General features: G+C 40.2%; 55 protein-coding genes, 3 tRNA genes and 1 other RNA gene. 28 read left to right on the top strand and 31 right to left on the bottom strand.

Features of this window, described 5'->3' with window-relative positions:
- Positions 1–150: 150 nt before the first annotated feature.
- From I2E21_RS08580 to I2E21_RS08590, 3 genes are all read right to left on the bottom strand, one after another.
- Complete coding sequence (locus I2E21_RS08580; protein ID WP_022235203.1) at positions 151–681, bottom strand: phosphatase PAP2 family protein; 531 nt, start codon at positions 679–681, stop codon at positions 151–153.
- A 148-nt stretch (positions 682–829) separates the two neighbouring features.
- Positions 830–1,840 carry a stage V sporulation protein AD gene (locus I2E21_RS08585; protein WP_022235204.1) on the bottom strand — a complete coding sequence of 337 codons (1,011 nt, stop codon included), beginning with the start codon at positions 1,838–1,840 and terminating at the stop codon, positions 830–832.
- 75 nt (positions 1,841–1,915) lie between these two features.
- Complete coding sequence (locus I2E21_RS08590; protein WP_022235205.1) at positions 1,916–2,737, bottom strand: hypothetical protein; 822 nt, start codon at positions 2,735–2,737, stop codon at positions 1,916–1,918.
- Positions 2,738–3,084: 347 nt separating this feature from the next.
- On the opposite strand from I2E21_RS08590, the gene I2E21_RS08595 reads away from it, so the two are divergent.
- From I2E21_RS08595 to I2E21_RS08700, 22 genes are all read left to right on the top strand, one after another.
- Positions 3,085–3,777, top strand: coding sequence for a hypothetical protein (locus I2E21_RS08595; protein WP_195411066.1), 693 nt, complete (start codon positions 3,085–3,087; stop codon positions 3,775–3,777).
- Positions 3,778–3,797: 20 nt separating this feature from the next.
- A complete protein-coding gene (locus I2E21_RS08600; protein ID WP_022235207.1) occupies positions 3,798–4,802 on the top strand; it encodes a GGGtGRT protein in 1,005 nt (334 codons plus the stop codon).
- 102 nt (positions 4,803–4,904) lie between these two features.
- Positions 4,905–5,534, top strand: coding sequence for a formate/nitrite transporter family protein (locus I2E21_RS08605; RefSeq protein ID WP_195411067.1), 630 nt, complete (start codon positions 4,905–4,907; stop codon positions 5,532–5,534).
- Positions 5,535–5,689: 155 nt separating this feature from the next.
- Positions 5,690–5,788, top strand: an RNA gene (gene ffs, locus I2E21_RS08610) — signal recognition particle sRNA small type.
- A gap of 70 nt (positions 5,789–5,858) precedes the next feature.
- Positions 5,859–7,538, top strand: a complete 1,680-nt coding sequence (gene dnaX / locus I2E21_RS08615) for a DNA polymerase III subunit gamma/tau (RefSeq protein ID WP_195411068.1) — start codon at positions 5,859–5,861, stop codon at positions 7,536–7,538.
- 27 nt (positions 7,539–7,565) lie between these two features.
- Positions 7,566–7,916 (top strand): YbaB/EbfC family nucleoid-associated protein, encoded by a 351-nt coding sequence (locus tag I2E21_RS08620; protein ID WP_022235210.1) that lies wholly within the window; start codon positions 7,566–7,568, stop codon positions 7,914–7,916.
- Between the two features lie 2 nt (positions 7,917–7,918).
- Positions 7,919–8,521 carry a recombination mediator RecR gene (recR, locus tag I2E21_RS08625; RefSeq protein WP_186935666.1) on the top strand — a complete coding sequence of 201 codons (603 nt, stop codon included), beginning with the start codon at positions 7,919–7,921 and terminating at the stop codon, positions 8,519–8,521.
- Positions 8,521–8,982 (top strand): SsrA-binding protein SmpB, encoded by a 462-nt coding sequence (smpB, locus tag I2E21_RS08630; protein WP_195411069.1) that lies wholly within the window; start codon positions 8,521–8,523, stop codon positions 8,980–8,982. The genes recR and smpB overlap by 1 nt, the downstream gene beginning before the upstream one ends.
- 154 nt (positions 8,983–9,136) lie before the next feature.
- Positions 9,137–9,277 carry a hypothetical protein gene (locus tag I2E21_RS08635; RefSeq protein ID WP_195411070.1) on the top strand — a complete coding sequence of 47 codons (141 nt, stop codon included), beginning with the start codon at positions 9,137–9,139 and terminating at the stop codon, positions 9,275–9,277.
- A 250-nt stretch (positions 9,278–9,527) separates the two neighbouring features.
- Positions 9,528–10,025 (top strand): GtrA family protein, encoded by a 498-nt coding sequence (locus I2E21_RS08640; protein WP_022235213.1) that lies wholly within the window; start codon positions 9,528–9,530, stop codon positions 10,023–10,025.
- 27 nt (positions 10,026–10,052) lie between these two features.
- Positions 10,053–11,612 carry an NAD(P)/FAD-dependent oxidoreductase gene (locus I2E21_RS08645; RefSeq protein ID WP_195411071.1) on the top strand — a complete coding sequence of 520 codons (1,560 nt, stop codon included), beginning with the start codon at positions 10,053–10,055 and terminating at the stop codon, positions 11,610–11,612.
- Between the two features lie 20 nt (positions 11,613–11,632).
- Positions 11,633–13,402 (top strand): glycosyltransferase family 39 protein, encoded by a 1,770-nt coding sequence (locus I2E21_RS08650; protein ID WP_195411072.1) that lies wholly within the window; start codon positions 11,633–11,635, stop codon positions 13,400–13,402.
- A 173-nt stretch (positions 13,403–13,575) separates the two neighbouring features.
- Entirely contained in the window at positions 13,576–14,871 is a 1,296-nt protein-coding gene (locus tag I2E21_RS08655) for an ATP-binding protein (RefSeq protein ID WP_195411073.1), read from the top strand.
- 176 nt (positions 14,872–15,047) lie between these two features.
- Complete coding sequence (trkA, locus tag I2E21_RS08660; protein ID WP_178586518.1) at positions 15,048–16,403, top strand: Trk system potassium transporter TrkA; 1,356 nt, start codon at positions 15,048–15,050, stop codon at positions 16,401–16,403.
- Positions 16,404–16,415: 12 nt separating this feature from the next.
- A complete protein-coding gene (locus I2E21_RS08665) occupies positions 16,416–17,861 on the top strand; it encodes a TrkH family potassium uptake protein (RefSeq protein WP_195411074.1) in 1,446 nt (481 codons plus the stop codon).
- Positions 17,862–17,924: 63 nt separating this feature from the next.
- Positions 17,925–18,284, top strand: coding sequence for a DUF5658 family protein (locus tag I2E21_RS08670; RefSeq protein ID WP_207735328.1), 360 nt, complete (start codon positions 17,925–17,927; stop codon positions 18,282–18,284).
- 41 nt (positions 18,285–18,325) lie between these two features.
- Entirely contained in the window at positions 18,326–20,224 is a 1,899-nt protein-coding gene (gene abc-f, locus I2E21_RS08675; RefSeq protein WP_195411076.1) for a ribosomal protection-like ABC-F family protein, read from the top strand.
- Positions 20,225–20,262: 38 nt separating this feature from the next.
- A tRNA-Arg gene (locus I2E21_RS08680) sits at positions 20,263–20,339 on the top strand.
- Positions 20,340–21,143: 804 nt separating this feature from the next.
- A tRNA-Thr gene (locus I2E21_RS08685) sits at positions 21,144–21,219 on the top strand.
- Positions 21,220–21,256: 37 nt separating this feature from the next.
- Positions 21,257–21,341 (top strand) — tRNA-Tyr (locus tag I2E21_RS08690).
- Between the two features lie 50 nt (positions 21,342–21,391).
- Positions 21,392–22,024, top strand: a complete 633-nt coding sequence (locus tag I2E21_RS08695; RefSeq protein ID WP_279310061.1) for an acyl-CoA thioester hydrolase/BAAT C-terminal domain-containing protein — start codon at positions 21,392–21,394, stop codon at positions 22,022–22,024.
- A gap of 386 nt (positions 22,025–22,410) precedes the next feature.
- Positions 22,411–23,385, top strand: coding sequence for a Gfo/Idh/MocA family oxidoreductase (locus I2E21_RS08700; protein ID WP_195411114.1), 975 nt, complete (start codon positions 22,411–22,413; stop codon positions 23,383–23,385).
- A gap of 261 nt (positions 23,386–23,646) precedes the next feature.
- Here I2E21_RS08700 and I2E21_RS08705 read toward each other — a convergent pair whose 3' ends face one another.
- Entirely contained in the window at positions 23,647–24,291 is a 645-nt protein-coding gene (locus I2E21_RS08705; protein ID WP_022235039.1) for a hemolysin III family protein, read from the bottom strand.
- 204 nt (positions 24,292–24,495) lie between these two features.
- Between I2E21_RS08705 and I2E21_RS08710 the strand changes: the two genes are divergently transcribed.
- Positions 24,496–26,451 carry a fructose-bisphosphatase class III gene (locus I2E21_RS08710; protein WP_022235038.1) on the top strand — a complete coding sequence of 652 codons (1,956 nt, stop codon included), beginning with the start codon at positions 24,496–24,498 and terminating at the stop codon, positions 26,449–26,451.
- A gap of 85 nt (positions 26,452–26,536) precedes the next feature.
- Here the strand turns inward: I2E21_RS08710 and I2E21_RS08715 are convergent, their stop codons facing one another.
- From I2E21_RS08715 to I2E21_RS08725, 3 genes are all read right to left on the bottom strand, one after another.
- A complete protein-coding gene (locus I2E21_RS08715) occupies positions 26,537–27,358 on the bottom strand; it encodes a carbohydrate ABC transporter permease (RefSeq protein ID WP_186935951.1) in 822 nt (273 codons plus the stop codon).
- A gap of 86 nt (positions 27,359–27,444) precedes the next feature.
- Positions 27,445–28,323: a sugar ABC transporter permease gene (locus I2E21_RS08720; protein WP_022235036.1), complete on the bottom strand. Its 879-nt coding sequence runs from the start codon at positions 28,321–28,323 to the stop codon at positions 27,445–27,447.
- A 101-nt stretch (positions 28,324–28,424) separates the two neighbouring features.
- Positions 28,425–29,771, bottom strand: coding sequence for an ABC transporter substrate-binding protein (locus tag I2E21_RS08725; RefSeq protein ID WP_022235035.1), 1,347 nt, complete (start codon positions 29,769–29,771; stop codon positions 28,425–28,427).
- 359 nt (positions 29,772–30,130) lie between these two features.
- Between I2E21_RS08725 and I2E21_RS08730 the strand changes: the two genes are divergently transcribed.
- A complete protein-coding gene (locus I2E21_RS08730; protein WP_195411078.1) occupies positions 30,131–31,009 on the top strand; it encodes a DUF624 domain-containing protein in 879 nt (292 codons plus the stop codon).
- 238 nt (positions 31,010–31,247) lie between these two features.
- Here the strand turns inward: I2E21_RS08730 and I2E21_RS08735 are convergent, their stop codons facing one another.
- Positions 31,248–32,783: a dockerin type I repeat-containing protein gene (locus I2E21_RS08735; protein WP_195411079.1), complete on the bottom strand. Its 1,536-nt coding sequence runs from the start codon at positions 32,781–32,783 to the stop codon at positions 31,248–31,250.
- 269 nt (positions 32,784–33,052) lie between these two features.
- Between I2E21_RS08735 and spoIIID the strand changes: the two genes are divergently transcribed.
- The 3 genes from spoIIID to I2E21_RS08750 all read left to right on the top strand — a co-directional run bounded on the left by spoIIID (position 33,053) and on the right by I2E21_RS08750 (position 35,001).
- Positions 33,053–33,349, top strand: coding sequence for a sporulation transcriptional regulator SpoIIID (gene spoIIID, locus I2E21_RS08740; protein WP_022235032.1), 297 nt, complete (start codon positions 33,053–33,055; stop codon positions 33,347–33,349).
- A gap of 138 nt (positions 33,350–33,487) precedes the next feature.
- Positions 33,488–34,693, top strand: coding sequence for a DegT/DnrJ/EryC1/StrS aminotransferase family protein (locus I2E21_RS08745; protein ID WP_186935678.1), 1,206 nt, complete (start codon positions 33,488–33,490; stop codon positions 34,691–34,693).
- Positions 34,694–34,815: 122 nt separating this feature from the next.
- Positions 34,816–35,001, top strand: a complete 186-nt coding sequence (locus tag I2E21_RS08750; protein WP_195411080.1) for a hypothetical protein — start codon at positions 34,816–34,818, stop codon at positions 34,999–35,001.
- Positions 35,002–35,263: 262 nt separating this feature from the next.
- Here the strand turns inward: I2E21_RS08750 and I2E21_RS08755 are convergent, their stop codons facing one another.
- The 20 genes from I2E21_RS08755 to I2E21_RS08850 all read right to left on the bottom strand — a co-directional run bounded on the left by I2E21_RS08755 (position 35,264) and on the right by I2E21_RS08850 (position 54,579).
- Positions 35,264–36,043, bottom strand: coding sequence for a polysaccharide deacetylase family protein (locus I2E21_RS08755; protein WP_195411081.1), 780 nt, complete (start codon positions 36,041–36,043; stop codon positions 35,264–35,266).
- A gap of 78 nt (positions 36,044–36,121) precedes the next feature.
- Entirely contained in the window at positions 36,122–37,519 is a 1,398-nt protein-coding gene (gene cysS / locus I2E21_RS08760; protein WP_195411082.1) for a cysteine--tRNA ligase, read from the bottom strand.
- Between the two features lie 12 nt (positions 37,520–37,531).
- Positions 37,532–38,182 carry a serine O-acetyltransferase EpsC gene (gene epsC / locus I2E21_RS08765; protein WP_022235027.1) on the bottom strand — a complete coding sequence of 217 codons (651 nt, stop codon included), beginning with the start codon at positions 38,180–38,182 and terminating at the stop codon, positions 37,532–37,534.
- A gap of 29 nt (positions 38,183–38,211) precedes the next feature.
- Positions 38,212–38,802 carry a CDP-diacylglycerol--glycerol-3-phosphate 3-phosphatidyltransferase gene (pgsA, locus tag I2E21_RS08770; protein WP_195411083.1) on the bottom strand — a complete coding sequence of 197 codons (591 nt, stop codon included), beginning with the start codon at positions 38,800–38,802 and terminating at the stop codon, positions 38,212–38,214.
- Between the two features lie 67 nt (positions 38,803–38,869).
- Positions 38,870–40,216, bottom strand: a complete 1,347-nt coding sequence (gene rimO, locus I2E21_RS08775) for a 30S ribosomal protein S12 methylthiotransferase RimO (protein ID WP_195411084.1) — start codon at positions 40,214–40,216, stop codon at positions 38,870–38,872.
- The gene (locus tag I2E21_RS08780) at positions 40,206–40,823 is read right to left on the bottom strand and encodes a regulatory protein RecX (protein WP_195411085.1); all 618 of its coding nucleotides are present in this window, start codon (positions 40,821–40,823) and stop codon (positions 40,206–40,208) included. Before I2E21_RS08780 ends, rimO begins: the two co-directional genes overlap by 11 nt.
- Positions 40,823–41,941, bottom strand: a complete 1,119-nt coding sequence (recA, locus tag I2E21_RS08785; RefSeq protein WP_178586275.1) for a recombinase RecA — start codon at positions 41,939–41,941, stop codon at positions 40,823–40,825. Before recA ends, I2E21_RS08780 begins: the two co-directional genes overlap by 1 nt.
- A 121-nt stretch (positions 41,942–42,062) precedes the next feature.
- Complete coding sequence (gene prmC / locus I2E21_RS08790) at positions 42,063–42,914, bottom strand: peptide chain release factor N(5)-glutamine methyltransferase (RefSeq protein WP_022235022.1); 852 nt, start codon at positions 42,912–42,914, stop codon at positions 42,063–42,065.
- A 15-nt stretch (positions 42,915–42,929) separates the two neighbouring features.
- Complete coding sequence (locus I2E21_RS08795; protein ID WP_195411086.1) at positions 42,930–43,919, bottom strand: DUF1385 domain-containing protein; 990 nt, start codon at positions 43,917–43,919, stop codon at positions 42,930–42,932.
- A 16-nt stretch (positions 43,920–43,935) separates the two neighbouring features.
- Positions 43,936–45,408: a HAMP domain-containing sensor histidine kinase gene (locus I2E21_RS08800; protein WP_022235020.1), complete on the bottom strand. Its 1,473-nt coding sequence runs from the start codon at positions 45,406–45,408 to the stop codon at positions 43,936–43,938.
- Positions 45,409–45,444: 36 nt separating this feature from the next.
- Entirely contained in the window at positions 45,445–46,146 is a 702-nt protein-coding gene (locus I2E21_RS08805; protein WP_022235019.1) for a response regulator transcription factor, read from the bottom strand.
- A gap of 34 nt (positions 46,147–46,180) precedes the next feature.
- Positions 46,181–47,524: a hypothetical protein gene (locus I2E21_RS08810; protein WP_195411087.1), complete on the bottom strand. Its 1,344-nt coding sequence runs from the start codon at positions 47,522–47,524 to the stop codon at positions 46,181–46,183.
- Between the two features lie 29 nt (positions 47,525–47,553).
- Positions 47,554–48,225 (bottom strand): tRNA (guanosine(46)-N7)-methyltransferase TrmB, encoded by a 672-nt coding sequence (gene trmB, locus I2E21_RS08815; RefSeq protein ID WP_195411088.1) that lies wholly within the window; start codon positions 48,223–48,225, stop codon positions 47,554–47,556.
- Between the two features lie 107 nt (positions 48,226–48,332).
- The gene (locus I2E21_RS08820; RefSeq protein WP_195411089.1) at positions 48,333–49,085 is read right to left on the bottom strand and encodes a Nif3-like dinuclear metal center hexameric protein; all 753 of its coding nucleotides are present in this window, start codon (positions 49,083–49,085) and stop codon (positions 48,333–48,335) included.
- A complete protein-coding gene (locus I2E21_RS08825; protein ID WP_195411090.1) occupies positions 49,085–49,741 on the bottom strand; it encodes a class I SAM-dependent methyltransferase in 657 nt (218 codons plus the stop codon). Before I2E21_RS08825 ends, I2E21_RS08820 begins: the two co-directional genes overlap by 1 nt.
- 41 nt (positions 49,742–49,782) lie before the next feature.
- Positions 49,783–49,980 (bottom strand): DUF1858 domain-containing protein, encoded by a 198-nt coding sequence (locus tag I2E21_RS08830; protein ID WP_117705753.1) that lies wholly within the window; start codon positions 49,978–49,980, stop codon positions 49,783–49,785.
- 142 nt (positions 49,981–50,122) lie between these two features.
- On the bottom strand, positions 50,123–52,576 hold the full coding sequence (locus I2E21_RS08835; protein ID WP_195411091.1) for an ATP-dependent Clp protease ATP-binding subunit: 2,454 nt from the start codon (positions 52,574–52,576) through the stop codon (positions 50,123–50,125).
- A 39-nt stretch (positions 52,577–52,615) separates the two neighbouring features.
- Positions 52,616–53,614, bottom strand: a complete 999-nt coding sequence (locus I2E21_RS08840; protein ID WP_195411092.1) for a protein arginine kinase — start codon at positions 53,612–53,614, stop codon at positions 52,616–52,618.
- 2 nt (positions 53,615–53,616) lie between these two features.
- Positions 53,617–54,117 (bottom strand): UvrB/UvrC motif-containing protein, encoded by a 501-nt coding sequence (locus I2E21_RS08845; RefSeq protein ID WP_022235011.1) that lies wholly within the window; start codon positions 54,115–54,117, stop codon positions 53,617–53,619.
- Positions 54,118–54,135: 18 nt separating this feature from the next.
- On the bottom strand, positions 54,136–54,579 hold the full coding sequence (locus I2E21_RS08850; protein WP_337613372.1) for a CtsR family transcriptional regulator: 444 nt from the start codon (positions 54,577–54,579) through the stop codon (positions 54,136–54,138).
- Between the two features lie 268 nt (positions 54,580–54,847).
- On the opposite strand from I2E21_RS08850, the gene I2E21_RS08855 reads away from it, so the two are divergent.
- The gene (locus I2E21_RS08855; RefSeq protein ID WP_022235009.1) at positions 54,848–55,099 is read left to right on the top strand and encodes a type II toxin-antitoxin system RelB/DinJ family antitoxin; all 252 of its coding nucleotides are present in this window, start codon (positions 54,848–54,850) and stop codon (positions 55,097–55,099) included.
- 120 nt (positions 55,100–55,219) lie between these two features.
- On the opposite strand, the gene I2E21_RS08860 is transcribed toward I2E21_RS08855, so the two are convergent.
- From I2E21_RS08860 to I2E21_RS08870, 3 genes are all read right to left on the bottom strand, one after another.
- Positions 55,220–55,711, bottom strand: a complete 492-nt coding sequence (locus tag I2E21_RS08860; protein ID WP_195411094.1) for an ATP-binding protein — start codon at positions 55,709–55,711, stop codon at positions 55,220–55,222.
- Positions 55,712–55,907: 196 nt separating this feature from the next.
- Positions 55,908–56,507 (bottom strand): HD domain-containing protein, encoded by a 600-nt coding sequence (locus tag I2E21_RS08865; RefSeq protein WP_195411095.1) that lies wholly within the window; start codon positions 56,505–56,507, stop codon positions 55,908–55,910.
- A gap of 112 nt (positions 56,508–56,619) precedes the next feature.
- Positions 56,620–57,115 (bottom strand): ATP-binding protein (locus I2E21_RS08870; RefSeq protein WP_195411096.1); only part of this gene is annotated, 496 nt, incomplete at its 5' end.

The following is a 57,115-nucleotide window of genomic DNA, read 5'->3' on the forward strand; positions in this document are numbered from 1 at the left end:
TTCCATTTATGTAGTCCATTACTACCTTCTTCTTGAATTCATAACTGTATTTTGACATAAAAATACCGACCTCCAAAATTAGATTTTTTAGGTCTAACTTTTGGGGGTCGGGTCAAATTAACTCAAAGAGTGCATATTTTTTATTTGATTTTAGCTGAAAACATTATTGAAAAGCATTACAGAGATAATTCCGCAGGTTGAGCCGAGCAGCATACCGCAAACTACATCTGTAAGATAGTGAACTCTCAAGTAAATTCTTGAAAAGCCAATCATAAATGCCAAGAAAAGAATCGGCAGACAAGCCGCAGGCTGACATCTTAACAGCGCCGTTGTTGCAAACGCAAATGACGCCGTTGTATGACCTGACGGGAACGAATAAAACCTCGGTTTGTTTATAATCTGCTCCTCGTCCTCAAGCAGATGACAGGGGCGTGTCCTCTTTACAAGATGTTTAATAATGATTTCGCCCATAAGGTGAGCAAGGCAGAGGGCAAAAACAAAGTTAAAGCCTGTTTTTCTCCACTCCGGTACAACAAAGAACGGTATGCAGATCGCCCACCATACAAAGCCGGCATTTCCCAGTCTTGAAGAAGCTACCATAATTTTGGTTAAAGCAGGCTTGTGCATTCTGCTGATATTATATAGAACTTTGTTGTCAACTGTTTGAATCCGCCCGAACATAAAACAAAACTCCTAATCAACGCTGATACTGTTAAATTTCCAAAAGATGTTAATAATTTTAGCAAATAATTATTATACTTTGAACAATATCCTTACACATCTTTATTATAGCACAAGAATTTTGTTTTGAACAGAGCTTTTATAAAATTTATCTTAATTTTATGTTGATTAAATGAGCGACCGACGGGATACTTTCACCCTGTCCCGATGAGGTAGGACTCATCAACGCACCTGTTGCCATGAAAAGAATATTGTTATATTTTCCGCTGTTTACGGAATTTAAAATTTCCGAGCAAAATACCGAACCTGCACATCCGCAGCCGGAACCTCCTGCGTGAACATCCTGTCCCTCTAAATCAAAAATCATCATACCGCAGTCATAATGCTTTGGTTCAAGATCGATGTTTTCAAGGCTAAGCAAATCATAGAGCGACCTGCTGCCGACCAAGCCCAAGTCCCCCGTAAAAACAGCGTCATAATCGGACGGCTTTGTATTTGTGTCGGCAAAGTAATCGATGAATGTCTGTGCTGCGGCAGGCGCCATAGCTGCTCCCATATTATTAGCGTCGGTTACGCCGAGGTCAACTATTTTTCCGGCCGTTGCCCGAGCTATGCAAGCGCCCTTTTTAGCGTTGCTTACAATGCAACATCCCGAACCTGTAACCGTCCACTGTGCGGTCGGTGTGCGAACTCCGCCGTATTCGAGAGGAAAACGGTACTGCCTTTCCGCAGAGGCAAAGTGAGAAGAGGTAACGCACGCAGCGGTGTTTGCCGCATTGCTCTCAACAAATACAGCCGTCATAAGCAAGCCTTGAGCCATTGTGGAACAGGCTCCGTACTGCCCGAGGTAAGCAATATTGAAATCACGCAGACCGAAGCTTGACGATATACATTGGTTGAGCAAATCTCCTGCAAAAATGTAGTCGATGTCCTCTGCTTTAACACCGGCTTTCTGCATTGCGGTTTCTACAGCGGTAAATTGCAGTGTGCTTTCCGCCTGTTCATAGGTGTTCTTACCGTTATAGCTGTCATAAATAATCTTGTCAAAGCCTTTGCCGAGAGGACCTTCGCTCTCTTTCTTTCCCGCAACCGAGGCGTAACCGATTATTGACGGCATTTCTTCAAAGCCGAGCGTGTGACCTCCGATTCTTCGTATCATAAAAAAACTCCCTTCTGCACTATTATCTGCAAAAGGGAGTTTAATTATTATAAATAATTGGCGTGGTGAGTAAAATCAATAACCCCAACGGTCAAAGAATCTTACATCTTCGTATGTGAGAATGTAATTCTGACTTTCGTGAAATTCGCTTGCAACAAGGAGAGGGTTATACATATAAAGTATTCTGTGCTGAACGGCATCGTGGTTTTCGTCAAAAATATATCTTACAGCCTGTTTGCAATTGTCGTTTGCGGGAATGTCCGTACTGCCTGTGTAGTGATAATCTCTGATGATTGCATCAACGCTTGTAAATCCGTCAAAGCACATTGCGTCTTTTACAGACTGTGCGATAAGTGATGCACCGACAAATCCGCCCGAGCCAAACTCGCCCATACAAAGTCTTTCAAGCAAATCCCTGTCGTGATCCGAAAGTGTAACCTGACCGCTCTTGTATGTTTTGTCCGGATTGTCAATAGCTACAAGATAGCCTGCGTTCCACTGCTCGTTGTAATCGGCAGGTTCTGCGGCAGGAATTGCTGTGGCAAATTGTACCGTAGGTGCTTGCGTTGTGGCAACCGTAGACGCTTTGGCAGTCGTTGGCTTTACAGTTGTAGGAGCGGTTGACGGTTTTACCGTTGTTGCCTGTGTTGAAGCCGGTTTAGTCGGCTTTGTTGCAGCAGCCTCCGTAGGTTCGCTTGCTGCGGTGTCTGCTGTGGCGATTTTTGTTATATTAGGATTAACACGGCTTTTGTACGCTGTGTCAGAAGTAGATACGGCGGGTTTCTTTGTCTGCGGTGTGAGAGCTGAAATTACAGAGTGACCTAAAAGTGCAAGTATCAGCACGCCCAGAATAACAGTGAGTACGGTGTTTAACTTATTGTCGAAAAATTTTTTCATCCTCATCAGCCTTTTTATTATATTTTTTACAATATGCGTATTTACACGCTCATACTAAAAATTATAGCATAATTTATTGATTATTTCAACTATATTTTATACTTATGTTAAAATTGCAATACTTTTAAAATTATCAGTGAAAATTTTTGATATGACAGAGTAAATTCTGACTATTGCTTTGCTTTGCACAGGTGCTTTTTTGTTGAGTATGCCACACATATATCCAAAATATACAAATTAAAAGCAGGATAAAATTTGTAAAAAATGCTTGAAAAATGCGATATTTCGCATTATAATAAATGTGTATGAGTGTAGAGGCTCAACAATAATCGAAAGGAGAAGTACACATGATTTATTCAAATGAAGTAGAAAAGATGTGCACTGTCGCAAAAGGTCCAAAACACGGTCCTGCACCTATTCCTGAAGAGGGTAAATGGGTAAAATCCTATGATATTAAGGATATTTCAGGTCTTTCACACGGTATTGGCTGGTGCGCACCTCAGCAGGGTGCTTGCAAGCTCACACTTAATGTTAAAGACGGTATCGTAGAAGAGGCTCTTGTAGAAACAATCGGTTGTTCAGGTATGACTCACTCAGCTGCTATGGCTGCTGAAATTCTCCCTAACAAGACATTACTCGAGTGCCTTAATACTGACCTTGTTTGTGATGCTATCAACACAGCTATGAAAAACATTTTTGAGCAGCTCGTTTACGGCAGAAGCCAGACAGCTTTCTCAGAGGGTGGTCTTCCAATCGGCGCAGGTCTTGAGGACCTCGGTAAGGGACTCCGTTCACAGGTTGGTACAATGTACAGCACAAACGCTAAGGGCGTTCGTTATATGGAAATGGCCGAGGGCTATGTACTCAAGACAGCTCTTGACGAGAATGACGAGGTTTGTGGCTATCAGTTCGTAAAGCTTGGCAAGATGCTTGAGGACATTCGTCACGGTGTAGAGCCAAACGAAGCTTACAAAAACAACATCGGTCAGTACGGTCGTTTTGATAATGCGGCTAAGTACATTGACCCTCGTGAAGAATAATTCGGTAGGAGGACACTATAATGGCAGTTACATTTGAAAGTATGGAAAGAAGAATGCCTAAAATTGAGAAGTGCCTTGCCGAATACGGTATTGCAAGTCTTGAAGAGGCAAGAGAGCTTTGCAACAGCAAGGGTTTTGACGCTTATGACATCGTTAAGGGCGTTCAGCCAATCGCATTTGAGAATGCAGGTTGGGCTTACACACTTGGTTGTGCGGTAGCTATTAAGAAGGGCGTAAAGACAGCTGCAGAGGCTGCAGAGTGCATCGGTATCGGTCTTGAGGCTTTCTGTATCCCAGGTTCGGTTGCAGAGCAGAGAAATGTTGGTCGCGGTCACGGTAACCTCGGCGCAATGCTCCTGAGAGATGAAACAAAGTGTTTTGCATTCCTCGCAGGTCACGAGAGTTTTGCTGCCGCTGAAGGCGCAATCGGTATCGCTCGTAACGCTAACAAGGCAAGAAAAGAGCCGCTTAAGGTTATTCTTAACGGTCTTGGTAAGGATGCTGCTTACATCATTTCAAGAATCAACGGCTTTACATATGTAAAGACACAGTTTGATTACTTCACATCAGAGCTCAAGATCGTTGAAGAGAGAGCTTTCTCAGACGGTGAAAGAGCTGCTGTTCGTTGCTACGGCGCAGACGATGTTCGTGAAGGTGTAGCTATTATGCAGCACGAAAATGTTGGTGTATCTATCACAGGTAACTCAACTAACCCAACTCGTTTCCAGCACCTTGTTGCAGGTACATATAAGAAGTGGGCTATTGAGAACGGCGTTAAGTATTTCTCAGTTGCTTCAGGCGGCGGTACAGGCCGTACACTTCACCCTGATAACATGGGCGCAGGTCCTGCTTCATACGGTCTTACAGACTCAATGGGCAGAATGCACGGTGACGCTCAGTTTGCAGGTTCATCTTCAGTTCCTGCTCATGTTGAGATGATGGGTCTTATCGGCATGGGTAACAACCCAATGGTAGGCGCTACAGTTGCATGTGCAGTTGCAGTTTACGAGGGATTAAATAAATAATAAACCTTTCGGTTAATGCAATTAGGGAGGTCGCAGAGTTTTTTCTGTGACCTCTCGTTTTGAGTTCGGATTTATACAAAGTATATAACAAGGGGTTATAATATGAGTAATTGGAACACATTTTTAAAGTCTGTACCTGCCGGCGTGATGATTGGATTGGGTGTTACAGCATTTATTTCATCTGAAAATAAAGTATTCGGTTCAATTTTGTTCTGCCTGGGACTTTTTGGTATATGTGCTTTTGGGTTTAATCTTTTTACAGGCAAAATCGGCTATGTTATTCCTACAAAAAATAATCCGAATTGCCTTATGATTTGGCTCGGTAACCTTGTCGGTTGTCTTATAACAACAGTTCCGCTGAGGTTTGCAAATCCTAAATATAACGAGGCAGCTGTTGTTCTTGCTGAAAATAAACTTTCGCAGAATTTTTTGCAGACATTTATTCTCGGTATTTTTTGCGGTATGATTATGTATATTGTTGTAGAAAATTACAGCGCAAACAGCAGTCCGCTCGGCAAATATCTCGGTATTTTCCTCGGTATTCCCGCTTTTATATTTGCAGGCTTTGAACACAGTATTGCAGATATTTGTTATTTTTCTTATGCAGCGTCATCACTTGAACAGGTTGCGAAAATGTTTGTTTACATATTAATAGTATCTGTCGCAAACGGCGTAGGCTCTATAATTTTCAGAGCATTTACTGTAATGTATAAGGAAAAAGTTAAAAAGTAAATTTGAATATAACATTTATATGTAAAAATATTCGGTCGGTAATTGTTGAAATTGCCGACCTTTTGCATTTTTATTAAAAAGGTATTGATTTTGTTGAAAATTTATGCTATACTTACAAAGTAATTGCAAGCCAGTTAAGCGTGCAAGTAAGTGAGCGGCAGGCCCTGTACGATTGGGGTCTGTGAATCATGTCAGGCGGGGAACCGAGCAGCATTAAGCAGTATTGCCGATGCGATGCAGTAAGTCTGTCGTTCACTTATTTGCATGATGCCGTATAATATTCGGCTGACGGCTTGCATTTTTTATTGAAGAGAGGTGTTTTGTATGTACCGTGTGCTTTACCGCAAGTGGCGACCTGCCGTGTTTACCGATGTTTCGGGACAGGAGCATATTACCTCGACTTTGCAAAACGAGGTTTCGTCCGGCAGACTTAACCACGCTTACCTCTTTACAGGCTCACGAGGAACAGGCAAAACCACCTGCGCAAAAATTCTTGCCAAGGCTGTAAACTGTCTTAATCCGCAAAACGGCAATCCTTGCGGCGAATGTGAAATCTGCAAGGGCATTGATGACGGAAGTATTCTTGATATTGTCGAGATGGACGCCGCATCTAACCGTAAAATTGATGATATTCGTCAGATAATTGACGAGGTACAGTTTAAGCCCGCAAAGTGCAAATACAGGGTGTATATTGTCGATGAGGTACATATGCTTACCACAGAGGCTTTTAACGCTCTTCTTAAAACGCTTGAAGAACCGCCCGAGCATGTAATTTTTATACTTGCCACTACCGAGGTTCACAAGCTGCCGCAGACAATCCGTTCAAGATGTCAGCGATTTGATTTTCACAGAATACCGCCTAAGGCGATAGCAGACAGAGTAGAGTATGTGGTTTCGCAGGAAAATGCAGAGATTACCGAGTCGGCGGCGCTTATGCTTGCATCTGTTGCAGACGGCGCACTTCGTGACGCACTTTCGCTTTTGGACAGTTGTCTTGCCGTAAGTTCTCATATTGATGAGGAAGTAGTCCGCAATGCAGCGGGACTTGTAAGCAAAACATATCTTTTTGAACTTGCAACGGCTATAATTAACAAGAATCCCACAAGGTCGCTTGAGATAATAGACAGGCTGTATTCCGAGTCAAAGGATATGGCAAGGCTTTGTGATGAACTTGTTGAACATTTCAGAGCATTGATGCTTATTAAAACAATCAAAAATCCGAGAGATATTCTGATAATGTCGGACGATGAGTTTGAGCAGGCGGTTACGCAGTCGGATTATCTTTCGCTTGCAGATATAGTTTTCTATATGGATGTGCTTTCAAGGGCATATCAGCGAATGGGCAGGGGAACAGGCGACAGAACAGAGCTTGAGATGGCTCTTGTAAAGCTGTCGGCAACCGAACTTGACGGCACGGTAGAGGCATTGACCGCAAGAGTTACTGCACTTGAAAAAGCGGTAAAGCGTGGAATTACCGTAAATTACGCACAGCCTGCACAGCAGAGTGTACAGGCGGAAGCTGCGCAATCGGCAAGTGTACCGAATACACAGACCGAAGTTGAAGAACCGTTTGCAAAACCCGAACCGGAGCACAAGAAAGCACCTGTTGCAAAGCCTGCACCGGAGGTTAAGCCTGTTGCACAGAGAGCAAGCGTAAACCTTGACGAACTTTACGATAATGCAGTGCCTTTTGCAAGATGGGTAGAAGTAGTTGACAGCCTGAAATCGGTTTCAAGGTCAATAGCGGCTGCCTTTGCAGGTTCGACAGCTTACGAAAGCGGAAATTACCTTTTGATTGACACAAACAATGAGCTTGCGTTTGATTTGTTAAGACAAAACGGCAGAAGAGCAGAAATAAAGCAGACTTTACTTGAATTGACAGGCAAAAATTACAGCCTCGGACCTTATAAAAGGTCAACACCTAAAAAAGTTGAAAAAACAGACCCGCTCAACTCTCTTGTGCAAAGCCTTGAGGGCAGCGGAGTAGAAATAACACAAGAATAAATATGTAATTGAAAGGATGTTTTTAATATGAAAGCAAGATTACCAAAGGGCTACGGCAACGGTGGCGCAAACAACATTCAGCAGCTCGCTCGTCAGGCTCAAAAGTTACAGGACGATATGGAGCAGGCTTCACAGGAGCTTGAGGCAAAAGAATACACAGCTACATCAGGCGGCGGCGCAGTAAGCGTAACATTAACAGGTAAGATGGAACTCACAAAGATTGATATTTCTCCTGATGTTGTTGACGCCGAAGATGTAGAGATGCTTTCCGACCTTATTATTGCAGCTACAAACGAGGCTTTAAGAGCTGCTCGTAAGGAAAAGGAAGACACAATGGAAACTATTTCAGGCGGACTTAACATTCCGGGAATGTTTTAATAATGTCTAATTATAATGTTGCTCCCCTAGAAGTGTTGGTGGAGCAGTTTGAAAGAATGCCCGGTATCGGTCACAAAACAGCGCAAAGACTTGCATATTATGTGCTTAACCTGTCAAAAACAGACGCAGAGGCACTTGCAAAGGCTGTGACTGATGCTCACACAAAAATCCATTATTGCGCAGAGTGCTGTAATCTTACGGATAAAGAACTTTGTCCCGTATGTGCAAATCCCGCAAGAGATAAGTCGGTTATTTGTGTGGTTGAAACTCCCCGTGACGCCTCAGCAATCGAAAAAACACACGAGTACAACGGTGTGTATCATATTTTGCACGGCTCAATTTCTCCGCTTAACGGAATCGGCCCCGATAACATTACCATAAAACAGCTTTTGGCAAGGTTTAACGGAGATGATGTTAAAGAGGTTATTATGGCAACAAACCCGACCGTAGAGGGTGACGCAACAGCTTTATATATTTCAAAGCTGTTAAAACCGCTCGGAGTTAAGGTTACAAGACTTGCTTACGGTATCCCCGTCGGAGGAGATCTTGAGTATGCCGATGAATACACACTTGCAAAGGCTCTTGAAGGCAGGAGTGAAATATAATGGCTTCATTAAAAACAGTAGCGCAGAACAAAAAGGCACATCACGATTATTTTGTTGAAGAATCTTTTGAGGCAGGCATTGAGCTTTGCGGAACAGAGGTAAAATCAATCCGTGCAGGCAGAGTAAACCTTAAGGACAGTTGGTGCTCTATAGTTGAGGGCGAAATTTTCATAAACGGAATGCATATTTCTCCCTATGACCACGGCAATATTTTTAATCGTGACCCAATGCGTGTGCGCAAACTGCTTATGCACAAAAAAGAAATCAACCGCCTCTTTGGTATTATAAAACAGACGGGCTATTCGCTTATACCGATAAGTCTTTATTTTAAAGACAGCAAGGTTAAAGTGCAGGTGGGTCTGTGCAAAGGTAAAAAACTTTACGATAAGAGAGAGGATATGGCAAAACGCTCTGCAAAACGAGATATGGAGCGTGCCATTAAGGAGCAAAACAGATTTTAAATTAAACAGGCAAAAACAAGCAAAAAGCGTGTAACAGTATAACTTTTCGCAATCAAAATTATAAAAGTTCGGTCAGAGAATGTCGTAAAAATGTGATAACCTCTGACCTGATTTTTTATTAAGGTTTAGTAAAGTGATAATCGAGTGACAACACTTGAAAACCACTAAACTATCCGTTGCGGTTATAAAAGTTTGGTCAACCTTTTCAAAGGTTGTGGGCAAAGCCCACAAATATTTTCCGCTTACGCAATCTAACGATAGCCAAACAGCCACGCTGTTTGCGGCAAGCCTTTAAAAAGTCTTGCCCTAAATTTTAAAATTATTAAATCTTAACAGTGCAAATCATAATTTAATCATAATTTTAAATAAAATCCGTTAAACACAAAATACCGTTGCGCTTTGGCTGCGGAGGTATTTATTTTTTTGCTGTTAATTTGTATAAAAATGGCGTAAAAGATTGACTTTTTGTATTATTTGAATTAAAATTATATAATAGCTTAGTGTGGAAAAAACAGCACTGCTTTGCGGTGCGAAAGGAAAATTATATGAAAATCAAGAGCTTGTTTGTCGGTGATACCGACAATACTTTTATTCAGTTTTTCAGGTATTGCTTTGTAGGCGGTTTTGCCTTTGTTGTTGATTTTGGCGTAATGACGCTTTTAACAGAGGTTTTCTCGGTTTATCCCGTGGTTTCGTCAACCGTTTCTTTTGTTGCGGGTTTGTTGGTAAATTACCTGCTCAGTACATTTTGGATATTTAAAAATTCAAAAATAAAAAACAGATTTGCGGAATTTCTTGCCTTTGCACTTATCGGTGTAATCGGTCTCGGAATTAATGCCGCAATTATCTGGCTTTTCCAAAATCCGCTTGCGACAGGTCTTGTGTTTGGCGGCGAATCTGCTGTGGTAAACGGCGAAACAAAGTATTTCTGGCTTTGGGGTATTCAGTATTACCACATCGGCAAGATAGTTTCTACTGTAGTTGTATTTTTATGGAACTTCTGCGGCAGAAAATTTATTTTATTTGATAAAAGCAAAAAATAATTTTGTTACAGATAGAGAGGAAATATAATGAAAAAAGTAATTATTATCGGAGCGGGTCCTGCCGGTATCACAGCGGCAAACGAGCTTTTAAAGGATACAAAAGGCGAATATGATGTTACAATTCTTGAGGAAACAGAGCGTATAGGCGGTATTTCTCAAACGGTACGCTACAACGGCAACCGTATGGACATCGGCGGTCACCGCTTTTTCTCAAAGAGCGACGAGGTAATGAATTGGTGGAGCGAGCTTATGCCTGTACAGGGCAAGCCGTCTTTTGACGATAAAATTCTCGGCAGAGAAAAGCCGCTGGTTGAAAACGGCCCTGACCCTGAAAAGGACGACAAGGTTATTCTTGTGCGTGACAGAGTTTCAAGAATTTACTATAACAAGCACTTCTTTGATTACCCCGTTACAATGTCGGCGGCAACAATTAAAAATATGGGCTTTCTCACCACAATGAAAGCAGGTTTCAGCTATCTTAAATCCGTAATGTTCAAAAAGCCCGAAGATTCTCTTGAGAATTTCTACATTAACCGTTTCGGTAAGGTGCTTTATTCAATGTTCTTTGAGGGCTATACAGAAAAGCTGTGGGGCAGACATCCGAGCGAAATTTCAGCCGATTGGGGTTCACAGCGTGTAAAGGGACTTTCAATCAGAGCCGTATTAAAGGATATGTTCTCAAAGGCATTCGGCGGCAAAAAATCATCAAAAGAGGTGGAAACCTCGCTTATTGAGCAGTTCTGGTACCCAAAGTACGGTCCGGGACAGCTTTGGGAGATTGCTACTGACAGAGCGATTGAAAGAGGCGCAAAACTTCTTAAAAATCACAGTGTAAAGAATATTGTATGCAAAGACGGCAAGATTACAGCCGTTATTTGCAATACTCCCGAAGGCGAAAAGACTATTGAGGGCGATATTTTTGTATCGTCAATGCCTGTTAAAGACCTTGTTGCAGGTATGACAGGCGATGAGCCTTCAAAGGAGATTAAGTATATTGCAGAGAATCTTCCTTACAGAGATTTTGTTACGGTCGGACTTCTTGTTAATAAACTTAACCTTAAGAATGAAACCAAGATGAAAACTCTTAACAATATCGTACCCGATTGTTGGATTTATGTTCAGGAAACCAGCGTAAAACTCGGCAGAATTCAGATTTTCAACAACTGGTCGCCGTATATGGTGGAAGACCCGGAAAATACAGTATGGATCGGACTTGAATATTTCTGCTCCGAGGGTGACGATTTCTGGAATTTAAGCGATGAAGAGTGCATTAAGCTTGCTACAAAAGAACTTGAATCAATGGGCGTTATCAGTTCAAGCGAAGTTCTCGACTCTCACCGTGAGAAAATCAAAAAGGCTTATCCCGCTTATTTTGATACTTATGCTCAAATGGACGAGCTTATCAAGTATCTTGATACATACACAAACCTTTACTGCGTCGGCAGAAACGGTCAGCATCGTTACAATAATATGGACCACTCTATGCTTACCGCTATCCGTGCCGCAGAAGCTATAAAGGCAGGCAAAACAGACAAGGGCACAATTTGGAATGTAAATACCGAAAAAGAATACCACGAAACAAAGTAATCGGTTTTGGAGGTAATCTAATGGAATTTAAACCTAACCATTTGGTGCAGAATGAGCACAGCCTTGTACAAAGGGAAAATCATCCTTGCAACGGTTTTATAAAATTTGTAACTTCACATCCGTACATTGCGGTTGCAATATTGTGCCTTGCAAGCACGGTTATTACAACGAGCACATCATTCGGAAGTCTTTTGCCGATATTTGCGATTGTTCCTATGCTCATTGTATTATTTGCGGGAGTTCCTGTCGGAATTTATTTCAGTTCAAAAAACACAACCGATGACGACAGCAGAAAAAAGATGGCTTTGTTTATGTCTGTCGCCTCATTTGCAGGTGCGATAGGGCTGTTTTTAATAATACTTATGAAAGGTTCAACGGCTTTTCATATTCTGAATTACGGTTTGCTTGTGTCGGCGCTTGTGCTTATTTACCTTGCCTGTACAGACAGACTGACGGATAAGGCTTTTGTGGTTGTAATTTTTGCACTCGGTTTTGTGTTAAGGCTTGCCTATGTGCTTTATACCGATATTTCGGTAAGACAACACGATGTCGGAAATTTCGATATGGAAATAGGTCATTGCGGATATATAAGATATTTTTACGAAAACCTTAATCTGCCTGATTTTGATGTAAGAAATTACTGGCAGTTCTATCATCCTCCGTTCCACCATATCATAGCGGCATTATGGATGCGTTTGCAGACATTTTTAGGTATAGATTACTATGCTGCGGGCGAAAATGTGCAGATTCTCACACTTTTCTATTCATCAATCTGTATGGTTCTTTCATATAAGATTTTCAGACAATTGGGTTTGAAAGGCAGAGGTCTTGTATGTGCAGTCGCAATAGTGGCTTTCTGTCCCACTTTCTACATAATGGCAGGCAGCGTAAACAACGATATTCTTTCGATTGCCTTTATGCTTGCGGCTGTTTTAAATACGCTTTATTGGTATAAAAATCCGACTTTCCCGAGAATTATGGCAATTTCTCTTTGTGTTGGCTTGGGAATGATGACAAAGCTTTCCGTATGGATGGTATCACCTGCAATTGCGTTTGTATTTTTATATGTTTTCTTTAAGAATTTAAAGGACTTTAAAAAGTACCTCGTTCAATTTCTGTGCTTTGGCGTTGTGTGTGCGCCTCTTGCACTGTGGTGGCAGGTAAGAAATCTTTTGAAATTCGGAGTGCCGCTTACCTATGTGCCGGCACTTTCAATTACAAGCGACCAGTATATCGGAAATTTGCCGTATGCAAAAAGACTGTTTGACTTCGGTTTAAATCAGTATGCAAATGTAGGCGATCAGTTTGTCACCTACGGTGCGTCATATAACGAGTACAACCCGCTTGTGGCATTGTTTAAGACATCAATGTTTGACGAACTTATAAATACAAACAATTATCCGAAAATTGCAGGGTTTAACATTATTTTGTTCTGGTCTGCGGTTATTATCGGAATATTCGGATTTGCGGCAATGATTTATGCTTTTTGTAAAAGGAAAAATTCAGCCCTTAACAATGCACATAAAATATTTATTGCTTTGATATATGCAGTATTCTTTGTATCATATTATATTTTCTGTTTCCAATTCCCATTTGTATGTACAGAAAACATAAGATATGCAGTACCGCTTATAATACTCGGAGCATTCTTTACGGGACTTGCGGTGCAGTATTTAGGCAAAGCTTCAGACAAAAAATATAAATCTGTTGCAAGAGGTGCAATTTACACTCTTGTAACGGTATTCAGCGTTTCTTCTGTACTTGTTTATTATATAGTAGGAATGCCGTAACAGTATAAAAGCTCTCTTTTGAGGGCTTTTTTGTTTATCTGAAAATATAAGTGTAAAATAATGAAATTTCTGATAATTATTTATGCAGTTTAATGTAAAAATCTCAATATGATTCACTTGTTTTTACACGAATAAATGTTATAATATAATTATGATTGAAGGAGGATTGGCTTATGTACAGAAAAATTATGGAGTATTTAAAGAAATGGAAAGAAAGTAAGTATAGAAAACCGTTAATTTTGCAGGGGGCAAGACAGGTTGGAAAAACATATACAGTGCTTGAATTCGGCAGAGAATATTATGAAAATGTAGCATATTTTAATTTTGAAACTAATCCGTCATTAAATAAAACTTTTGATGAAAATATAACCCCCGATTATCTAATTCCTATTTTATCGCATATTGCGGGAGTAACAATTGTAAGTGAAAAAACTTTGATTGTATTTGACGAAATACAATTATGCGAAAGAGCACTGACTTCACTAAAATATTTTTGCGAAAATGCTCCTCAATATCATATAATTGTTGCAGGCAGTTTGCTTGGAGTAGCCGTCAATCGTTCAACTTTTTCTTTTCCTGTAGGCAAAGTGGATATCAAAACTATGTATCCTATGGATATTGAAGAATTTATGATAGCAATGGGCAACAAAGACCTGACGGAAATGATAAGAAAATCATTTGAAAGCAATGCACCTATGCCGGCGGCTTTGCATGATATATGTATGCAGTTATATCGTCAATATCTTGTAGTCGGCGGAATGCCTGAATGCGTTTCACTTTTTGCACAAACAAAAGATTATGTGCTTGTTCGACATAATCAAGACACAATTCTTGCAAGTTATCTTAATGATATGAGCAAATATAATAATCTCAATGAGATAAAAAAGACAAGGCTCGCCTATGATAATATTACCGTCCAACTTTCAAAAAAGAATACAAGATTTCAATATAAGCTAATAAAAAAAGGCGGAAGAGCATCTGAATTTGAAAATGCAATTGAATGGCTCAATCTTTCGGGCATAGTTTCACAGGTTTATAAAGCGGAACAAATAAAAAAGCCGCTTGAAAATTATCGTGATATTGATTCTTTTAAAATATATGTATCGGATTCGGGGCTTTTATGCGCAAAAAAATCTTTATCTGCTAACGATATACTTTATATGGTTGATGAAATTAATGAATTCAAAGGCGGAATGACAGAGAATTATGTTAATGTTCAGTTGACAATTAATGGACATAAGACATATTATTGGGAATCCGACAGGGGCGCTGAAATAGATTTTATAATACAGCGAGCTTCGGATATTATTCCTATAGAGGTAAAGTCTGCTGACAATACAAAAGCCAAGAGCCTTGGCATATATATGAAAAAATTCAATCCTAAATATGCAATAAAACTTTCTGCTAAGAATTTTGGATATGAAGATAATAAAAAAACAGTTCCTTTATATGCCGCCTTTTGTATTTAAGCGGTTGAATTTATAAAAATCAGATAATTTTCGGGCTTTTTGATTTGTAACGGATTTGTAACTTCAATAAACAGAGATTTTAACGAGTATGTATTGATTTTCATATTTAATTGGTGTATGATTAGTTAGAATTATAATTGACATATTTTGTCCAATTAATTTTATGAGGTAATAATATGAGGATAGTAATTGTCGGATGCGGTAAAGTCGGCACATCTATAGCGTCCCAGCTTAATGCGGAGGGGCACGACATTGTTGTAGTTGATATTGACCGCAACGCTGTGCAAAATCTTTCTAATTCCCTTGATGTTATGGGAATAGAGGGTAACGGTGCATCGTATGAGGTGCTTGCGGAGGCTGGGGCGGAAAAGGCTGACCTTGTTATTGCGGCGGCGGCTCTCGATGAAGTAAATCTTTATACCTGCCTTATGGCAAAAGCTGCGGGTACAACACACACTATTGCAAGAGTAAGAAATCCGCAATATGCGGCGGATATTCACCGTGTTAAAGATACTCTCGGTCTTTCAATGTCTATCAATCCGGAGCTTACGGCGGCAAAAGAAATGAGCAGACTTCTCAGATTTTCGGGTGCTCTTGAAATCGACACTTTTTCCAGAGGCTCGGTTGAACTTATAAAAGTCGCTCTTCCCGAGAATTCTTCAATAGCGAATAAAAAGATAAGCCAGATTGACATTTTAAAAGGTAAAGTCAGAATTTGCCTTGTCGAAAGAGGTGACGAGGTATTTATTCCTAACGGTGACTTTGTGCTGCTTGGTGGTGACAGAATTTCTGTTGCGTCAAAGGCCGATGTGGCGGCAAAATTCTTTAAGCGTATCAGCGTATCAATCGGTAAAAGCCGAGATGTGATTTTGCTTGGCGGAGGTAAGATTTCGTTCTATCTTGCCAAAAACCTTATTGCTTCGGGTGCAAGCGTAAAAATTATTGAAAAAAATTCTGATCGCTGTTGGGAACTTACAAACATACTTCCCGAGGCCGTTGTTATTCAAGGTGACTGTATGGATCAGGATCTTCTCTTAAGCGAAGGTGTTGAACACGCCGACGGTGTGGCTGCACTTATGGACTATGACGAGGAGAATATTCTCATTTCGCTGTATATTCAGAGTGTGTCAAAGGCAAAGATTATTACAAAGGTAAACAATACTTCTTTTGACTCAATTCTTCACAACTTAAAAATAAAAACAATTATTCACCCTAAAAATCTTACGGGCGAGTATATTGCAAGTTATATCCGTGCAATGCAGAATTCACTCGGCAGTAATGTAGAAACATTGTACAAACTCAATGATGACGCTGTAGAGGCGCTTGAATTCAGAGTGCGCAGTACATCAAGAGTAACGGGTATTCCTTTGCAGGAACTTAATTTAAAAGATAACTTGCAGGTTATCAGCATTAATCGTCACGGAAAAATTATACTTCCGCAAGGCAGCGATAAAATTATGTGTGACGATACCGTAGTTGTAATTACTAAGCATAAAGGCCTTAGCGACCTTGATGATATTTTAAAGCATTGAGGTTAAATAACTATGAATAAACGAAGTATTATTTATATTTTGGGTTGGGTGCTTATAGTTGATGCCGTTGCAATGCAGATAGGCACAATTACATCTTTAATTTACGGTGAAAAAGAGGCGTGGTATTTTGTGCTTACCGGTGTTGTAAGCGCAATACTCGGTGTACTTGCTATAAAGGTTAAAAAGCCTAAAAATATGGTGCTTTACCAAAAAGCAGGTTTTGCATCAACGGCGCTTAGTTGGATTTTGCTTTCGCTTGTAGGCTGTATGCCGTTTTGGCTTAGCGGAGAAATCCCGTCTTTTATAGATGCTTTTTACGAAACCGTATCGGGTATCACTACAACCGGCGCAACAATTCTCAATGATGTAGAGGCGCTTAGCAAAGGTATGCTTATGTGGAGAAGTTTTCTTCACTGGTTAGGCGGTATGGGCGTTATCGTCTTTTTGCTCGCCATAATTCCAAAGCTCGGCGGTCAGCAGAATATTTTTCTTATGAAAGCAGAAAGCCCCGGTCCTATCATAGGCAAGGCTGTACCTCGAATGAGAAATTATGCCACTATGCTCTACGGCATTTATATTACTCTTACCGCACTTGAGTTTATTTTGCTTTTGTTTGGCGGTCTTAATGTATTTGAGGCAATAAACACAAGTTTTTCAACTGCCGGTACAGGCGGATTCGGAATATATAACAGCAACGCAGCGGCTTTTGACAGCTATTATGTGCAGACTGTAATTGCCGTGTTTATGCTTTTGTTCGGCATAAATTTCTCGGTATATCTCTGTCTTATTGCAAGAAAATTCAAACAATCGCTCAAATTTGAGGAATTGTGGATATACCTTGGAATAGTGGCGGTTTCAACTGCAATTATTGCATTTAATATCAGCTCGATTTACAAGCCGTATGACGCTTTCCATCAGAGCTTTTTCTATGTATCATCAATTATTTCTACAACAGGTTTCGGACTTACCGATGTTAATAAATGGCCTGAACTTTCAAAAACGGTTATTATAATTCTTACATTTATCGGTGCTTCGGCGGGCAGTACGGGCGGCGGATTTAAAATTTCCCGTATTATCCTGCTTTTTAAGGAGGTAAGAAAGGAATTTTCTCTCCTTGTACACCCACGAAATGTTAAACTCGTAAAAATGGACGGCAAGGCAGTAAATCACGATATTATGCGTACCACTTCAATGTATTTGGTGCTTTATATAGGTGTGTTTGCCATTAGCTTTTTGCTTGTTTCCATAGACAATATGGACTTTACAACAAGTTTTACGGCGGTAGCGGCAAATCTTAACAATACGGGCCCGGGTCTTGGTGCGGTTGGCCCTGTAGGAAATTATGCCGATTTCAGCATTTTGTCAAAGATAGTATTTATTTTCGATATGCTGGCAGGCAGACTTGAGATTTACCCGCTCTTGCTCCTTTTTGCACCGTCTGCATGGAAAAAATCGTAATATTTAACCACCTCACAGCAAATAATAGTTGTGAGGTGATTTTTAATGTCAGAGGCAATAAACATGGCAGTTGAAAAAGCAGAGAAACCCAAAAGGATAAAATTCACCTTTTATCAAAAGATGTTTTTTCTGTATTTTCTAAATATAACGGATTGGATATGCACTGAGGCTTTGCTTGCAAGCGGATACTTTGCAGAGGCTAATCCTGTTATGCAGCCTGTTTTAAACAATTTTTGGCAGACAATTATAATCAAGGGAGTAATTCCCCTTGCGGTAATTCTGTTGAGCTGCTTGGTAAACAAATGGGCGAACGCAGGCGACAGTATTATAATAAACATAATGCTGTATGTAGGTATTTCTATATATATGCTCGTAAATCTTTGGCATATTTTCAATTTTGTATTGCTCTTTTTCATATTTTAATGTAAAATAATAGAGAATGAGTAAAGACGGAGGTGTTGTTTTTGCCCGCATTATCTGTAAGTAATCTTACAATGACATTTATAGAAAGAAATTTGTTTACCGATGTATCGTTTGAGGTAGAGTCAAGGGATAAAGTTGGCTTTATCGGTGCAAACGGCGTGGGCAAAACAACTCTCTTTAAAATATTGGACGGCGAAATTTCACCTACATCGGGCAATGTGGTTTTTGCCAAGGATACTGTTGTCGGCTATATGGAGCAGCATGCCTGCAATAATCCACGAATCAGCATTTATAACGAACTGCTGTCCGTGTTCGATTATTTGACCGATACAGAGCAGGAGATAGCCGAAGTAACAAATGCGATAGAAAATAAAGACGGCGACTTAAATGCGCTTGTAGAACGCCAGACAAGGCTTATTGACGAGTTTGAAAGACTTGGCGGACTTACATACAAAAGCCGCACACGCTCGGCTTTGCTCGGGCTCGGCTTTACAGAGGCGGAGCTTGATATGCCTGTCGGAAATTTAAGCGGCGGTCAGCGTTCAAAATTAAGCCTTGCAAAACTTTTGCTTTCAAAAAGCAACTTCCTTTTGCTTGACGAGCCTACAAACCACCTTGATATAAGCGCAGTAAATTGGCTTGAGAGCTTTTTGCGTGATTTTAAGGGCGCAATGATAATCATTAGCCATGACCGATATTTTCTTGATAATGTAACGAATAAGACGATTGAACTTGAGCACTGCAAAACAATGTGCTATAAAGGTTCGTACTCTGAATTTATCAAGAAAAAAGAGGCATATAACGAGTCTTTAAAGAATAAATATGAAAATGACTTAAACGAAATTAAGCGTATAGAGGGCATAGTAGAACAGCAGAAACGCTGGGGCAGAGAAAGAAACTTTATTACTGCCGCAAGCAAGCAAAAAGAGGCTGACCGCATAAAGGCACAGCTTGTTAAGCCTGAAAGCGAGCTTGATACCGTAAAAATGAGATTTACTCCGAAGATTGAAAGCGGCAATGATGTTCTTATGTGCAGTAATCTTTCAAAATCTTTCGGAGATAAAAAGCTGTTTTCTGATGTAAACATACATATCAGAAAGGGCGAGAAAGTATTTATTCTCGGCGGTAACGGCTGCGGAAAAACAACTCTGTTCAGAATTTTAATGGGAAAATGCCCGCAGGACAGCGGCGAGTACGAGTACGGTACAAATGTAACGGTAGGTTACTTTGACCAGTTACAGCAAAACCTTAACCTTGAAAATACCGCCGTAGATGAAATATGGGATACTTTTCCTCAGATGACTCAAACAGAGGTGCGAAGTGCGCTTGCATCATTCCTTTTCAGAGGTGACGAGGTATTTAAACCTCTTTCAAAAATGAGCGGCGGCGAAAGAGCGAGAATTTCGCTTGCAAAACTTATGCTTAAGGGCAGTAACTTCCTTTTGCTTGACGAGCCTACAAACCACCTTGATTCGGCATCAAGAGAAGAACTCGAAAAAACACTTGCCGACTATAGCGGTACTTTGCTCATAATCAGCCATGACCGTTATTTTATCAATAAGTTGGCAGATAGAGTGCTTGTGCTTGATAAGAACGGTATAACCGAATATCTCGGCAATTACGATTATTATGTTGAGCATATAAGAACCGAGCAGACAGAGGCTAAAGCAGAGGTTGCGGTAAAGAAAGAAAAACCGCAGAATGATTATTTCCTGCAAAAGCAAAGACAGAGCGAGGAGCGAAAAAGACAGACAAGACTTAAAAAGGCAGAAGAGGCTATTGAAAGACTTGACGTAGAGATTGCTCAAACTCAGGAGTTGCTTTCAAGCGAAGATGTGGCGGCAGATTACGAAAAGCTGATTGAACTTACCAAAAAGCTTGAGGATCTCCAAAAAGAGCAGGAAGAGCAGTACGCAATTTGGGAAGAACTTTCAGATTAATTAAATATAAAAAGCCGTATGAAAATACGGCTGAATATCCATCCGTGGCGCAATTGGATAACGCAACAGATTCCGATTCTGGAGAATGGGGGTTCAAATCCCTTCGGGTGGGCCAAAAAATAAAAAACATCCTTTGCGGTGTTTTTTATTTTTATATACAAAGAAAACAAAGGGATTTGAAGCCGACCGTTAAGAAAACAGTCCGGTGGACTGTTTTTAGGGAGGAGCGTTGATGATATTATAATTGAGAACAAGCCGTTATATACGAGGCAGAAAGTAAAAGAATAAGAAAGAGTACTTCGGGTGGGCCAAAAAATAAAAAACACCCTTTGAGGTGTTTTTTATTTTTATATACAAAGAAAACGAAGGGATTTGAAGCCGACCGTTAAGAAAACAGTCCGGTGGACTGTTTTTAGGGAGGAGCGTTGATGATATTATAATTGAGAACAAGCCGTTATATACGAGGCAGAAAGTAAAAGAATAAGAAAGAGTACTTCGGGTGGGCCAAAAAATAAAAAACACCCTTTGAGGTGTTTTTTATTTTTATATACAAAGAAAACGAAGGGATTTGAAGCCGACCGTTAAGAAAACAGTCCGGTGGACTGTTTTTAGGGAGGAGCGTTGATGATATTATAATTGAGAACAAGCCGTTATATACGAGGCAGAGAGTAAAAGAATAAGAAAGAGTACTTCGGGTGGGCCAAAAAATAAAAAACACCCTTTGCGGTGTTTTTTATTTTTATATACAAAGAAAACGAAAGGATTTAAGCCGCTTTTGTGGGGCTGAAGAACTTTTTTGAAATTTTTTAAAAAAGTTTGAAAAAAGTGTTGACATTTGGAACCTCGTATGGTATTATATATGAGCAGTCAACGAGAGATACAAAAACAAAACAAAATCTCTTGTGAAACAGCGAAAAACGCTGGTGTAGCTCAGTTGGTAGAGCAGCTGATTTGTAATCAGCAGGTCGGGGGTTCAAGTCCGTCCACCAGCTCCAAAAGAAGCCTACTGTTTAGGCAGTAGGCTTTACATATGGGAGAATTCCCGAGTGGCCAAAGGGGGCAGACTGTAAATCTGTTGTCACTGACTTCGGTGGTTCGAATCCACCTTCTCCCACCAAAATCCGTTCTCATTGAGGACGGATTTTTATTTTTGCCTGTATGTTGCTTATGCTTGCTTTGGTGGCGGCATCTTATTTTTCTGATATTACTTTAACCGTTGCAATGACGCCAAGCGACTTTGTATGGCAGGGGTTTATGCAAGGTAATAAAGATGGCTGTAAAGAATGGCCTATTGAGGGTGAATCTACATTATCGTGGCATGGAAAACCTCTTGGTTATATGCCTTTTGTGTATAAACACCCTGATTATTGGAAAGTGATAGAACAGGAAACAAAAGGAACAGGCAATATGCTGTGTTCAAGAAAACTTTTTGATGATTCCGAAAAAGCGTATAATCTCACCGAAAAAGAAATGATTAAGGTTGAAAATATTTGCGGAAAGTTATGTTTAATCGGCGCAGATGACGATACTTTATGGAATACGGGAAAGTATATAAGACGAATGGACGAGCGATTAAAGAAAACACCTCATAAGTGTGATTACGAGGTGCTTGTGTACAAATACGGCACTCATTTTGTGTTCCCTGAAACATTAATTAAATTACTTGTGCCGGGCTTTTCAAAATTTGTTATGAAATTTATTTTTAAATCAGCTAAAGAGCATGCCGATGAATGTCGGCAGACAAGAATTGATATTGATTTAAAATTAAGAAAGGTTATGCGTGAATGGAATAATATGTGATTCTAAAAATATTATCCAAATATTCAAAACAATATCAATAATTAAGACAGTAAACCGCCGCTCAGTAAAAATCTGAGCGGCGGTTTTAGGCTTTAGGTTAAATTATTTTAGCGGATTGATTTTATTCAAGGTTCCAAAAGTCATAATAAGCATTTTCTTTTGCTTCGGTTTGATCTATCGGAGAAGGTGTGGAAGTTGTAATTACATCTTCGTTATTTATTTCCTGGTATAATTATAAATGATATTATCAAAATCTGCAATTATTATAAATGAAAAAGCAAAATTTGACTTATTATTAACATCAGTTACATTTACAATTGCCGTTTGTAATGCTATACTGATTTTGTAATACGAAAGTATTATATTATGAAACGGAGATGGTGATGATGAAGACATTTAATTGGGCAACACTTGGTTGCGGTGTAATTGCAAACGAGCTTGCGCAAGCAATGCAGAGCCGTGGACAAAAGCTGTACTCTGTGGCAAACAGAACTCACGAAAAAGCGGTTGCTTTTGCCGAAAAGTACGGTATTGAAAAGGTTTATAACAGCATTGACGAGCTGTTTGAAGATGAAAATGTTGATATTATTTACATTTCTACACCGCATAATACACATATTTCTTATTTAAGAAAGGCGCTGAAAGCGAAAAAGCATGTGCTTTGCGAAAAATCAATAACGCTTAATTCGGAAGAACTTGAAGAGGCAATAAAACTTGCAAAGGAAAATAATGTTGTGCTTGCCGAGGCTATGACAATTTACCATATGCCGATTTATAAAGCGCTCAACGAAAAAATACAGTCGGGCGATTTGGGCGAGTTAAGACTTTTGCAGATGAATTTTGGCAGTTACAAAGAATATAATATGAAAAACAGATTTTTTAACAGAAATCTTGCGGGCGGTGCAATGCTTGATATTGGTGTATATGCGCTTTCTTTTGTAAGATGGTTTATGACCTCTTGCCCCAACGAAGTGCTCTCACAAGTCAAATATGCGCAAACGGGAGTTGATGAACAGGCAAGTATTCTTCTTAAAAACAAAGAGGAAGAGATGGCGTCTGTGATACTTTCACTGCACGCAAAACAGCCAAAGCGTGGCACAATTGCTTTTGACAAAGGATATGTTGAAATTTTTGAATATCCGAGAGGACAGAAAGCGGTTATAACATACACAGATGACGGACATACAGAAACTGTAAGTGAGGGCGAAACCAAGAATGCCCTGCTTTATGAAGTTGAAGATATGGAGCAAACGGTTGCAGGTAACGCTGACTTAATGCACCTTGATTTTACAAGAGATGTAATGAAAATTATGACCGATATTCGCAAAGAATGGGGAATGACCTACCCGGAAGAAGAGTAACGGTTATTCATTAACGGTTGAGTTATTATGATTTAGCAAATTGCTTTATCGAGCAATTATAAAAGGCTTGACCTGAATTTAAAAATTATTTCGCTTAATTTGTGCGAAAATCATAATTTCCCCCAACTTTTGATAAAGAATCTTTCTTATTTTTCGGATTTACCCCAACTATTGACATAGAGCCGAAAAATATAGGATTAATTATCGGTTTGCAAACGCTGCTTCAATGAAAAACGACTGCCCGCAGACAGTCGCTTTTTGTTATATATTCCAGAATCCGAGTAAGATTGCAAAGTAGTGAAAAACACTGCCTGCAATGGTGAAGAGATGCCATATTGAGTGAAAGTATTTTACCTTTTTTATTGCGTAAAATATAATTCCGAGTGTATAGAAAGCTCCGCCGATTATTAAAAATACAAGTGAAATACTCGGCATTGATGCAATAAGCGGTTTTATGGCAAAGATTATTACCCATCCCATTGCCACATAGCAGAAAATTGACGGTATTCGTGCTTTTTCAAGGTTAATTGAATTCATTACAATTCCGAATATTGCCGCACCCCACACTATTCCGAATAATATCCAACCTACTGCGCCTTGCAGATAGTAAAGAGTAATGGGTGTGTATGTTCCCGCAATCAGCAGAAAAATTGTATTGTGGTCCATTATTCTGAAAAAAGCCTTGGCTTTTTTGTTTGTAAACGAATGATAAAGAGTTGACATTGTGTAAAGAATAATCAGCGAAGCACCGTATATACACGAGCTGACAATTCCCCATACATCGGTGTGGATTACCGAGGCGACTATCATTACTGCTGTTCCGGCAACAGACAGGCAAGCGCCCACACCGTGCGATACAGAGTTAAAAATTTCTTCTCCGAGTGTGTATTTTCGTTTTTCAGACATTGTATGCCTCCAAGTATTGTTGAATTTTATTTTATTATACATTTTATATTGATTTTGTTCAATATCCTGAATAATGCAAATTGTAAAATCTAAAGCGTTTGCTATTGACTTTCGGCATAACAGATTTATTGATTTTTATAAAAATATTGAATTATGCAAGAATTGAATATATAATAAGGGTATAATGAAATTGGCGGTGAATTTATGGAAAAAATAAGATTTTTGGAATGCCTTTCAAAGCAATATCCGACCATAGACAGTGCTGCAACGGAAATTATTAATTTGCAGTCAATTTTAAATTTGCCAAAGGGTACAGAGCATTTTTTGTCTGATATTCACGGCGAATACAAAGCCTTTGCCCATGTACTGCGCAACGGGTCGGGCGCTGTGATGAAAAAGATTGACGATGTCTTCGGCGATACTCTTTTTGAAGACCAAAAAGAAGATTTGGCTTCACTCATTTATTATCCGTCAGAAAAATTACAGTATGTAAAAAATCAGGGCAGAGCCGACAGCAGTTGGTATCGCACCACCTTATACAGACTTGTGTCTGTGTGTCAGATTGTATCTTCAAAATACACACGCTCAAAGGTCAGAAAAGCTATGCCTGAAAATTTCAGATATGTTATTGAGGAGCTTATTACCGAGAAAAAAGAAGTTCTTAATAAAAAGGCTTATTATGATGAAATTATAAATACAATTATAGAGATAGGTTGTGCGGACGAGTTTATAGTTGAGATGTCAAATCTTATTCAAAGGCTTGTTATCGACCATCTGCATATTATCGGCGATATTTATGACAGAGGCTATGGCTCGCACTTTGTTATGGACAGCCTGCTCAATTATCACTCTCTTGATATTCAGTGGGGCAATCATGATGTGCTGTGGATGGGCGCTTTTGCAGGGCAGACCGCCTGCATTGCAAATATTGTGCGCACAAGCCTTTTGTACGATAATCTCTCTGTACTTGAAAACGGTTACGGAATCAGTATGATGCCGCTCGTGCTTTTTGCAATGGAAACCTATGCAGATGACCCCTGCGCTCAGTTTACAATTCGCAGTCGCCATGGCAGTGAAATGGATACTCAAACTGTGCTCGCAATGAAAATGCACAAGGCGATTACGATTATTCAGTTTAAACTTGAGGGACAGTTAATAGCAAAACATCCCGAGTATAATATGGATAACAGACGCTTGCTTGACAAAATTGACGCAGACAAAGGAACGGTTACAATTGACGGTAAGGAATATCCTATGCTTGACCGATATTTCCCGACAATTGATTTTAATAATCCTTATGAGCTTACAAGTGAAGAACAGTCGGTAATTGCAAAGCTATGCAATTCATTTGTGAACTGTTCAAAGCTGAAATCACATATTAATTTACTTTTGCAAAAAGGAAGTCTTTATAAGGTTTGCAATAATAATCTGCTTTTCCACGGTTGTATTCCGATGAATGAGGACGGCAGTTTCAGAAATATAAATCTTTTTGGTGAAGATTTATGCGGAAAAGAACTTTACGATGAACTTGAGCGCTGCGCCAGAAAAGCGTTTTTCTCCGTGAATGAAGAAGAAAAGCGAGTGGGCAGGGACATTTTGTGGTTCTTGTGGAACGGTGCGGATTCTCCGCTGTACGGCAGGGATAAAATGACTACATTTGAACGGTATTTTATCGCAGACGAGAGCACCCATAAAGAAATAAAAGATGTTTATTACAGACTATTTAATGATGAAGAGGTTGTAGACAGAATTTTTAAAATGTTCGGTATAAAGGGCGACAATGCTCATATTATAAACGGTCATGTGCCTATTCACCATACAGAGGGCGAAAGCCCCGTTAAATGTAACGGCAAGGTTATTATAATTGACGGCGGATTTTCTCAACCGTATCATAAAGTTACGGGTATTGCGGGTTATACGCTGATTTATAATTCATACGGTTTAATGCTGACCGCTCACGAGCCGTTTAAATCGGTTGATTATACAATCCGCAGCGGCAGAGATATGCAGACCAATCAGGTGGCAACTGAAGTAAGCCAAAAGCGAATACTTGTGGGGGACACCGACAACGGCAAAAAAATACGAGAGAACATAAAAGATTTAAAAGACCTAATAAAAGCCTATCGCAACGGTACACTAAGACAAAATCAGAAGAATTAAAATAAAGCCGAGCTCTTGATTGAGTTCGGCTTTGCTTATACAAAAAATCAGGACATTTCCACATTGGAAATGTCCTGAAAAATTTTTAACCCTTTACGGCACCGGCTACAACGCCTTCGATGATATATTTCTGACAAGCAAAGTAGAAAATAATTATCGGAATAATACTTAGCACGATAAGCGCCATAATGGCACTTGTGTCTGTGTGACCGTAGCTGCCGTTAAGATACTGAATATGAATAGGAATGGTTTTGTAAAGCGACTTATCAAGAATAAGATAAGGGAGAAGATAGTCGTTCCAGATCCACATTGTTTCGAGAATACCAACCGAAATAAATGTCGGTTTCATAATCGGAAGAACTATGCCGAAGAAAGTTTTTAGCGGACCTGCACCGTCAACATCGGCTGCCTCTTCAATTTCAATCGGAATTGATTTTACAAACCCCGAGAACATAAATACCGCAAGACCTGCACCGAAACCGAGGTAAATTACAAGAATACCTACAGGGTTTGTGAGGTGAAGGTTGTCGGCTGTTTTTGCAAGAGTAAACATAACCATCTGGAAAGGTACTACCATTGAGAAAATGCAGAAGTAGTAGATGATTTTGCAGATAATTGAGTTTGATCTCTGTAAATACCATGCACACATTGATGTGCAGAGCAAAATCAGAAATACACCGCCAACGGTAATAAAAAGTGAGCATAAAATGGTTTTCCAAAATGGGAAGTTACCGAAGAACATACCTGTAATATAGCTCTTAAGTCCGTAAAAAGTTTCTGCATTCGGCAATGCAAACGGATACTTACTGATACCTGCATTTGTTTTAAACGAGTTCATAAGAACAATAAAAACAGGTGCAACATAAAATACAGAAATTATTGAAAAAATAACTGTGAGTATTTTCATACCCTTTGTTTGCTTTTTCTTAGGCGGCTTTTCTTTTTTAGCCTTAACTTTTGTTGCAGGAGCAACTTTAGTTGTTTCGTTAGCCATTACTGCTGCACCTCCCTCTTTCTTGTAAAGTAAAGCTGTGCAAGTGCTATAATTACAACAATTACAAAGAAGATTACAGCCTCAGCCTGTCCAACACCTCTTGAGTTCTGGTTAGCGTAGAATGTGTTGTAAATATTGAGAGCCATCATCTGTGTCTGATAAATCATTGTACCGCTTGTTTCAGATAGAACGCCCGGAGCACCGCCTGTGAGGGCAAGGTTCTGGTCAAACAATTTAAATGAGTTTGTAAGTGTAAGGAATGTACAAATTGTAATTGATGGAGCCATCATTGGAAGAGTTACATTTGTAAGTAACTGCTTTTTGTTTGCACCGTCTATTTTTGCTGCTTCATAGAGGTCGGACGGAACGCTTTGGAAACCGGCTATGTAAATAATCATCATATATCCGGCTTGCTGCCAGCACATAAGAATTATAAGTCCCCAAAAGCCGAAGTTAGCATCAAGCACAATGTTTGTGCCGAAATTCTGTAAAATACCGTCAAATATAAGTTTCCAAATGTAACCGAGAATAATACCGCCAATAAGGTTTGGCATAAAGAACACGGTTCTGAAAACATTTGAGCCTCTTATGCCAAGCGTAAGAGCATAGGCGACAAAGAAAGCGATTGCGTTAATGAGAATTACCGATACTACCACAAAAAGTGCGGTAAACCAGAATGAGCGGATAAACGATTCGTTCTGAAAAGCTTTTATGTAGTTGTCAAAACCTACCCAGGTTGCATTACTTGTTGTACGAAATTTACAGAACGAAAGGTATATGCCCTGAAAGAATGGGTATATAAAGCCGATCATAAAAGCAATAAGAGTAGGCACAACAAAAACAAGAAAATATATTTTTCTGCTGCGTTTTTTAAACATATTTTTACCTTTCTGTCAAACTTTCTGTCAAAAAAACAGGGAAGACGATGCCGCCTCCCCTGCCATACATTTTAACCTTTAATGATTAATGGATTTACGGATTAGCCGTTAGCCTTAGCGTATTCTGTAGCCCAGCCCTGTACGAATGCTGTCTTAACATCATCCCATGAGCCTGTGCCTGCTGCATACTGTGTAAGAGCTGTACCTACGCCGTTTTTCCAGTCTTCACTTGGCATTGTTGTAAAGTTCCAACTTACCGGAGTTTTGCCTGCTGCTGTGTATTCAGCATCAGCCTTTACAAATACATTTGTAGCTTCCTTAGCGTTCTTGAAAGGAATTACAAAGCCCATATTGTCAGCCATTGCAGATGTACCTGCTTCGCTTGTTACACACCAGTCTAAGAAATCAAGTGTTGCGTTGATGTCATCTTCACTTGCGTTTTTGTTTACACACCAGTAGTTCTCAGAACCTGTGCAAAGTCCCTGGTTCTCTTCGCCGTCAACACCGATGTAAATCGGGAGCATACCGAGATCGTCGTCTGTAAGACCTGCGTCCTTAATACCTGTGTATTCCCAAGTACCGTTCTGATAGAATACAGCCTCGCCTGATGTAAACTCTGTTACAGCGTCTGTAGCTGTCTTGTTTGCAAGATCAGTCGGAGCACAAGTTGAATCTGTGATGTAAAGATCAAAGATGTTCTTGTAGTTGTCAAGGTATGTACCCTTGATAGCGTCTGTTGAAGTAATGCCGTCTGCCTTGTACTCATAGTAGATTGGGAGGTTAGCAAGGTGAGTCTTGAATCTCCAGTCTGAAGATGAATCCATACCTGCCGATGTGAATGCGCCCTTAACGCCAAGGTCAGAAGCGTGAGCCTGAATTTCGTCTGCAACAGTCTTTAAAGCTGCAAAGTTGTTGAGCTTGTCAATTGATTTAATTGTTGCAAAATCAGAATCAAAATATTTCTTAAGAAGTGTCTTGTTGTAAATAATACCGTATGTTTCTACAACATAAGCAATGCCGTAAACGCTGTCGCCTTCTTTAAGAGCAAAATCCTGATTTGTTAGCTGTGAATAAAGCTGTGAATCTTTAAGGTCATAGCAATAATCTTTCCAGTTTGCAAGACCTACAGGGCCGTTTACCTGGAAGAGTGTAGGAGCGTTGTCCTTATCCATTGCAGCTGTAAGGGTTGATTCGTATGTACCCTCGGCAGCAGTTTCAACAGTAACCTTAACGCCTGTTTCTTCTGTGTACTTAGCTGCTAAAGCCTGCCAATCCTTGTCCTGCTCAGGTTTAAAGTTTAAATAATAAACCGAACCTTTTTTAGCGCCGTCTGATTTGCTACCGCTGTCGCTTGAACTTGAGTTGCCGCCGCAGCCTACGAGTGATGTTGCAGCCATGAGAGCAGCAACGGAAAGAGCAGATGCTCTTATGATTGTTGACTTTTTCATAATTTTCACCTTAATTTCAATTATTTACTCTTTGCGAGCATTGTGAAAAGCAATCCTTGCTTTTCTTCGTTATCACAAGGATAACATATTTTTGTCACAGTTGCAAGAGTTTTTTGAAAAAAGTTTAAAAAATTTATATCTGTTTTTAAAACATGGTGTTGCATAAAATGAATAATTACAAAAAATTACGGCAAGTTTTGCAGTGAAAATCTGACTTGTTTCGCCGTAATCATATCAAAACAGCATAAATAATCGGTTGAATTTACAGTTTTGTAATTTATTAATGTTAAATTACTATTGCTATAAAAGCTTATAATGTGGTAGAATTGTATTAATATCTTTTAAAAGAGAAGGTTTTTATGAACAGTTTTTCAAATAGTGCTTTTGCACGGTTTTTTACTGAATTTCCCAAATTACTGCTTGCCCAACTTATCAATGCAGTTGCGTTTGCGGCATTTACGGCGTTGTTTGTTTTGATAGGTTATCTTACGGGTTTTAACAATATTATAGTATGGTGTCTGGGAATTATTCCGTCAATGCCGTTTTTTGCAGGACTTGTTATGACGGTGCGAAAAATAGGAATTGAAAAAAAGGATGTACCGGTTGCAAAAACATTTTTCGGTACAGTTAAAGAGAATTTTAAGGCGTTTTTATTGCACGGAGTTGTTACTTACGCAATTATTGCTTGTTCGATATTTGCGTTTATGTATTATTTTTCATTGCTCGGTTCAAGTCTTGCATACGGTTCAATGCTTACCGTATATGTTCTGTTTTCGCTTATTCTTACATCTATGATGTTTTATGTGCCGATAATGTCGGTTACGTATGAACTGAAAATATCAGATATTTATAAAAATTCTTTTATACTTGTTTTCGGTAATATCCTTAAAAATATTCTTGCAATGCTTTTCTTTATTGCTGTATCGCTTGGTTTTATATTATGGATTGCCGCAGCAGAGGGAGCAATGCTGGTGATTGCAATAACAGTTGCGGTTTTATTCTATCCCTTGATAGCAACTTATGGTGTGAATGTCATAATAGCAAAGGGATTACAGGAAAATGTTGGTTCTTTTACAGGTAAAGATTTATTGGTTGATAAAGAATTTGAAGAAAAAGTAGAGAAAATAGTTGAACAGCAGGCAGTCGAAAGAGCAGACAGCAGTAATGATTATGTCTTTGTCAACGGAAAAATGATTAAGAGAGAATCAAATACTACAGACAGTAAAACAGAAAAATAATATAAAATTACGCTCCGCATAGGTTGTCGGCTGACCTGTGCGGAGTTTTGCTTTTGTACTTTTTTTAAGTGGGAATATTATGGTTTAACATAGTATTACAAAAAATATAAGACTATAACAAAGTATTTTGCTAAACCTTATTTTAACTCCTTTACTCCGATATAAAAACGGAATAAAAAAGACACCCTCATTACTTGAAGATGTCTTTTCGGAAAAATGGTATAAAATGAAAAAACTACTAACTGTTTTTAGAAATATAAATTTGCAATGCGGTTGCATCATTAACATCAATTTGTCCGTCAGCGTTATAGTCCGCCGCAAGTTTTTGCGATTCTTTTGCATCAAGTGAATTTGTGCAAATCATTTGTAAAAGAGTAACATCAAGAATTGAAAGATTGCCGTCCTCATTAATATCACCTAATAAAAATTTAGGAGGAATTAACAAATCAGTGTTTACTTTGCCAAAACCAATATCAAGTTTTTCCTGTTTGTTTTCAGGCAAAACATTAAGTTTAATAATATTTGCATCGTCAAACGGGGATTTTTTTACATCTGCAAGAAAATTTCCGTCGTTATCAACTTTCATACCATAGATGTATGCATAGTTTGAAGTATTGATTTTATTTGTAACTTGGGTTACCGTTCCGTTTGCAGTATTGTATTTGCATACAAAATTGTTAAGGTTAAAATAGATATTGCCGTTGTATTCGTCTGTACTTACAAAACTGTCGTGCCAATAGCTTAAACCGCCGTTAGTGTACCATTTATCGGAAATATCCGCTACAGGTTCTGCATAACCGGTTTCGGGATTGAAAGCAACAAGTTTTTTTGAGTTTTTACCGCTGTTGCTATTGTCTGCGGCATAAAAAAGATTATTTGAGTAACAGAATTTTGTGTTAAGATTTTTGTAATATGAGTTATCATAAGCGGTGCCGGTACAAGAATTGTTTGTTTTAAATCCGTAATGCACCGAAATATCCGACGATGTTTTAATTGCGCTGTCGCTCAACAGAAAATATTTGTGTGATACAAAACCGTATCTGTCGGGCGTAGGATCATCAAATGTAGCGTCAATATGATAATAATTTCCGCCAATTTCAGCGAGATTCCAAATATGATTCATTTGAGAGGATTCAACAATTTCGGAATTAATACCTACTTTTTCAAGCAAATAAGACATTGAGCTTGCATAGCCCTGGCAATTTGCATATCCGTTTACAATACAATCATAAACGGAAGTACGGGTATATTGTGCGTCAGGTGAATTTGAGTATTCACAGTTAAGTACAATTTCATCGTGAATTATTGCGGCTTTTTGAAAATCAGTCATATTCGGCTGAATTTTTGCAAGAATTTCATTTGTCTTGCTTTCAAGCTCGCTTCTCATTTGTACAATCTGTTCGTTTGAATATATATATGTAGGAATAACTCTTGCTACGCAAGAACCGATTGCAAGACCGTAGGTGGTTTTGCTTACATAGAAAAGGTCGGGGCTTATTTCCAATACCGTGCGCATAGCTGTTTTTATATCATTTATAGATAATTGATATTTTTCAACATCAATTTCGCTGTTCAAATTTTCCATACTGTCTATAAGGGTATTGCAAAGCTCGGAGTTTGAATTGTAAAAATCCTGATTATATGAAATATAGTTTGGGTTGCCTACAGAGGAATCGTTCACAGAGGCTGATGCGGAGATTACAAACATAGGCGCAGTAATTGCAAGTGCTGAAAAAACAGATAACATTTTGTATAAGCGACTGTGTTTTTTCATAATTACAGCCTCCTTTATTTTGAACATAGTAACTAAAAATGTTTTATTTACTATTTACATTTTAGCATAAATATAAATATATAACAAGGCAAATAAACTCACAAACTTTGCCGCTTCTTTTTATTATTATCTACAAAAGCCGCAATTTCTGTGTTGCTTTTACATAAATATTCTGTAACAAAATGTCTGATTTCCACAAATGATATTATCTTGCATACACAAGTTGCCACTTTCATATAATTTACCATAAACCATTCGGAGGGGAATTTATGAAAGGTATAGTTGAGGAACGGGCGGCAATGCTCGGCGAATATATAATAGAAAGCAAGGCAACCGTAAGAAAAGCCGCTAAAAAATTCGGAATTTCAAAGTCAACAGTACATAAAGATGTAAGCCAAAGATTAAGAAAGGTAAATCCTGCATTGTACAGAGAGGTGCGGCAAATACTCGAAACCAACAAAAGCGAAAGACATATAAGAGGCGGAATGGCAACAAAGAATAAATATTTACTTAAAAAACAGGCACAGGAGAGGGAAAAATTAAAAAATAGTGAACAAAATCAGTGAAAAGTCAATTTGTTTGCTTTACTTTTATAAACATATGATGTATAATGAAGTTTAGCATTTAATTACAAATATAGATTTTATAGTATTTTTATATACTTATTGTTTTCACTGAATATCCCGTTACAAGGAGAAGTTGAAATGAGAAAAATTCCGTTTTCGCCGCCTGATATTACACAGGCTGAAATTGACGAGGTTGTAAAGGTTTTAAAGTCGGGCTGGATTACTACAGGTCCCGAAACAAAACTTTTTGAAAGCCGTATTGCAGAATATTGCAATGTTGAGCGTGCGGCTTGCCTTTCTTCACAAACCTCTTGCGCAGAACTTACACTTCGTATTCTCGGTATCGGACCGGGCGACGAGGTAATTTTACCTGCATATACTTACACAGCTACAGCGTCTATAGTTTATCATGTCGGTGCAAAGCCCGTTATGATTGACTGCAAAAGCGGCAGCTTTGAGATGGATTATGACAAAATGGAGGCTGCCATAAATCACAACACAAAGGCAATCATTCCTGTTGACCTTGCGGGTGTTATCTGCGATTATGACAGAATTTTTGAGGCTGTTGAACGACAGAAAAGCGTGTTTAAGCCAAAGAATGAAATTCAGGAGAAATTCGGAAGAGTAATTGTTATGGCAGACGGCGCACATGCCTTTGGCGCAAGAAGAAAAGGCAAAATGTGCGGAGAAATTGCCGATTTTACAAACTTCAGTTTTCACGCAGTTAAAAATATGACTACTGCTGAGGGCGGCGCAGCCGTTCACCGTCCGCACGAATGGCTTGACGAGGACGACATATACAAGCAGTATATGCTTTTGTCACTTCACGGTCAGACAAAGGACGCTTATCAGAAGAACAAGGTAGCGTCTTGGGAATATGATGTTGTGGATACTCAATATAAATGTAATATGCCGGATGTTCTTGCGGCACTCGGTGTGGTTCAGCTGCAAAGATACGAAAAAATCCTTGAACGCCGTCACGAGCTTATCCGTGTGTATAACGAGGAATTTAAGGATTTGCCTATTCAGGTGCTTAACCATTGCGACGAAAATCACAGGAGCAGCGGTCATTTGTATTTTGTACGCTTTATCGGAAAAGATGACGAGTATCGTAACAAGTTCTACAATATGATGGCGGAAAACGGTGTTATGTGCAATGTTCACTTTAAGCCACTCCCAATGCTTTCCGCATACAAAAAGAGAGGCTTTAAGATTTCGGATTATCCGAATACCTATAATATGCATAAAAATCAGCTTACACTTCCGCTCAATACAACCATGTCGGACGATGACGCATGGTATGTTATTGAAACTTTTAAACAGTGTATTAATACTTTAAAGTAAAATTTAATGTAATTTAATAAAAACTTCCTTACAGACCGGTTAGGTTAAATTTATATCGGTTTGTAAGGGAATTTTTGTTTTAACATTTAATATATAATAATAAACTTATTGACAATGCCATTGTGGCTGCATCAATAACTTCAGACAGCACAAGCACATATTCACTTGCAAAGCCGCAGGATATTCCAAAGGTGACTGTTACAAGCGAGCAGAGAAAGGCTTTGAAAGACGCTATACTTAACGGTGAGTTTGCAAACGCAAAGCTTTCAACCGCAACAAAGAATAAGCTCAACCGGATTAACGGATAACTTGATCAGCTTACATTGCTCTATGATACAAATAGCTTTTGACTCTTTGGCGACAGAGAGCTAACCTGATTACAGCTTATCAGTTTGCTATTATTAATCAGGTTGCAGAATAAATCCCATAAAATCAGCCTCCGCTTGATTGCGGAGGCTTTTTGCTGTTAATCAGAGAAGAATTTAAGAGGTATAATTAAAAATTCAGACCAAATGTTTATAATTTTGGCATATAGCTTAGTGGTTGCCTGATTGTTACTTCGCTAAAACATTATGATGTAGCATTTTGAGCAGGGAGCATTTTACCTTGTACATCGGTTGTGTAATTGCCTTTTAACAAAATTTGGCTTATAGGCACTATTTCGTATCCCTGTGCTTTTATAGCCTCAATTACCATTGGCAGAGCTTCGGGTGTATTTGTTGCGCCGTTATGCATAAGTATAATACTGCCGTCTTTAAGTTTATTTGTTATGTTCAGGGTAATCTGATTTGGAGTAGGGTCTTTCCAATCAAGACTGTCAACATCCCACTGCACGCAGTACATATTATTAGCTTTTACCGTTTTTACCACATCGTTGTTGTAGTCACCGTAAGGAGCACGAAACAGGGTTGGGCAGTTGCCCGTTAAAGCCTTAATCTTTTCGTTGCAGGTCTGTATCTGAGTGTTCATATCATCAACCGACATTTGCGTCATATGCGGATGCGTATTGCTGTGATTGCCCACATCGTGCCCTCGCTTTGCAATTTCCTTGACTGATTCGGGGTATTTTTCCACCCAGTCGCCGACAAGGAAAAATGTTGTTTTTACATTGTATTTATCGAGAATATCAAGCAAATGCTCGGTTTGCTCGTTGCCCCATGCGGCGTCAAAAGACAGCGCTACCTGCTTTTTGTCTGTATCAACGCAGTAAATGGGGATTTCTCGCTGTGCGCTTGCGGTCTGAATTGCCTGTACGGTAGAAGTCAAAGCAATTCCGCCCGCAATTACACCAATCAGCAGACAAAATCCAATTGAAAATAAGGTTCGTTTTGTTATTATATAAAGACGCATAAAATCCCCTCCATATTGACTTTGCTTATGTCAAAGTATATGAAAGGGATTTTTATTTTATTCTATTCGTTTTTAAAATCAGTTTTCAAAATGCCACTTAATGCCGTCTTTTGTATCTTCCACAACAACTTTCATTTCTTTAAGTTTGTCACGGATAGCGTCGGCAGTTGCCCAGTCTTTGTTTTTACGAGCCTCTGTACGCTGTGCAATAAGTGACTCAACTTCTTCGTTTACAGGGCTTTCAGACTTATTCTCCTGTGCTTTTGTAAGGTCAAGAGAGAGAACCTTGTCAAATTCACCTATGAGATAAAGTTTAGTTGCGTCGCTGATATTGCCTTTTAATACGCTGTAAACGGCAGTAAGACCGAGTGAAGTGTTAAGGTCGTTGCCGAGAGCGTCATTAAATTCATTAAGATAAGGCTTGGCAGCTTCCATATCAGGCTCTCCGTCAGGAGAAAGTGTAGAAATCTTCTTAATGAGTTTGTCATAAGCGATAGCCGCATTGTCAAGACTGTCATAAGAGAAAGTAAGCGGCTTGCGGTAGTGGCTCTGCAAGCAGAACAAACGGTAAACAAGCGGATTGTAGCCCTTGCTCTCAAGCAAAGATACAGTAAGAAAATCACCCTTTGATTTACTCATTTTACCTCTTGCATCATTGAGGTGGAGTACATGGAACCAATACTTGCACCACTTGTGACCGAGGTAAGCCTCGCTCTGTGCAATTTCATTGGTGTGGTGTGGGAAAGCGTTGTCAATACCGCCACAGTGAATGTCGAGATACTCGCCGTTGTGCTTACAGCTGATAGCTGAACATTCAATATGCCAGCCCGGATAACCGACGCCCCATGGGCTTTCCCACTTAAGCTCCTGTGAGTCAAATTTTGACTTGGTAAACCAGAGAACAAAGTCCGCTTTATTACGCTTATTGTTGTCTTCTTCAACGCTGTCACGAACGCCGACAGCAAGGTCATCTTCGTTCATATTTCCGAAAACATAGTAATTATCAAGTTTTGAAGTATCAAAATATACATTGCCGCCTGCAATATAGGCATAGCCTTTTTCAAGCAGAACAGAAACCATATGAATAAACTCGTCAATGCAGTTTGTTGCAGGCTCTACAACATCAGGTCTTTTGATGTTGAGCTTTTTGCAGTCCTCAAAAAATGCGTCAGTGTAAAACTTTGCGATTTCCATAACAGTCTTGTGCTCACGCTTTGCACCTTTGAGCATTTTGTCCTCGCCTGTATCCGCATCGCTTGAAAGGTGGCCGACATCGGTGATATTCATAACACGCTTAACATCATATCCCGCAAAACGAAGGTACTTTTCAAGCACATCTTCCATAATATAAGTTCTAAGGTTGCCGATGTGGGCAAAGTGGTAAACAGTAGGGCCGCAGGTGTACATATTAACCTTGCCTGCTGTATGAGGTATAAATTCCTGTTTTGTCTGTCCCAATGAATTGTATAAAATCATTTTACTGCTCCTTTACTTTTTGCTTTCCTTTTCTGCCTTTAGAGCGTCAATTTCTTTTTGTAGATCTGTAATTTTTTGTTCCAGACTGCAAAGTGCAAGTGCGACAGGGTCTGAAACATGAATCTGGTCGAGAGTTTCGCTGCGTATTCCGTTGATTTTCACCACACGGGCAGGTACACCTACCGCTGTGGCATTCGGCGGAATTTCGCTCAATACTACCGCACCTGCGGCAATTCGTGCGTTATCTCCGACTTTAAACGGGCCGAGTACCTTTGCACCCGAACCTACAAGCACATTGTTGCCGAGTGTAGGGTGTCGTTTTCCCGTATCTTTACCTGTACCGCCGAGGGTTACATTCTGATAAATTGTGCAGTTGTCGCCGATGATAGTTGTTTCACCGATAACTACGCCCATACCGTGGTCAATAAATAATCCCTTGCCTATGGTAGCTCCCGGGTGTATTTCTATTCCTGTTTTATGCCTGCTGCGCTGTGAAATCCAGCGGGCAATAAACTTCATATTGTGCCTTAAAAACCAATTAGCCTTACGGTGAGAGCGCACAGCCTTAAAACCCGAGTATAAAAAGAATACTTCGGCTCGGTTTCTTGCGGCAGGGTCACGCTCCATAACGGCGTCAAGGTCGGCCTTTAGTGTTTTAAACAAAGTATCACATCCGATGTGGTGTTGATTTTTTACATGTCTGCTATAAACTGCTTGTTCTGAACAATATAAATTACGCCCGAAACAAGAGCCATAATTGTTGAAATCCAAATAAGGCAAAGTGAAACTACTGTAAATATGCCTTGGAGATACAAAATTGTATCAACGGAAAATGCAGATTTTACGGTAAATAATTCAATTAAAAACTGCATTAACAGTACGGCAATAATAGCTACAAGCTGGGTTACGGTTTTGATTTTGCCGAAAATATTTGCGGCAACGACTTTGCCTTTTGAGGCGGCAACAAGGCGGATAGAGGTTACTGAAAATTCTCTGAAAAGTACGATAATAACTGCGATGCAGTCGCACCAACCTGTTTGCACAAAGCAAAGCAATGCGCTTAATACAAGAATTTTGTCTGCAAGCGGGTCTGCAAACTTGCCGAAATCGGTTACAAGTCCTCTGCTTCTTGCGATTTTACCGTCAAACATATCTGTAAAAGTTGCCACAACAAAAATTACAAGGGCAACTGCTGTGTGAAAAGGAAAATTTATTAACAAGGATGCCACGAAGAACGGCACAAGTATTATTCTGCTTAAAGTAAGTTTGTTCGGTAAATTCATAATTGCCCTCTGATCTCCTTTTGACACCATTATATTATATGCCGATGTCGGTTATATGTAAATAAAATTATTCTGCCAATTCGCCGATTGGGTCACAATCCGTACAATCTGTAATCTTAACCTTTACAAAACTGCCGGGCTGTGGTTTGGTGCCGTTTGCGGTAAAGAATACACATCCGTCAATTTCAGGTGCGTCGGCATAGGTTCTGCCGTAGAAACATTCCGCAATTCTGTCATAACCTTCTACAAGCACCTCAATTTCTTTGCCGATGAGGCTTTCGCAGTATTCTGCCATAACGCTCTGCTGATGTTCCATAATAATATCGGCTCTGTGTTGTTTGATTTCATCGTCAATCTGGTCGGGAAAACTTGCCGCAGGTGTGCCTTCTTCTGCCGAGTAGGCAAAGCAACCCAGGCGCTGGAATTTAATTTCAGCGGCAAACTCCGCAAGTTCCTCAAACTGTTCGTCGGTTTCGCCCGGGAAACCTGTAATAAATGTTGAACGAAGAATAATATCGGGTACTTTTGCTCTTAACTTGTTAAGTAATGCGGTAAGACTTTCACGATTGCCGTGTCTGTTCATTCTCTTTAAAATGTTGCCGTCGCAATGCTGGAGCGGTAAATCTATGTAATTAACAAGTTTTTCTTCCTCTGCAAAGGTGTCGATAAGTTCATCTGTAAGTCTGTCCGGATAGCAATAAAGCACTCTTATCCATTTTAATCCGTCAATTTTACAGAGTCTTTTTAAAAGTTTTGCAAGGTAAGGCTCACCGAAAAGGTCTTCACCGTAGCGTGTTGTATCTTGAGCAATAACAATAATCTCTTTTACGCCGTCTTTGGCAAGCTGTTCTGCTTCTTCAACAACCGCATCGGGTTGGCGGCTTCTGAATTTACCTCTAATCATAGGAATTGCGCAGTATGTACAACGGTTGTCGCAGCCCTCCGCAATTTTGAGATAAGCGGTGTAGGGAGGAGTTGACTGTATTCTTCTGCCCTCAAGACATAAAAGCTGTTTGTCGGGAAATTCCTCGATTTTTTCTTTATGTTCTGTATTATCCGAAAGCAACTCGGCTACAACATCCGCAATTTGAGAGTTAGCGCCGATTCCGAGTGCTGCGTCAACTTCGTAAAGCTGACGGGTGATTTCGTTTTTATAGCGCTCTGCAAGACAACCTGTTACAATAATGGCTTTGATTTTGCCCTCTTGCTTTAGCTTGCCAAGCTCTATAATTTCGTTAATGCTTTCCTGTTTTGCCGATTCAATAAATCCGCAGGTGTTTACAATAACCGCATCTGCGTCTGCGGGGTCGTTTACTAATTCAAAACCCTTGCTTTTTAATGTAAAAAGCAGCATTTCAGCGTCAACCTGATTTTTAGGGCAACCGAGTGATACAATACCAACTTTAGAACTCATCTGTTTCATCCTCATTATATTCCGAAAGAACGCTTTTTATGTCGTCCCAGCGGTAACCGAGCCTTTGCAGTGCGGCAACAGCTCTTCTTTTTACCTTTTCATCGGATAGATTCCTATATTTTTTCTCAATAACCGCTCTTATTTGTTCGTGAACATCAATATCAAGTTCATCACATAACTGTTCGGCGGTTTCTTTATCAATGCCCTTTCTTGTAAGTTCAAAGGCAATGCCACGCTTTGACATATGCTTGGAGTTGAGCAGTTTTTCGGCATAGTGTCTTGCAAAACGCTCGTCATCCACAAGGCCGAGCTCTTCCATTCTGTCAACAGCTTTCTGTGCAGAATCTTCGTCTGCCGTACGGCGGATTTTATCCTCAAGCTCTTTTTTTGAATGTTCTCTGTACGACAACAGCCAAAGAGCTTTTTCTTTTGCACGCCTTTCATTGCTTAGTTTTATAATTTCGTGCAAATCTTCGTCGTCTATCTCTCTGCCGACATCAAAGCGGTTTTCAATCAGCGTTTGTGTGTCGAGAGAAACGGCAAATTCGCCGTCAATATAAACAGCGCTAAGCCTTTTTCTGCGTGGTTTGATTTCTGTAATTTTCATTATTCGTCAACAAGCACATCAATGTTTGCGCTGTTTGCATTTTCTGCAGGAGCGTCGGCGGGCTTTTTAGCGTTGGCAACTTCGGTTATCTTTGCCTTTGCGCCCTTTTTGGCAGGAGAGCTTGCCGCAACAACCTTGTCTATATTTGCCATAAGCTTATCTTCAATTTCTTTTGAAAGTTCTTTGTCGTTTTCAAGAAGTTCCTTTACATTATCTCTGCCTTGTCCGAGGCGCTTGCCGTCATAGCTGAACCATGCGCCTGCTTTCTGAACAACATCTGCCTTTACTGCGAGGTCAAGCAATTCGCCTGTTCTTGAAATACCCTTGCCGTACATAATGTCAAACTCTGCCTCTCTGAACGGCGGTGCAAGTTTGTTCTTAACGACTTTTGCTTTTGTGTGTGCACCTATCATTTCGCCGTTTTGCTTAAGAACTTCCTGCTTACGAATATCTATTCTTACCGAGCTGTAGAACTTAAGCGCTCTGCCGCCCGTGGTAACTTCCGGGTTGCCGTAAACAACGCCGACTTTTTCACGCAGCTGGTTGATAAAGATAGCTACGCAGTTGCTCTTGTTGATTGCGCCCGCAAGTTTTCTTAATGCCTGTGACATAAGTCTTGCGTGTAAGCCTACATGGCTGTCGCCCATTTCACCTTCGATTTCAGCCTTTGGCACAAGAGCGGCAACCGAGTCGATAACGATTACATCAATAGCGCCGCTTCGGATAAGTGCTTCTGCAATTTCAAGTGCGTCCTCACCTGTGTCAGGCTGTGAAACGAGGAGGGAGTCAACATCTACTCCGAGTGCAGCAGCGTAGGTAGGGTCAAGTGCGTGCTCAACATCTATAAAGGCAACATTACCGTTGTTTTTCTGTCCCTCTGCAATGCAGTGGAGTGAAAGCGTGGTTTTACCCGAAGATTCCGGGCCGTAAATTTCAACGATTCTGCCTCGTGGAAGACCACCGATACCGAGTGCGATGTCAAGTGTGAGAGAACCTGTTGAAATGTGGTCAACATTCATATGTTTATTTTCGCCAAGGCGCATAACCGCACCTTTACCGAATTGCTTTTCTATTTGAGTAAGCGCAGTTTGCAGCGCTTTTTCCTTATCTAAAGCCATTATTAAGTACCTCCCGTATATGCAGGTTAAATTTTAGTTAATCCGTTTGATTACTTGTATATTATAAGATATCGTCATAAAAAATGCAATAAGTATAGGACTAAAAAATCGAACTAATTTTCTATTTTTGGAGCAAAGTCCCAATTATAGCCCTTTGAATACCGCCGAAGTCTATACTTTCGGTGATTCCGCCAAAGCCGTTGTCTGCCAAAATACGGCTTACCTCGTCATATTGACCTTCTCCAAGCTCAAAAGCAAGCGCACCGCCTGCTTTAAGTTTTGATTTCCATAAAGGAACAATTCTTCGGTAAAAGTCCAGACCGCTTTCGCCGCCGTCAAGTGCCATTGCAGGTTCGTGTTGAACTTCTTTCTGTAATGATGCAATATCGGCAGTTTTGATATACGGGGGATTTGATACTATGAGATCAAGACTGTTATCGGCAATGTCTTTGTGACATTCAAAAATGTCGCCGTTCAGGGCGTTTACCGCAGAATTGTTTAATTTAATGTTTTGTGTAAGATACGAAAAAGCCTTGTCACTTAGTTCTACCGCTGTTACTTTGCAGTTTGCATATTTTTCAAGCGCAAGGGAAATAGCGCCGCTGCCTGCACAAAGGTCAATTACATTCGGACTTTCTTTGCATGATAAGTAATCTATGCAAAGCGAAGTAACTACCTCTGTGTCATCTCTCGGAACAAGAACACCCTCACCCACAAGCAAGTCAATTCCCATAAAACTCCACTTTCCAAGGAGATACTGCAGCGGTTCGTGATTAAGGCGTTTTTCTGTCAGCTCGGCAAGAACCGCAAGCTTTTCTTCGCTTGCAACAGTTTCTTCGCCCTTTGTAATGAGCGCAAGACGGTTAAACCCGAAAACTTTTTCCGTAAGGCACAAAGCCTCAAAGGCAGGAGCTTCAAACCCTGCCTCTGTTAAAATGTCTTTAGTTTTTCTGTAAGCCTCGCCGACAGTCATAATAAAGCCTCGCAATTATTTGTTGTTAATAATATCTGTGCCGTCATCGGGGATAACAGCTTTCATAGCCTCAATGGCAACTTCAATCATCTTGTCATCAGGCTCTTTTGTTGTAATTCTCTGTGCCCAAAGTCCCGGAGCGGCGATAACTCTTGTAAAAGCATTGTCGTGTTTGCCGCAAATTTTAATAAGTTCGTATCCAATACCGCAGGAAACGGGGAGGAGAAGAATTTTAAATACAGGTCTTAAAAATCCGATGCCGAACGGAGCAACGGGAATAAAAAGACCGATTATAATGCCTACAATAAGCATAAGCACCATAAAACTTGTTCCGCATCTGGGGTGGAAACGAATCTGTTTTCTTACATTCTCAACGGTAAGCTCTTCTTCGTTTTCGTAGCAGAAAATAGTTTTGTGCTCTGCACCGTGGTACATAAATACACGCTTCATTTCTGTCATTTGTGAACATAATACAATGTATCCGAGGAAGAGGGCTATCTTTAATACACCCTCAAAAACTGATTTCCAGAAAATAGCGCCCTCGCCGTCACCCTGAAAGACGGGTATGACATTTGCCGTAAGGTCAAACAGGAAAGACGGTAGAAAGAAGAACAGACCGACCGCAAGTGCCACACCCAATATTGAAGCAAACACCATTACTACTTTAACAAGTTTGTCACCGAATTTTTCGTCAAGCCATTTTTCAAACTTGCTCGGTTCTTCTTCTTCCACTTCGCCCGCTTCAACTGCTTTGTCAGCGGAAAGCATAAGCGATTTATAAGAAAGTCGCATTGAATCAATAAGTCCTGCTATTCCTCGTAAAATCGGCAATTTAAAAAGTTTGCATTTTTCGGGAATAGTGGTCATTTTTATGTCTTCGCTGTAAATTTCGTTTTCGCCTGTTCTTACGCATACGGTAGTACGCTTAGGTCCACGCATCATAATACCTTCAATAAGAGCACTGCCGCCTATTGAAGTGATTTTTTTTGTACTGACTTTTCTCATCGCACAATCCTTTCGTTTATAGTTTTACATTTTCTGTTTGCGGCTGATCCTCGTCACCCTCTTTGTAGATAGGGAAGGTAAGAGTAACTGTTGTGCCAACGCCCTCTCCGCTTTCGATGTCAAGAGAGCCGTGGTGCAGATTCATAATTTCGTCTGCAACTGCAAGACCGATTCCCGAGCCTCGTACCGTCTGATTTGCCTTATAGAACTTTTCTTTAACCTTTGGCAAGTCTTCGGCAGGTATTCCGCAGCCGGTGTCGGTAACTATAATTTTTATAATGTCGGGGTCATCCTTACTGTAAATAACCTGTGCCGCAACCACACCGCCCTTTGGTGTGTACTTAAGTGCGTTGTCAATTACATTGAGGAAAACCTGCTTAAGTCTGTTGCTGTCACCGTAAACAGGCGGATACATTGCGTCCATAGGTTCGTCATAGAGTAAATGCTTGCCCTCGTTTACGGCTCTGTCCTTTAGCATATATACGGTTTCGTCAAATTCGGCAAGAATATCGAGTTTCTCTTTGTTAAGCACCATTCTGCCACTCTGAATACGGCTGAAATCAAGGAGTTCTTCAACTATGCTTGTAAGTCTGGCACTTTCTTTTATAATAACGCCCATACCTTTGTCAAAGGTGCGCCTGTCGAGTTTGCCTTTTTCGTTGAGCTGCATGGTTTCTGCCCAGCCTTTTATTGCCGTGAGCGGGGTTCTTAATTCGTGAGATACTCTTGAAATAAAATCGTTTTTAGTCTGTTCGGTAGTTTGCAAATCCTTTGCCATATCCGATATAGCGTCACAAAGGTCGCCGATTTCGTCATCGTACTTATGCTCGATTTTTTCGGAGGCGGAAAAGTCGCCCTGCGCAATCTGACCGGCTATAAGTGAAAGTTCGCCTATCGGTTTAACAATGGAGCGGATAAACATAAGTCCCGACAAAAATACAAGCGCCATTATTGCAAGACCGCCCGCAACGCAAAGAACAGAAATAAATAAGATTCTTGAGTGCACGGGTTCCATAGACACGATGTATCTTACGGCACCGAGCATAACGCCGTTTGAATTGCTGATAATGCGGGTTTCGCTCATTGCTCTTTCTCCGGAGAGAAGTTTGCCGTTCCATACGGCGTAACCGTCCGAGTTGTTTTGAGCGTCCTGAAAATCAGGCATTTGAGTTTTATCCGACGGGGTAAAACCCGTGGAAGTCATTATTACTCTGCCCGATGAATTTATTACAATAACTTCCATTTGCTCTTTACGGTCAAAGTTTTCAACATATTCACGGGCAGATGAATTAAAACTTGTTGTGTTGTCGCTCTCGTAGTCTGAAAATACAAGCGACAATTCATTGCCTGCCGAAGAAAGTGTTTGTTCAACACTGCTTTGGTAAACATATGTAATAACAAAGATAAGGCTGACAACGATCAGAACTATTATTGTAAATATAACGCTCAATGTGTTTAACATCCAGCGTTTTGTAATACCCTTAAACATTACGCTGTCGCCCTCCTTAAAGGTGTTTCCTTAAGTTCAGGCGTTCCACTTGTAGCCAAGTCCCCATACGGTGATAATGTACTTAGGATTAGACGGCTCGTCTTCAACTTTCATTCTAAGTCTTCTGATGTTTACATCAACGATTTTGTCCTCGCCGACATAAGCGTCACCCCAAACATGGTTTAAAATGTCCATTCTGTCGAGGGCAGTACCCGGATTAGAGAAAAAGTATTCCATAATCTGAAATTCAACCTGTGTAAGTTCAATCATCTTACCGTTTTTCATAAGTGCACGGTTTCTTAAGTTAAGTGTAAATTCGCCGCTTTTAAGCTCTTCTTTGAAGTTGTTTTCGGCGTGTGACTGTGCAAGTGCCACTCTTCTGTAAAGGGAGTCAACTCTTGCGAGCAATTCGCTTGGTGAAAAAGGCTTTGAAACATAATCGTCCGCACCGAGCATAAGACCTGTTACCTTATCCATCTCCTGTGTTTTTGCGGAAAGCATAATAATGCCGATACCGCCGTTGCGGCTTCTAAGCTCCTTACAAACCTGAAAACCGTCAATACCCGGCATCATAACATCAAGAATGGCAACATCAAAGTCGCCGTTGTGTTCTTCGTATTTTTGAAGTGCAGCCTCGCCGCAGTCAGCCTCGACTACATCATAGCCTGCTCTTGTAAGGTTGATAACGACAAAGTCACGAATTGCAGCCTCGTCCTCACAAACAAGAATTTTTTTCATAATAAACCTCCGTAATGTGTTTTATCCAAAAAAATTATATATTATTAACTGTCATCAGTGAAAAAGCTGTTTTTATATCATCTTCGCTGATTGAAAGTGATGTTTCTTCGTTTACATCCGCAAAAGCGTATGCTGTGCTTTCGTTCTTATATATTAATGTATAAGCGTCACTGTCCTCGCCGACATCCCATTGCTCAAGTTTAAAAGCTCTGATTTCAAATACTTTTTGTCCTAAGTTGTCGGAATCCCATTCAAAAAAGCTCATAGCCCGTTTTTCACTGTCAAGTCTGACGGTATATGTACCGTCTGCCCAGCTTTCGGGAACGGTAAAGCTGTAGCCGTTTTGGTAATCGGGAATTTGGTCGGATAAGTGATTTAAAATTTCACTCTGCGGATAAAAACTGTTCCAGCTTATTTTATCCGCAACAGCCGATTTATCTTCATCGCTTGTTGAAGGTAATTTGTCAACGACAGGAATTTCCGTAACGGAATCGTTGTTTATATCCGTACAGATTATATCGGCAGAGCGTTGAGTAATATTTTTATCTTTTTCTTTATAAAGAGGATTTCTCAAAACCGAAAGTTCGGTATTAAAATAAATAATCTGTGTGACGGTATCATCATTGGCAAAACAACCGTCAACTATAAGCACATTTTGTCCATTTTCGGCAGCTGTTACCGTAATATTTTTAAATCTTGTAATATTCGGGTCCATTTTTACGCTTGCCTTTGAGTAAAGACAGTTGCGTTCCTCGCTGTAAACAAGCATATTTGCTGTTGCGTCATTTTCTGTGGTATATAGTGACAGCAGCATTACTTCGTTTACACCGTCACTGTCAAAATCGGAGCAGTAAAAACTTGAATAACTGCTTTCAACCGTAAGCCTGTTTGTCTTGCCGTTTGAGTATGAGTGGCAGGCAAGATTATTAATGCTTGAGTTATATGTAGTATAGCCCGAAAGAATCTCAAGCGTACCGCTGCCCGTTACATCGGCAAAGTCAACGCAGTCAACATCGGTTGCGTCTAAGGCGCAGTTTTCGGAGAGCTTCCATTCGTCATTTGCGCAGTACATTACAAGCATATGCACTTCCGCTTTGGTTTCGTTAGGAGTGCGGTAAAAAGCAATTGCTTCGTCGGTACCGTCATTGTCAAGGTCTTTCATAACTATGGCACTGCGGTAGTTGCCCGACTTAGGATATTTTAAGGTGTATCCGCTGCCTGCGGTGTCGGCAATAAGCTGTTCGATTTCCGCCTCGTCACCGACGGTTTTCGGAGGGCGGATAAGGTTGTCTGTTCCTATGTCTGCACCGTCACAGCCGCTTGCGGAAATTGCAAACGCACACAACAGTGCGGCGGAAATAACCGCTTTGACTTTCATATCCGTCCCTCCTTTATAAAAAGTTAAAATTAATCGTGCTTTACAACAGCTCTTAAATACTTTATTTTTATACCCTCGGCAGAAAACATTTTTTCGTGCTCGGTTTCAATATTGTCTGTAACATCGCTGTTGTGCAGGTCGTATGTTTTGTAGATGATTTCGTAACCGCTCTGCTCAAAATATTCAAGACTGTCCGCAAAAAGTGCGTCGTCGTCGGTCTTAAATCGAATTTCGGCATTTTCGTCAAGAAAATTTTTGTACATTTCAAGTTTCTTGGGAAATGTAAGTCTTCTCTTGTTATGCTTTGGACGAGGCCACGGGTTGCAGAAATTAATAAACATACCCTTGATTTTATCGTCCTTTGTAATTATTTTATCAATTTGCTCTACATTGTAGTTTACAAGCAAAAGATTTGTAATATCGGCGTCTGTTTTGCCCTCGTTCTTGAAAATTTCAACAATGTTTCGTCTGCCGACGCCGAGCATATCAATTTTAATGTCAACCGCAATAATATTTTTATCCTGATTTTTAACGGCAAACTGTCCTGCAAACCCGCCTTTGCCGCAGCCTATTTCAAGGTAAAGAGGAAGTCCGTTGTTAAAAGTTTCGTTCCATTTGCCTGCGTGTTCTTCAGGATTTTTTACAAAAAAATCGCAAACCGCAAGTTCAGGCTCTGCCCATTTTTTCTTTCTGATTCTCATAATGTAAAATTATGCACTTAATGTGCATCTCCTCATAAATATTCATCATACTATTATATCAAATTATTACAGATATTGCAACGAATATTTAATAAATAATACATTGCTTAAATGTATTTAATCTTATCGTTACATACTTCCGATTTTGTAAAGCAGGTGTTACCGAATCTTTCAGAAAGTTTACGGCAAAGCGGAGATATTACAATATCTTCGGTTTTAAAATGTCCTGCGTCAACAATTGAAATTCCGAGTTCATTTGCAAGCAGAATTTCGTGGTGTTTTATTTCACCTGTAAGCAGAACATCGCCTCCCTCATAAAATGCACTTTCCACATTGGAACCGCCTGCTCCCGATGATACTGCGACTTTGTGAATCTCGTTTTTTACATTAGTGTATCTCAGTCCGCTGCAATTGAGATTTGTTTTTACGGTTTTTGCAAAACTTTCAATATCCGTGTCGAGTTCGCCCATAAAAAGACATTCGCCGCTTTTGCAAAGCCTTGTGTTTTTAAGTCCCACTGCGTTTGCAAGGCAAAGGTTTACACCGAAACTTTCGGATAAATCAAGGTTTGTGTGCATACAAACGGCAGAAATGCTTTTTTCCGCAAGACGGTAGGGAACAGAGGAGGAATCAAGTTTTTTTATTGCATTAAAAATAACGGGGTGATGACTTATGATAAGCTCTGCGCCGAGCCTATCTGCTTCGTCAACGACCTCGTTTGTTATGTCAAGAGCAACAAGCACACGGCTTACAGGTTTGTTTTTACTGCCTATAAGCAGACCGCAGTTGTCAAAATCCATAGCGGTATCAACGGGTGCAAATTCCTCAAAAAATTCAAGTATATCTTTTATTGTAGTCATCAGAGCATCTCCCTTAGCTTTTTTGCGATTTCAGCGTAACGGGCATCGCCCTTTGCCTGTTTTTCAAGTTTTGTTATTTGCTTTTCTGTAAAAAGCCTGTGTGTGGATTTTACGGATGGCTGCAGCTTTGCACAATACAGCTCGGTTTGCGTGTATTCGCGTTTTTTGCCGCTGTAGCATACAAGAAGTACTGTGTAGCATTTGCCTGCGGCGGTACAGCAGTCCTGTTTTAAAATTTCAAAACCGTTGTCAAAAAGGTATTTAATCAAAACTTCACTTTTGGTCATAGGCTGTAGAATAAAGTGCTTTTCACTGTTTTTTGTATATGTACAGCTGTCAAGAATGGCTGCGATAAGTTCCCCACCCATACCTGCAATTACAAAATCGTCAGCTTCGTTTTCGCCGATATTTTCAAGACCGTTTGAAAGCCTTGTGGAAATGAGGTGTTCGGCATTGAAATTCATTATTGCCGCCTGACCTCTTGAAAGCGGGTCGGGGTTAATGTCGGCGGCAATAGCAGACGGACAGGTGCCGTTAAGGCACAGCCACAGCGGAAGATAGGCGTGGTCTGTGCCAATATCGGCAAGCCTTGCGTTTTGCCTTACAAAATCCGCACACATTCTAAGCCTTTGGTCAAGAGATATTTTATTTTGCAAATTAATCAATCCTTTCAGCCCGAATGTGAAAAACGGACAAATTATTTGTTTGCAATCTGATTGAGAACATCAATAAGCTCATCGGCATTTGCGCCATGAACCATACAAGCCTCTTCGATTGTTTCGCCTCTTGATGCAGGGCAACCAAGGCAGTGCATACCAATGCTGAAGAAAGCCTCGGCAGTTTCGGGATATTTGTCGAGAACATCACCGATGATAGAATTCTTTGTGATTTCCATAATTAAAAACCTCCTTGTCGGCAAAGCCAAAATTAAATCTAAAAGCAGATTTATCCGCCAAAAACGGTATTTTAGCGGATAAATCATTATAACATATTTTTTAACCGAAAGTCAAAAAATATATATTAAATTTTAGGATTTTTTACTTTACTTCGGCAAAGGTAAACTTTCCGTCTGCAAAGTCGCATTTAACCTTGCTGTTCGCTTTGATTGTGCCGTCAAGCATTTTCTCCGAAAGCGGATCTTCAATGTCTGATGTTATGGCACGGCGAAGAGGTCTTGCACCGTAGACTTCGTCAAAGCCCTTGTCGGCAATTGCGGAAACAGCCTCGTCTGTAAATTCAATTTCAATTTCCATATCGGACAAACGCTTTTTAAGACCTGCAAGCATCTTGACTGCAATTTCTTTAATCTCGTCCTTGCTGAGTCTGTCAAATACGATGATGTCGTCAATACGGTTAATAAATTCGGGACGGAAAGCCTTTTTAAGTTCGCCGAGCACAAGCTCCTTGGTGTTTTCGGTTTCCTTGTTTTCACTGTTTTCATCGGTAAATCCGAGTGAACTGTGCTTTTCCGTAAGAAGTTTTGCACCTATGTTAGATGTCATAATGATAACAGTGTTTTTGAAGTCAACCGTTCTGCCCTGTGAGTCGGTAAGTCTGCCGTCATCAAGGATTTGGAGAAGAATGTTAAATACATCCGGGTGTGCCTTTTCGATTTCATCAAAGAGGATTACCGAGTATGGTTTTCTTCTTACCTTTTCCGTAAGCTGGCCGCCCTCGTCAAAACCGACATATCCAGGAGGTGAACCTACAAGACGGGATACCGTATGCTTCTCCATATATTCACTCATATCAATACGGAGCATAGCGTTTTCATCACCGAACATAGCGGCGGCAAGTGCCTTGCAAAGTTCTGTTTTACCTACACCTGTCGGACCGAGGAAGATAAATGAACCGATAGGACGCTTAGGGTCTTTAAGACCTACTCTGCCACGGCGGATTGCCTTGGCAACAGAGCTTACTGCCTCGTTTTGACCGACAACTCTTTCGTGAAGTTCTTTTTCAAGGTTGAGAAGTCGCTCGCTTTCCTCTTTTGTAAGCTGAACAACAGGGATTCCTGTCCATTCCGATACAATCTCGGCGATAACTTCCGGAGTAACTTCGCCGTTGCGGTTCTCTCTGTTTTCGTACCATTCCTTTTTGGCTGTGTCAAGCTGTGACTGAACATTTTTCTGTTCATCTCTTAATTTTGCGGCACGCTCAAAGTCCTGCTCGTTAATGGCACTTGCTTTTTCCTGCTCAAGTTTGTCAATTAACTCTTCAAGCGACTTGATGTCCGGAGGAGAGGTAAGACCCTTAAGTTTTACCTTAGACGCACCCTCATCAATAAGGTCAATAGCCTTATCCGGGAGGTATCTGTCGGCAATGTAACGGGAAGAAAGATTTACTGCCGCCTCAATTGCCTCGTTTGTAATTCTTACCTTATGGTGCGCCTCGTAGCTGTCACGCAAGCCTTTAAGAATTTCAACAGCCTGCTCTTTTGTAGGCTCGCCAACCTTTACAGGCTGGAATCTACGCTCAAGAGCCGCATCTTTTTCAATGTATTTTCTGTATTCGTTAATAGTTGTTGCACCGATAACCTGGAAGTCACCTCTTGCAAGCGACGGCTTTAAGATGTTTGCCGCATCGGCACTGCCCTCGGCAGAACCTGCACCTACAATGGTGTGGAGTTCATCGATAAAGAGGATAGTGTCCTTTGACTTTTTAACTTCATCAATTGCGGACTTGATTCTTTCCTCAAAGTCGCCACGGTACTTAGCACCTGCAATCATACCTGTAAGGTCAAGACTTACAACCTTTTTGTCACGCAGAATTTCAGGTACATTGCCGTTTGCAATTTCAAGGGCAAGTCCCTCGGCTACTGCTGTTTTACCTACGCCCGGCTCACCGATAAGCACAGGGTTGTTTTTGGTACGCCTTGAGAGAATCTGAATAACTCTCTTAATTTCTTTTTCTCTGCCGATAACAGGGTCAATTTCACCGTTCTTGGCAGCCTTTGTCAAATCTCTGCCGAATTTCTCCAGTGCGGAGCCGCCCTCTTCTTTGCCTTGTGGGTATCCGTTTTCCATACCCGAAAACTGATTTTCGGATGAGCCTTTCTGTAAGCCGCCTGCAACCGCATTTGCAACAGCATTAGAACTTACGCCGAGCTTTCTTAAAATACTTGTAGCGTAGCTGTCACTTTCGGAAACTATTGCAAGCAAAATATGCTCTGTGCCTACATAGCTGCTGCCTGTCCTTGCAGAAATCATCATTGCGGTTCTGAGAACACGCTTTGTACGGGGAGTAAAGCTGTCGGGTGAGAGGGAAGTCTGAATACCTCTGCCGTCAACATTGGCAATCTCTTTTTCGAGTGCCTCCGCCGTTACGCCGCATTCTTCAAGAGCTGCGGCGGCAACACCGCTGCCCTCTTTTATAAGACCAAGCAGAATATGCTCGGTGCCAATATAGTCGTGACCGAAATTTTGAGCTGACTCAATAGAAAGGTTTAATGCCTTGTTTGCCTTTTGAGTAAATCCTCTGAATTCATACATAATCGTCAGTCCTTTCGATAATTTTTTACTGATTACTTTTTACACTTCTTCAAGTGCTTTTCTGAGCAAATCCGCTCTTGCCACATCACGCTGTGCAGCGGAAAGATTTTTACCGCTGTTTACCATAAGCGTAGCAGGTTCAACATCTGTCATCAGCTTGTCGATTGTAAGCAAAGGAACATCTTTAAGCTGTCCCGAAACTATGCCCAAACGAACATTTGAAAGCAGCTGTAAAGCCTCATCGTGTGCGATTGTACGGGCATATTTCAATATGCCGAGGCTGCGGCTGATGCTGTCCTGAATGTCAATATTTGAACAAATACGCTCTCTTGCAAGTTCCTCTTGCGAGATAAGCTGTGATGTTATATTTTTAAGGTTTTCAATGGCAGCTTTTTCGGAGATGCCGAGTGTAACCTGGTTAGAAAGCTGATATAAACTTCCCTTTGGCTCTGTGCCCTCGCCGTGAGTGCCTCTTATGGTAAGACCGAGTTTTGAAAGATTGCCTGCAATTCTGCCGATTGCTCGGCTCTTTTCAAGTGCCGGCAAATGCAGCATTACCGACGCTCTCATACCTGTGCCGAGGTTTGTCGGGCACTGGGTAAGATAACCGAGCTTTTCGCTGAAAGCAAAGTCAAGGCTTTCATCAAGCAAGGTGTCGAGTTTATCGACAAGGTCATATGTTTGCTCAAGCGCAAGACCTTTTGTAATTGCCTGTATTCTGATGTGATCCTCTTCGTTAATCATAATCGAAAGGCTTTCATCGGAATTTACCAGTAACGCTCTGCCTTCGGTATTCCCTATAAATTCGGGGCTTACTATTCGGCGCTCTACAAGAGAAACACACTGTGCCTCGGTGAGGTCGCTCATCTTAATGAATTTAAAGTCGGAGGCAATTGAGCTGTTGCTGTTTTTGACAGCCGATCTTACTTTTTCAATAACCTTTTCCATTCCGTCGGGTGAAAGCTTGCAGGGGAAAGGAAAATCCTTTAGATTTCTTGCAAGTCTTACTCTTGTGGAAATTACTGAATTGTCACTCATTATTATGCCTCCATTCCTTTGATTGTATCTCTTAATTCTGCGGCTCTTTCAAAATTCTGTTCTTTGACTGCTGCGTCAAGTTCATTTTTTAATTGAGCAATTTTTTCTTCTTTTGTAGGTTCGTGCTTTTCGGCTTTCTGAACCGTTCTGTCGCTGTTCTTGCCGCAATGTGTTGTATTGCCGTGAATTCTTCTGATAAGTGGGAAGAGTTCGTCGCCAAATACATCATAGCAATCGGCACAGCCTACATGACCTGTTTTTGCAATTTCCGAATAAGTGCTGCCACAGGTTTCGCATCTTCTTGCCTGTGTTCTTGCCGGAAGTGCGTTGCCAAAGAAACTACCGAGGAAGTTTGAAAATTCATCCTCAATGTCAGAGAACACATTTGTGTATCCCATTTTCTTTGCACATTCACTGCAAAGGTCATATTCTTTGATTTCTCCGTTGATTATAGATTTAACATGTGTGTTAGCATTATTAACACCGCATTTTTGACATTTCATAATAAATACCTCCTGCTTTTATGATATTGCTAAAAGCATATTCTTAAAAAGATCAGCTCTGAGCGAATCTCTTTTTTCCTGCTCGACTGTATGAAGCGCTCTGTCCGACAACGCAGACGCCATAACCTTTGCAACGCTAAGTTCAATAATCGACCTGTAGACCATATTGTTAAGCATTGCCTCGGCAGAAGCTTTGTCAAGCGAATTGCCTACAGAGTTAATTATATGCATTATAGCAGTACCTCTATCCATACTTACACGGCTTATTCTTATGTAACCGCCGCCGCCTCGTCTGCTTTCAACAATGTAACCTTGTTCCGGAGTAAAGCGTGAGGTGATAACATAATTTATTTGACTTGGCACACAACCAAGATTTCCCGCAAGTTCATTTCGCTGAATTTCCGCACTGCCGTTCTGCTCGTCAAGCATTTCTGTAATATATTTAGCGACCAAATCGCTCATTCTCATCTTTTCTCGCCTCTCTTTCAGATTGTGACTTTATTATAGAACTAAAGTCAGAGAAAGTCAAAGTCAAATAAAGTCAAAAATCAAATGCTAATTTAAAAAATACTCGCAAATACTCCCGAATACTCGCAAATACTAAATTTTAAAATTTTTTTGACTTTTTCTGACCTTTTAAAAATTGCCGATATTTTCTTGACTTTTAAAAACATACAAATGAAAAATACTTCATATAATAAGTATAGTAAATAAAAACGGAAGTGATAAAATGATTGTCAGTACAAATATAAACATAGACAGCGAGTTAAAGAAATCGGCACAGGAATTGTACTCGGATTTAGGGCTTGATTTGTCAACAGCGGTTAATTTGTTTTTAAAGCAGTCCTTGCGAGAACAGAAGATACCGTTTGAAATAAAAAGGGAGAGTGAGGAAGAAGGCTTTTTTGATACTTTGAAAAGTTTTACAAAAAAGCCGGAGTATTCGTCCTTTGCGGAAATGGTTAATTCAAATACAGATTAAAACAGCCGCACCTTGCAATAAAGAACCGCAAGGTGTGGCTGTTTATATTAATAACAGTATGATAATTTTATAGTCAGTCAGACAATTTTTATTATACAATCTGAATTTTATAACCGAAAATCATTTTCCCCAATACTTTCTGTCCAAACTGCGATACTGCACTGCCTCAAGAATATGGTCGGATTTAATGATTTCGCTGTTATCAAGGTCGGCAATCGTCCTTGCGACTTTAAGCACTCTGTCGTAGGCTCTTGCGGTCATTCCCATACTTTCAAACGCACTTTTCAGCATTTGTTCCGCCTCGTCATCAATAATACATACTTTTTCAAACTGTTCGGCATTTATATTTGCGTTACAGCTTGTACTTGTGCCTTTGTAGCGTTCGGACTGAATTTTTCTTGCTTTGTCAACACGCTTTTTAATTTCGGCAGACGGCTCCGTCTGTTCTTTATCTCTAAGCTCGTCAAATTTAACTGCCGATACCTCTATATGTATATCAAAACGGTCAAGCAGCGGGCCGCTGATTTTATTAAGGTAATTATGTATCTTTTGCGGAGTACAGGTGCATTTTCCTGACGGGTCATTAAAATATCCGCACGGGCACGGATTCATTGGAACACTGAACTTGATACAATTTAACCTTATTTTCTTAGGAGTGTTCAAAAGGGGTCCATTTGAACACCCCTAAGAAATGCACTGTTTATAGACATAAAAAGTGGCAGGCAGCTAAGAATTTAGCTACCTGCTGGTTGATGAATCTTATACTGTTTTCTGTATTTGCCAGTGCGACAAACTGGAAGTTACGCTTTTATCGAAAACTATTTTCAATTACTCCAGGTAAACAATCATAAATGGAACATCCCATCTTTTTCTCAAAATATTCTTTAATGCCGAGTGTTACTTTCCATCGCTCAACCGTAGCTGGATGTGTTCCATATCGAATTGTTACATCTACGAATCGTTTTTCCAATAGACAAAATCCTGTTGGCAATGCTAATGCATCACAGAGCTGTACCAGATAATCATAATCGTCATAGACAGCCTCTTTAACATACCGAGCCATAAACTCTTTATCTTCTATTGGCACATCAGAAATGCCAATATATGTTGAAATGTCTTTAATCATAAAAGCGTGAGAAATGCAAATCTGTGCTGCCTTTTTCCACCCTCTTTCTATGCAATAGCGATAACCGTCTATTAAATGCTTTTCAGAAGTAACTCCAGCATATCTACCTATATCGTGCAAAATTCCGTAAACATAAGCCAAATTCTCATCCATTCCTTGGCAATGACTTGCAATATTCTGACAAGCAAAAGCAACATATTTGCTGTGGTCATACCAAGGTCCTGGATTTGCCTTATTTGCTTCTTCTAATGCTTTCTCAGCAATTTCTCTTGTTAGTTCCATTAATCTTTACACCTCAAATTCCAATTTATTACTTTCTATTATACCTTATATCGGCAGAATTGCATATCTGTTTTATGCCATATTTTTGCAAAATAAAACCCAAACCGCCGCACTACTTTCCCCAATACTTTCTGTCCAAACTGCGATACTGCACTGCCTCAAGAATATGGTCGGATTTAATGATTTCGCTGTTATCAAGGTCGGCAATCGTCCTTGCGACTTTAAGCACTCTGTCGTAGGCTCTTGCGGTCATTCCCATACTTTCAAACGCACTTTTCAGCATTTGTTCCGCCTCGTCATCAATAATACATACTTTTTCAAACTGTTCGGCATTTATATTTGCGTTACAGCTTGTACTTGTGCCTTTGTAGCGTTCGGACTGAATTTTTCTTGCTTTGTCAACACGCTTTTTAATTTCGGCAGACGGCTCCGTCTGTTCTTTATCTCTAAGCTCGTCAAATTTAACTGCCGATACCTCTATATGTATATCAAAACGGTCAAGCAGCGGACCGCTGATTTTATTAAGGTAATTATGTATCTTTTGCGGAGTACAGGTGCATTTTCCTGACGGGTCATTAAAATATCCGCACGGGCACGGATTCATTGCC

It is taken from the genome of Ruminococcus sp. BSD2780120874_150323_B10 (assembly GCF_015553695.1).
GTDB lineage: Bacteria > Bacillota > Clostridia > Oscillospirales > Acutalibacteraceae > Ruminococcoides > Ruminococcoides intestinale_A.

What these genes read in the sequence shown, in the direction of transcription:
- I2E21_RS08580 (WP_022235203.1), bottom strand. Translation starts at nt 681, where the DNA reads ATGTTCGGGCGGATTCAAACAGTTGACAACAAAGTTCTATATAATATC.
- I2E21_RS08585 (WP_022235204.1), bottom strand. Translation starts at nt 1,840, where the DNA reads ATGATACGAAGAATCGGAGGTCACACGCTCGGCTTTGAAGAAATGCCG.
- I2E21_RS08590 (WP_022235205.1), bottom strand. Translation starts at nt 2,737, where the DNA reads ATGAAAAAATTTTTCGACAATAAGTTAAACACCGTACTCACTGTTATT.
- I2E21_RS08595 (WP_195411066.1), top strand. Translation starts at nt 3,085, where the DNA reads ATGATTTATTCAAATGAAGTAGAAAAGATGTGCACTGTCGCAAAAGGT.
- I2E21_RS08600 (WP_022235207.1), top strand. Translation starts at nt 3,798, where the DNA reads ATGGCAGTTACATTTGAAAGTATGGAAAGAAGAATGCCTAAAATTGAG.
- I2E21_RS08605 (WP_195411067.1), top strand. Translation starts at nt 4,905, where the DNA reads ATGAGTAATTGGAACACATTTTTAAAGTCTGTACCTGCCGGCGTGATG.
- dnaX (WP_195411068.1), top strand. Translation starts at nt 5,859, where the DNA reads ATGTACCGTGTGCTTTACCGCAAGTGGCGACCTGCCGTGTTTACCGAT.
- I2E21_RS08620 (WP_022235210.1), top strand. Translation starts at nt 7,566, where the DNA reads ATGAAAGCAAGATTACCAAAGGGCTACGGCAACGGTGGCGCAAACAAC.
- recR (WP_186935666.1), top strand. Translation starts at nt 7,919, where the DNA reads ATGTCTAATTATAATGTTGCTCCCCTAGAAGTGTTGGTGGAGCAGTTT.
- smpB (WP_195411069.1), top strand. Translation starts at nt 8,521, where the DNA reads ATGGCTTCATTAAAAACAGTAGCGCAGAACAAAAAGGCACATCACGAT.
- I2E21_RS08640 (WP_022235213.1), top strand. Translation starts at nt 9,528, where the DNA reads ATGAAAATCAAGAGCTTGTTTGTCGGTGATACCGACAATACTTTTATT.
- I2E21_RS08645 (WP_195411071.1), top strand. Translation starts at nt 10,053, where the DNA reads ATGAAAAAAGTAATTATTATCGGAGCGGGTCCTGCCGGTATCACAGCG.
- I2E21_RS08650 (WP_195411072.1), top strand. Translation starts at nt 11,633, where the DNA reads ATGGAATTTAAACCTAACCATTTGGTGCAGAATGAGCACAGCCTTGTA.
- I2E21_RS08655 (WP_195411073.1), top strand. Translation starts at nt 13,576, where the DNA reads ATGTACAGAAAAATTATGGAGTATTTAAAGAAATGGAAAGAAAGTAAG.
- trkA (WP_178586518.1), top strand. Translation starts at nt 15,048, where the DNA reads ATGAGGATAGTAATTGTCGGATGCGGTAAAGTCGGCACATCTATAGCG.
- I2E21_RS08665 (WP_195411074.1), top strand. Translation starts at nt 16,416, where the DNA reads ATGAATAAACGAAGTATTATTTATATTTTGGGTTGGGTGCTTATAGTT.
- I2E21_RS08670 (WP_207735328.1), top strand. Translation starts at nt 17,925, where the DNA reads ATGGCAGTTGAAAAAGCAGAGAAACCCAAAAGGATAAAATTCACCTTT.
- I2E21_RS08695 (WP_279310061.1), top strand. Translation starts at nt 21,392, where the DNA reads ATGCTTGCTTTGGTGGCGGCATCTTATTTTTCTGATATTACTTTAACC.
- I2E21_RS08700 (WP_195411114.1), top strand. Translation starts at nt 22,411, where the DNA reads ATGAAGACATTTAATTGGGCAACACTTGGTTGCGGTGTAATTGCAAAC.
- I2E21_RS08705 (WP_022235039.1), bottom strand. Translation starts at nt 24,291, where the DNA reads ATGTCTGAAAAACGAAAATACACACTCGGAGAAGAAATTTTTAACTCT.
- I2E21_RS08710 (WP_022235038.1), top strand. Translation starts at nt 24,496, where the DNA reads ATGGAAAAAATAAGATTTTTGGAATGCCTTTCAAAGCAATATCCGACC.
- I2E21_RS08715 (WP_186935951.1), bottom strand. Translation starts at nt 27,358, where the DNA reads ATGAAAATACTCACAGTTATTTTTTCAATAATTTCTGTATTTTATGTT.
- I2E21_RS08720 (WP_022235036.1), bottom strand. Translation starts at nt 28,323, where the DNA reads ATGTTTAAAAAACGCAGCAGAAAAATATATTTTCTTGTTTTTGTTGTG.
- I2E21_RS08725 (WP_022235035.1), bottom strand. Translation starts at nt 29,771, where the DNA reads ATGAAAAAGTCAACAATCATAAGAGCATCTGCTCTTTCCGTTGCTGCT.
- I2E21_RS08730 (WP_195411078.1), top strand. Translation starts at nt 30,131, where the DNA reads ATGAACAGTTTTTCAAATAGTGCTTTTGCACGGTTTTTTACTGAATTT.
- I2E21_RS08735 (WP_195411079.1), bottom strand. Translation starts at nt 32,783, where the DNA reads ATGAAAAAACACAGTCGCTTATACAAAATGTTATCTGTTTTTTCAGCA.
- spoIIID (WP_022235032.1), top strand. Translation starts at nt 33,053, where the DNA reads ATGAAAGGTATAGTTGAGGAACGGGCGGCAATGCTCGGCGAATATATA.
- I2E21_RS08745 (WP_186935678.1), top strand. Translation starts at nt 33,488, where the DNA reads ATGAGAAAAATTCCGTTTTCGCCGCCTGATATTACACAGGCTGAAATT.
- I2E21_RS08755 (WP_195411081.1), bottom strand. Translation starts at nt 36,043, where the DNA reads ATGCGTCTTTATATAATAACAAAACGAACCTTATTTTCAATTGGATTT.
- cysS (WP_195411082.1), bottom strand. Translation starts at nt 37,519, where the DNA reads ATGATTTTATACAATTCATTGGGACAGACAAAACAGGAATTTATACCT.
- pgsA (WP_195411083.1), bottom strand. Translation starts at nt 38,802, where the DNA reads ATGAATTTACCGAACAAACTTACTTTAAGCAGAATAATACTTGTGCCG.
- rimO (WP_195411084.1), bottom strand. Translation starts at nt 40,216, where the DNA reads ATGAGTTCTAAAGTTGGTATTGTATCACTCGGTTGCCCTAAAAATCAG.
- I2E21_RS08780 (WP_195411085.1), bottom strand. Translation starts at nt 40,823, where the DNA reads ATGAAAATTACAGAAATCAAACCACGCAGAAAAAGGCTTAGCGCTGTT.
- recA (WP_178586275.1), bottom strand. Translation starts at nt 41,941, where the DNA reads ATGGCTTTAGATAAGGAAAAAGCGCTGCAAACTGCGCTTACTCAAATA.
- prmC (WP_022235022.1), bottom strand. Translation starts at nt 42,914, where the DNA reads ATGACTGTCGGCGAGGCTTACAGAAAAACTAAAGACATTTTAACAGAG.
- I2E21_RS08795 (WP_195411086.1), bottom strand. Translation starts at nt 43,919, where the DNA reads ATGAGAAAAGTCAGTACAAAAAAAATCACTTCAATAGGCGGCAGTGCT.
- I2E21_RS08800 (WP_022235020.1), bottom strand. Translation starts at nt 45,408, where the DNA reads ATGTTTAAGGGTATTACAAAACGCTGGATGTTAAACACATTGAGCGTT.
- I2E21_RS08805 (WP_022235019.1), bottom strand. Translation starts at nt 46,146, where the DNA reads ATGAAAAAAATTCTTGTTTGTGAGGACGAGGCTGCAATTCGTGACTTT.
- I2E21_RS08810 (WP_195411087.1), bottom strand. Translation starts at nt 47,524, where the DNA reads ATGAAAGTCAAAGCGGTTATTTCCGCCGCACTGTTGTGTGCGTTTGCA.
- trmB (WP_195411088.1), bottom strand. Translation starts at nt 48,225, where the DNA reads ATGAGAATCAGAAAGAAAAAATGGGCAGAGCCTGAACTTGCGGTTTGC.
- I2E21_RS08820 (WP_195411089.1), bottom strand. Translation starts at nt 49,085, where the DNA reads ATGACTACAATAAAAGATATACTTGAATTTTTTGAGGAATTTGCACCC.
- I2E21_RS08830 (WP_117705753.1), bottom strand. Translation starts at nt 49,980, where the DNA reads ATGGAAATCACAAAGAATTCTATCATCGGTGATGTTCTCGACAAATAT.
- I2E21_RS08835 (WP_195411091.1), bottom strand. Translation starts at nt 52,576, where the DNA reads ATGTATGAATTCAGAGGATTTACTCAAAAGGCAAACAAGGCATTAAAC.
- I2E21_RS08840 (WP_195411092.1), bottom strand. Translation starts at nt 53,614, where the DNA reads ATGAGTGACAATTCAGTAATTTCCACAAGAGTAAGACTTGCAAGAAAT.
- I2E21_RS08845 (WP_022235011.1), bottom strand. Translation starts at nt 54,117, where the DNA reads ATGAAATGTCAAAAATGCGGTGTTAATAATGCTAACACACATGTTAAA.
- I2E21_RS08850 (WP_337613372.1), bottom strand. Translation starts at nt 54,579, where the DNA reads ATGAGCGATTTGGTCGCTAAATATATTACAGAAATGCTTGACGAGCAG.
- I2E21_RS08855 (WP_022235009.1), top strand. Translation starts at nt 54,848, where the DNA reads ATGATTGTCAGTACAAATATAAACATAGACAGCGAGTTAAAGAAATCG.
- I2E21_RS08860 (WP_195411094.1), bottom strand. Translation starts at nt 55,711, where the DNA reads ATGAATCCGTGCCCGTGCGGATATTTTAATGACCCGTCAGGAAAATGC.
- I2E21_RS08865 (WP_195411095.1), bottom strand. Translation starts at nt 56,507, where the DNA reads ATGGAACTAACAAGAGAAATTGCTGAGAAAGCATTAGAAGAAGCAAAT.